Source organism: Nocardia sp. NPDC005978, assembly GCF_040614455.1.
GTDB lineage: Bacteria > Actinomycetota > Actinomycetes > Mycobacteriales > Mycobacteriaceae > Nocardia.
This window is the reverse complement of sequence record NZ_JBEXUS010000052.1, coordinates 1-54,394: the sequence shown is the minus strand read 5'-3', so window position 1 is coordinate 54,394 and position 54,394 is coordinate 1. Positions and strand designations below refer to the sequence as shown.

Sequence of the window (54,394 nt, the reverse complement as noted above, 5' to 3'; positions counted from 1 at the left end):
TAGATGGTGCTCGCCGCCTGCGGAGTCTCATGATTCCCCCAACCGCTGGCCCCCCTCGCGGTAGCTCTGCCACCTACTTGGCCCCACGACCAAATGGTCGTGCGCCGAAGTCGTTCGGGGGCATGCCGACAGGGTCACCGTGGTCACGGGCTCAACGCCACCCCCGCTGGTTGTGCCACCTGCGGTGCCTGCGCCACCTCGTGCGCTGCCCGTGCTGCCCGCGTCGGGCAAGGCGGTGCGACGGGCGTGGATTGTTGTCCCTGTTCGTGTCCCTGTCTGCGGCGGTCGTCGCGGGCGTGGCTCGGTTCTGTACAGGGTTCCGAACAGCGGTAGTGCTGAATGGCGGTGGCGCTGAACGACAGTGGCGCACAGCGATTGCTGTGCGCCACTGGTCCTCGAGCCGGTGCGGGTTAGTCCGGTCCGCTCCCGCTGCCCGAGGAGGGCGGTGGAATCCGTACGACGCGATCGTCGTACTGGTTCGGCTGCCCGTCGGTCTTGTTCACGGTCGAGACCCAGATCGTCCCGTCGCCGCCCATGGCCGCGCCGTCCAGGCGGCCGTACTTGTCCTGCGCGTACAGCGACGGGGCCGCGGTCACCGCGTGGGTCGTCTTGTCGGCCTGCGCGATCGCCAGCGCCTTCTGGTTGGTGAACGAGATCGCCACCCCGTCCGAGGCCGCCGCGCAGCCGGCCACGCCCGGACGGTCCGGCCAGCTCCACGCCACGGACGCGGCGCCGTCACCGGCCACGCGCTGCAGGCGATCCTCGGTGGCGGTGCGATCGGTGACCCAGATCGAGTCGGCGTGATCGGAGCACACCCCGCCCGCGGTGCCGATGCCGGCGAGCATCACCTGCGCGCTCGCGCCCGGTGCGGGACCGGTCACGCTCAACAGCTTTCCGGCCAGCGAGCCGTTGTCCGCCGCCGCGCCCGGGTTGCCGGTGTCGCCGGTCAGCACCAGCATCTTGTCGCCGGAGTGGAAGTCGATCGCGCCGCGATTGCCGGTGGCGCCCTTGGGGATTCCGGTCAGAATCGGCTTGGCCTCGCCGCCCTCGAGCGACACGCGCACCACGCGGTTGTCGCCGCCGGTGGTGGTGTAGGCGTAGATGAGCCCGTCCTCGCCGAAGCTGGGGGACAGGGTCAGCGAGGTCAGCCCGCCGTCGCCGGTGGGATCCACCGGCACCTTGGCCACCTCGATCGGCGCGGGCGGCTCGCCCTCCTCGGTGGCCACCACCTTGAGAATGCGGCCGGTGAGCCGCTCGCCCACCAGGGCGCTGACCCCGTCCGGCAGCGAGACCAGCCCGCCGGTGGTGTCCAGGCACGAAACCACCACGGCCGGATCGGGATCCACGCACGGCAGATCGGGGCGCTTGGGTGCGGAGGAGGGCGCCTTGGGATCCTTGGTGCCCAGATCGGCGTCCTGCCAGGCGGGCTCGGTGGTGAACGGGCTCGAGGCGCGATCGTCGAATCGCGCGCAGCCCGACAGCAGTACGGCACCGAGGGTCACGACGAGCGCGACTTTCCGCGCGCCCACCCCGACACGGCCGCCAGCAACCAAACTCATGCTCCAGACGTTACGGAAAACCCGGCGCGGATGCGCGGACGGGGGTGGGCCATTCTTCGCAGGCCCGGCGAACTGGACGGTGGACACGCCCGCGACTGCCGTGTGTCGAGCGCCTCGGACGCATACGCTGACCCGCGTGACAGAGAAGCCTAACGAGCCGTCCACCGGTGCGCCGGGCGGCGAAACGCCCGCGACCGCACCTCGGCCGGTAGGTGAACCGGTCCGCTCACCGTACGATTCGGCGCCGACCGAGCAGTTCACCACCTCCGGCTCACTCCCCGCGTTCAGCAAGGATCAGCCCGCCAAGGATCTCCCGCGCACCGACGAGGATCTGGGTTTGGATCCGGAGGTGCCGGTCTACTCCGCGGTCCGGGAGGAGATCACCGCGAGCTCGGGCGCGTCGCCCGCGAACGCCGCGGCGGCGAGCGAGCCCGCGGCGGTCGACGCCGCGGCCCCGACCTACGCCTTCGCCAGCATTCCGCCCGCCCCACCCGGACCGGGCGAGTCGAACGGCAGGCTGCGCCGGCGCGGCGACGATCGGCGCGGCACCCTCGACCTCGGACTCCTGCTGCTGCGCTTGATGATCGGCGGCACCTTCATCTACCACGGCCTGCAGAAGCTGACCGGCTGGTTCAACGGCCCCGGCCTCGAAGGCACCCGCGACATGATGGAGAGCGGCGGCTGGAAGCACGCCGACATCGCCGCCAGCCTGCTCATGGTCGGCGAACTCGGCGGCGGCATCCTGATCGTGCTGGGCCTGGCCACCCCGCTGGCCGCCGGCGCGGTGCTCGCGGTGATCCTGGACGCCTGGATGTGGAAACAAGGCATGATCCCCGGCGTCCAGTACAACGCGGGCACCAAGTCCGGCGTGGAGATCGACTCGATCCTGGCCGGTGCGGCCGCCGCCCTGATCCTGACCGGCCCCGGCCGCCTCTCCCTCGACCGCAACCGCGGCTGGGCCACCCGCCCCTTCCTCGGCTCCCTCGCGGCCCTGGTCGCCGCGATCGCCGCCGCGATCGCGACCTACATCTACCTCCACGGCGGCAACCCCCTGACCGGCATCGGCCCCTTCGCCTGACCCGAACCGCGAACGGCCGGGCGATCCACTGGATCGCCCGGCCGTTTCACATCCCACGGGGCTCGCGGGTGCAGCCCCGCGAGGGTTCCACGTCCGCTTCGGTCGGCGGGCAGGGCTCAGAGGGAGAGCCTCGGCGACCTACTCCCGCTTCGCGCCGTTGGGCTGGGCACGAGGGGTTTCGCGGGGGAAGCCCCCGCGAATCTTTCTTCATCCCACGGGGGCAGCGGGGGCTCGCCCCCGCAAACCCCCGTCACCACTGGGTGGCGTTGAACCGCTCCCATTCCTGGAACGTCTCCTGGTGCAACCGCAGCACCTCGCCCGACTTCGCGTCGATCTGCTCGGTCAGCATCGCGCGATGCTGACCGATCCGCGCCGCGTCGGCGGGGGCCGCGAACAGCTCGGCGTTGTCGAGCTCGCGCGCCTCGGCGGCGAGTTCCTCCGCCTCGGCGAGCAATTCGCGCGCCCGGGAATTGCGCAGGTCCGAGCGCTCCAACATGGCCGAGTACTCGGCCAGCATCGTGTCGGCCTTGCCGACGTATTCGATTGTCATCTCAGCTCATTCCTACGGCACGTGCCGCACGGCGCCCTTGTCGGCGGAGGTGGCCAGCGCGGCGTAGGCGCGCAGGGCGGTGGTCACCGGGCGTTCCCGGTTCACCGGCTGCCACGGACGTTCGGAGGCTTCCATCTTCGCGCGGCGCTCGGCCAGCACGGCGTCGTCGACCAGCAGTTCCAGTGCGCGGGTGTGCACGTCGATCCGGATGCGGTCGCCGTTCTCGATCAGGCCGATCGCGCCGCCGCCCGCCGCCTCGGGCGACATGTGCCCGATCGACAGACCGGAGGTGCCGCCGGAGAACCGGCCGTCGGTGATGAGCGCGCAGACCTTGCCCAGGCCCATGCCCTTGAGGAACGAGGTCGGGTGCAGCATCTCCTGCATGCCCGGCCCGCCCTTGGGACCCTCGTAGCGGACGACGACGACATCGCCGGGCTGAATCTTCTTGCCCAGGATCAGCGAGACGGCCTCCTCCTGGGATTCGACCACCACGGCCGGGCCCTCGAAGGTGAACAGCTCCTCGTCGATGCCCGCGGTCTTGAGGATCGCGCCGTCGAGCGCGATGTTGCCGCGCAGCACGCAGAGCCCGCCCTCGACCGTGTAGGCGTTGGCGATGTCGCGGATGCAGCCGCCGGCCGCGTCGGTGTCCAGCGAGGACCAGCGGTTGTCGGTGGAGAACGGCTCGGTGGTGCGCACACCGCCGGGCGCGGCGTGGAAGAGCTCGACGGCCTCGTCGGAAGCCTTGCCGGAGCGGATATCCCACTCGTCCAGCCACTCGTCGAACGATGCGGTGTGCACGGTGCTGACATCGGTCTCGAGCAGGCCGCCGCGGCGCAATTCGCCGAGCAGGGCCGGGATTCCGCCGGCGCGGTGCACATCCTCCATGTGGTAATCGGAGTTGGGCGAGACCTTGGACAGGCACGGCACGCGGCGCGAGATCGCGTCGATGTCGGACAGATCGAAGTCGATCTCGCCCTCCTGCGCCGCGGCCAGGGTGTGCAGCACGGTGTTGGTCGATCCGCCCATGGCCACGTCCAGGGCCATGGCGTTGCGGAAAGCCTTGACGTTGGCGATGTTTCGCGGCAGCACCGAGGCGTCGTCGTCGCGGTACCAGCGGTTGGCCGCGTCCACGATGACCCGACCGGCCCGCTGGAACAGCGCCCGCCGCGCGGAATGCGTTGCGAGGGTGGAGCCGTTGCCGGGCAGCGCCAGACCCAGGGCCTCGGTGAGGCAGTTCATGGAGTTGGCGGTGAACATGCCCGAGCACGAGCCACAGGTCGGGCACGCGCTGCGCTCGACCTCGCTCAGGCCCTCCTCGGTGACGACCTGCGAGGCGCTGGCGGAGATGGCGGTGATGAGGTCGGTCGGCGCGTGCGCCACACCGTCCACCACGACGGCCTTGCCGGCCTCCATCGGCCCGCCCGAGACGAACACGGCCGGGATGTTCAGCCGCATCGCGGCGTTCAGCATGCCGGGAGTGATCTTGTCGCAGTTGGAGATGCAGACCAGGGCGTCGGCGGTGTGCGCGTTGGCCATGTATTCGACCGAGTCGGCGATGATCTCGCGCGAGGGCAGCGAGTAGAGCATGCCGCCGTGACCCATGGCGATACCGTCGTCGACCGCGATGGTGTGGAACTCGCGCGGTACGCCGCCCGCCGCCCGGACCGCCTCGGCCACGATCTCGCCGACGTCCTTCAGATGCACGTGGCCCGGGACGAACTGGGTGTACGAGTTCGCGATGGCGACGATCGGCTTACCGAAGTCGGAGTCGGTCAGGCCCGTCGCGCGCCATAGCGAGCGAGCGCCCGCGGCATTGCGTCCGACGGTGGTGGTTCGTGAGCGAAGCGGTGGCATGAGTTTCGGGTCCTCGGATTTCTCGTCGCAGGGGGCTGTTCGGCGACTGCGCCGCATAGGTCGGCGGAGTGCACAACGTTACTCCCGCGCCCGGTAATCCCCGTCAGCGGCCGAAACCTCGCACCCCGACACGCGGCGTGTGCGGATGTCTAGGAGTGCTTGTCGCCCTCGGTGCCGTTGTCGCCCTCGGCCTTCGGCGTCTGCTCGCCGGGTGCGGCGTCCTCGTCCGCCACCGCTTCGATGTCTTCGGCATCCTCCGCCGCGTCCGCGTCCAGCGGTTCCACGAACGGATCCGGGATGCGCCCGTTGGACGCCTCGACCAGTGCCGAGAGCCGGTCGTAGCTCACGCCGGGCAGGCTCGCGTCCGAGTCGTCGGCCAGATGCAGTTGCAGCCAGCCGCGTTTGGGGATGCGCAGCCCGCGCACGTCCGCCCAGTCGATGTGCCGGCTGGAGAACATGCTGCGGGTGTCGATGCCGGATTCGGAGACCCGGGTCCGGGAGCGCTCGATCCACACCGCCAGCGCGAGCGGTATGGCGAACAACACCCACAGCACCTTCGGGGCCCCGAAGAACGGGAAAGCCACGGAGAACAGCAGGAGGAAGACCCCGAGATGCGCGAGTCGCGGGAGGCGGATCACGCGACCCGTGTCCGATCCTGCGTCGGGCGTATGGGACGATCGAGCCGGTGGCACGGACTGATGCGGTGATGACACACCCCCATCCTCGCATTGTGTTGAACGAACCCGAACAACCGCTCTGTCTCACATAATGAGACACACATGGTCAGATGTTTGACTCAGCGGCTCATGCACACATACCGTCGTGCGCGTGAATCGATTCGAGTTGCTCGTAATCGGCCGGCGCGTCCAGCGCTGAGCCGACGACTATAGGTCTATTACGTCAGCTCGCAGCTGCGACGCGCCACCCTCGAACAGCCATGGCTGTCGAGGGCTTTTTTGTGTTCAGGCAAGTCCATGAACTCCGAACGACAGAGCAGTAAGGAACAGACGGTGAGCGCACCTACCGCCCGACCCGGGCCCTCGGCCCGGCGGCCCGCGCCCGCGGCCCCCGCGGCCCCGGCTCCGGCCACCCCGAATCGTCGCCAGGTCCCGCCCGAGCGGGTCACCGGCGCGCAGTCTGTTGTCCGCTCCCTCGAGGAGCTCGGCGTCGACACGGTATTCGGTATTCCGGGCGGTGCGATTCTTCCGGTCTACGATCCGCTGTTCGACTCGGTGAAGGTCCGCCACGTGCTGGTGCGCCATGAGCAGGGCGGCGGCCACGCGGCCACCGGCTACGCCCAGGCCACCGGCAAGGTCGGTGTGTGCATGGCCACGTCCGGTCCGGGCGCGACCAACCTGGTGACCCCGATCGCCGACGCGCAGATGGACTCGGTCCCGCTGGTGGCGATCACCGGTCAGGTCGGCCGCAGCCTCATCGGCACCGACGCGTTCCAGGAAGCCGACATCTCCGGCATCACCATGGCGTGTACCAAGCACAACTTCCTGGTGACCGACCCGATCGACATCCCGCGCATGCTCGCCGAGGCGTTCTACCTCGCCGCGTCGGGCCGCCCGGGCGCGGTCCTGGTCGACATCCCCAAGGACGTGCTGCAGGCCCAGACCACCTTCAGCTGGCCGCCGGAGATGCGCCTGCCCGGCTACCGTCCGGTCACCAAGCCGCACGGCAAGCAGGTGCGCGAGGCCGCCCGCATGATCATGGAAGCCAAGGCGCCCGTGCTCTACGTCGGCGGCGGCGTCATCAAGGCCGACGCGCACGCCGAGCTGCTCGAGCTGGCGGAACTGACCGGCATCCCGGTCGTGACGACCCTCATGGCCCGCGGCTCGTTCCCCGACACGCACACCCTGAACATGGGCATGCCCGGCATGCACGGCACCGTCGGCGCGGTCGCGGCCCTGCAGAAGTCGGACCTGCTGATCACCCTCGGCGCGCGTTTCGACGACCGCGTCACCGGTCAGCTGGACTCCTTCGCGCCCGGCGCCAAGGTCATCCACGCCGACATCGACCCGGCCGAGATCGGCAAGAACCGGCACGCGGACGTCCCGATCGTGGGCGACTGCCGCGAGGTCATCGCCGAGCTGATCGAGACCCTCAAGTCCGATCCGGCCGCCGGCGACGCCCCGCTGCTGAACCTCACCGAATGGTGGACCTACCTGTCCGGCGTGCGCGATCAGTACCCGCTGGGCTGGAAGACCCCGTCCGACGGTTCGCTCTCGCCCGAGTTCGTCATCGAGAAGCTGGGCCAGCTCGCCGGTCCCGACGCGATCTACTGCGCGGGCGTCGGCCAGCACCAGATGTGGGCCGCGCAGTTCATCAAGTACGAGAAGCCGCGCACCTGGCTGAACTCCGGTGGCCTGGGCACCATGGGCTACTCGGTGCCCGCCGCGATGGGCGCCAAGATGGGCATGCCGGACCGCGAGGTCTGGGCCATCGACGGCGACGGCTGCTTCCAGATGACCAATCAGGAACTGGCGACCTGTGCCGTCGAGGGCGTGCCGATCAAGGTCGCGCTCATCAACAACGGCAACCTGGGCATGGTCCGCCAGTGGCAGACCCTGTTCTACGACAAGCGCTACTCCAACACCGATCTGGGCACGCATACCCTGCGCATCCCGGACTTCGTGAAGCTCGCGGAAGCCCTGGGCTGCCACGGCATTCGCGTGGAGAAGGAAGAGGACGTCGAGGCCGCGATCCGCGAGGCGCAGTCGATCAACGACCGGCCCGTGGTGATCGACTTCATCGTCGGCAAGGACGCGCAGGTGTGGCCGATGGTCGCCGCCGGCACCTCCAACGACGAGATCATGGCCGCGCGCGGCATCCGCCCGCTGTTCGACGACGACGAGGCCGTCGACGAGCCCGCGGTGATCCACGAGGCCATGTCGCACGAGAAGGCCACGCTCACCGCCCACGAGAAGGCCGCCCAGAAGGGGACCGAGGAATGAGCACGACCCACACCCTGTCCGTGCTCGTCGAGGACAAGCCGGGCGTGCTCGCGCGCGTCGCGTCGCTGTTCTCCCGCCGCGGGTTCAATATCGAGTCGCTGGCGGTGGGCGGTACCGAGATTCCCGAGATCTCGCGTATGACCATCGTCGTCACGGTCGAGGATCTGCCGCTCGAGCAGGTGACCAAGCAGCTGAACAAGCTGGTCAACGTCATCAAGATCGTCGAGCAGGACGACGACAGCTCGGTTGCCCGCGAACTGATCCTGGTGAAGGTGCGCGCGGACGCCAGTGTGCGCACCCAGGTCATCGAGGCCGTGAACCTGTTCCGCGCCAAGGTGATCGACGTTTCGCCCGACGCGCTCACGATCGAGGCGACCGGTACCCGTTCCAAGCTCGACGCCCTGCTGCGCATGATGGAGCCGTACGGCATCCGTGAGATCGTGCAGTCCGGAGTCGTCGCGGTGGGCCGCGGGCCCAAGTCCATCACCGCAACTCGCTAGTAACCGGCCGCCCCGGCGGCCAATCGATCGTCATCCCGGCAAGCTGTGCCGGGATCACACATAGCTCAGACACAGAATCAGAAGGAGATACCCAAAGTGGCAGTCGAGATGTTCTACGACGACGACGCCGACCTGTCGATCATCCAGGGCCGCAAGGTCGCCGTGATCGGCTACGGCAGCCAGGGCCACGCGCACTCGCTGAGCCTGCGCGATTCCGGCGTCGAGGTCCGCGTCGGCCTGACCGAGGGCTCCAAGTCCCGCCCGAAGGCCGAAGAGGCAGGTCTGACCGTCGGCACCCCCGCCGAGGTCTCCGCCTGGGCCGACGTGATCATGGTCCTCGCGCCCGACACCGCGCAGGCCTCGATCTTCACCAACGACATCGAGCCCAACCTGAAGGACGGCGACGCGCTGTTCTTCGGCCACGGCCTGAACATCCACTTCGGTCTGATCAAGGCTCCGGCCAACGTCACCGTCGCGATGGTCGCCCCGAAGGGCCCCGGCCACCTGGTGCGTCGTCAGTACGTCGACGGCAAGGGCGTTCCGGCCCTGATCGCCGTGGACCAGGACCCGAAGGGCGAGGGCCAGGCCCTGGCGCTGTCCTACGCGAAGGCCATCGGTGGCGCGCGCGCCGGCGTCATCAAGACCACCTTCAAGGAAGAGACCGAGACCGACCTGTTCGGTGAGCAGGCCGTGCTCTGCGGTGGCACCGAGGAGCTCGTCAAGACCGGCTTCGAGGTCATGGTCGAGGCCGGCTACGCGCCCGAGATGGCGTACTTCGAGGTCCTGCACGAGCTGAAGCTGATCGTCGACCTCATGTACGAGGGCGGCATCGCCCGCATGAACTACTCGGTGTCCGACACCGCGGAGTTCGGTGGCTACCTGTCGGGCCCGCGCGTCATCGACGCCGGCACCAAGGAGCGCATGAAGGCGATCCTGTCCGACATCCAGGACGGCACCTTCGTCAAGCGCCTCGTGGCCAACGTCGAGAACGGCAACACCGAGCTCGAGGGCCTGCGCAAGGCCAACGCCGAGCACCCGATCGAGGTCACCGGCGCGAAGCTGCGCGGCCTGATGAGCTGGGTCGACCGCCCGATCACCGAAACCGCGTAAGGTTTTCTGATCGCTGAAAGGCCCGGCACTCCTGGTGAGTGCCGGGCCTTTCGCGTGTCCGGGGCGGGGAGTGCGTTGCCGCGCGGCTCATCTCAGTGCGCGACCGCGCGCTCCGGAGTGCCCGGTTCGACCCCGGACCGTCCGCGGACCAGCGCGACGCCCGCGGCGACGAGCCAGGTCATGGTCAGCGCGCCCATCGTGGCGGTGGTGCCCCAGCCGTTGGCGGCGTAGAAGTTCGCCGGGGTGTTCCCGAAGAACAGCGATGGCGTGAAGGCGAGGTTGAGGGCCGCGAGGAGGTACGCGGTGCGGGCGGCCCAGCGGGGGAGCAGGGCGGTGCGGTGGACGGCGTACGCGGTGGCGGCGAACATCAGCGCTTCCAGGAAGCGGGAGATCGTGCCGTAGAGGATGTAGGTGCCGCTGACGGTGATGGTCGGGTCGATGGGGTCGGGGGACTGGATCGTCGCGCCGACCTCGAGGCCGGTGGCCACGAGAACCATGGCGAGCCACAGTAATCCGGCGTTGGTGATCAGCGCCCCGAGCCAATCCAGTTCGGGCAGTGCGCGCTTGACGAGTTGGCCCAGGCCGGTGAAGAACACGAGCAGCGCCATCATGCCCGCGAGGCCGAACAGGGCGCGGGTCAGGATGTTCCAGTCCGGCGGGGGACCGGCGTAGACGAAGTAGAGCGGGAGCTGGACGAAGGTGAGTCCGGCGCCGAGCAGGGCGGCGGCTCCGGTGAGGCGGCGGAGGTCGATGGCCATGCCCGCAATAGTATAAGACTTATACTATAAGGTCTATGCTAAAGTTTCCGGTCGCAAACCCTGTGATCGGAGGCGTTGGTGTCGGACCGCGAAGTACCCGGTGACCTGGCGCGCCTGTGGCGATTGCCCACCGGCTCGCGCCTGGGCCGGCGCGCGGAACTGGATGTGGATCGCGTCGTCGCGACGGCCGTGGAACTGGCCGATCGCGAGGGCGCCGCGGGCGCGACGCTGCCCAAAATCGCGGCCGCGCTGAGCGTTACGCCGATGTCGCTGTACCGGCACGTCGGATCCAAGGACGAACTCGTGGCCCTGATGGGCGACGCCGCCTTCGGCCCGGTGCCGGAATCGCTCGCGGCGCGGGGGGAGTGGCGCGCGGATCTGCGCGAGTGGGCGCTGGCGCAATGCGCGGTGTTCCAAGCGCATCCGTGGCTGGCGCAGTGGCCGATCACCGGCCCGCCGCGCGGGCCGCACGCCATCGCCTGGATGGACGCCGGCCTGCGCGCGCTGCGCCCGACCGGCCTGGACTGGGGTGCGAAGATCGGCGTGATCACCGTGCTCGGCGGTTACGTCCGGCAGGGTTTCGACCTGGAGCGGCAGTTGCGCGACAGCAGGACCGCGGCCGCGCTCGACGAATCGCAGGCGCTGGCGAACTACGGCCGCGATCTGACGGGACTGCTCGACGCCGGCCGGTTACCCGATATCGCGGCGCTTTTCGATTCCGGGATCTTCGAATCGATTCCGCCGGAGCCGGACTCCGCCGCCGCGTCGATGAGCGAGGATTTCCACTTCGGCCTGGAATTGATTCTCGACGGGGTGGCGGCCGCGGTGAAATGACACCGCGCACGAAAAGGCCCGGCGCCCCCAACAGGCGCCGGGCCTTTCATTCTCGGGTCAGCTGCTGCCGAACATGCCGCGCGGCACGACCTGCTGCCACCCGTGGTTATCGCGCCAGCCGGGCTTGGGATTGTCGTTGTGCCACCGGCCGTGGTGATGGTTGTCGTTGTTGGCCCACGGGTTGTCGGCATTCCAGCCGGGCCAGGGGTTGCGATCATTGCGGTCCGGTCCGTGCGGCCGGGACACCTCGGTGACCTGGGTATCGAGCGGAACATCCGCCAGGGCCGGTGCGGCCGCTGCGGCAAGGGGTACCGCAGCGATCGCGCCAACGATGGCTATCCGAGCAATAATCTTTTGTGCGGAAACAAATTTCGTAGTGCTCATGGACACACACTGTGCCTCATGTGGCTACCGGAAAAACACAGTCCGCAGCAGATTCACAGATAGTTCAGGGCGGGCGTACACCTTCGGGATGACTCTTCTCAGGGGGTTTCCCCGAGTTTCACCGTGCGCCAACCCCACTGGACATTTCGGGCATACCGCCGACTGATCAGTAGTGCGTGCCGCCGTCGATGCGGATCTCGGTGCCGGTGATGAAGGCGCCGTCGTCCGAGGCGAGCATGGCGACCACCCCGGCCACGGTGTCGGGCGAGGCGAAACCCTGTCCGATGCCGGGCGCGAGCTTCATGAACAGGCTCAGGTCGGCGTCCTCGGGCAGGCCCGGCCCGCGGCCGTCGGTCATGTCGCTGGAGATCGAACCCGGCGCGACGGCGACTACGCGCAGTCCCTGCTTGCTGTATTCCGCGGCGAGCGCGTGCGTCATGGACATGATGCCGCCCTTGGACGCGGCGTACGCGCTCATGTACGGGTGCGCGAAGAACGCGGAGGTGGAGGTGAAGTTGACGATCACGCCCTTGTCCGAGGCCAGCAGCGCGGGCAGCGCCTCGCGAATCATGAGGAAGGTGCCGGTGAGGTTCACGGTGATGATCTTGTTGAAGTCGTCGAGGGACATCTCATGGGTGTGTGCCGAGCGCAGGATGCCCGCGGCGTTGATCAGCGCGTCGATGCCGCCGAGCGTCTCGACAGCGGTGGCCACGCCCGCTCGCACCGACTCCTCGTTGCCGATGTCGATCGCGACGGTCCGCAGTCGATCGGCGTGCCCCTGGTCGGCGGCCTGCTTCGCGGTCTCGGCGAGCCCGGCCTCGTTGATGTCGGCCGCTACGACCTGCCCACTCTCGGACAGGACCCGGTGCACGGTGGCCCGGCCGATGCCCGAACCCGCGCCGGTGATCAGTACTCGGCGATCGGTGAAACGCTCCATTGCGAACTTCTCCTCTGTCTGTCTCGCCCCGCCCCACTAATTGACACGTTACGCCTGAGTGGCACGTCGTGCCATACTGGCATCCGAAGACTAGGATGAGCTCGACCACTCACCGAGCAAAGGACCCCGCATGCCCACCTCGGAGCCCGGCCGTCCCTCGCTGGCCGAACGCCGCCGCGCCGAGACGCGCCTGGACATCGCGCGCACCGCCGCGCGCCTGTTCGCCGACCACGGGACCGCCGAGGTCACCGCCGAACAGATCGCCGCGGCCTCGGGGGTGGGCCTGCGCACCTTCTACCGCTACGCGCGCACCAAACAGGACGCGGTCGAGCCGATGCTCACCACCGGCGCCCAACGCTGGTTCGAGACGATCGCGGCGGGTCCGCGCCGGCTGCCGACCCTCGGCGAACTCGAGGCCGCCGCGGTGCGGGCGCTGAGCATCGCCGACGGCGAGGACTTCGAGCTCACCCGGGGACTGCTGCGCGCCATGGAGAACGACCCGGCGCTGCGGGACGTGTGGCATCGCATCAATCTCGACGGCGAACGTGAATTGCGCACGGTCCTGGCCGAATTGGCCGGTCCGGACGCGGATCCGGTCCGCCTGCGCCTGCTCGCCGCCGCGGCCGCGGGTGCGATCCGCATCGCGCTCGAGGAATGGGCGGTCGCCTCCCCGCCCGATCCGGTCGACCCCGCCGCGCTCGTCGTGCGCTGCATGCGGGCGCTCGGCGCCGGTATCTGATCGGCGTTTCGTCCCCATTCCGCTGGTTTTCGACCGATAAGGTACGCCGAGCGATCTTCTGGCTACCCACTGTCCGTGTCGACCAGCGGAGGCATCGAGTTGCATCGAATCTGTAGTCGCATAACCCTTTCCCTGGCCGCGGTGACGGGGCTTTTCCTGGCCACCGGCACCGCCGCCGCCGAGCCCGAGCAACTCCCGGTCAATTACTCCGTCGCGCAATGGTTCATCGACGCGAACACCGCGAAGCCCCCGTTCAACCCGCCGGGCGCGAACGACTGGCCCTGCGTCCCGACCGCCGCGCACCCCGAACCGGTGGTCCTGGTGCACGGCGTGCTCGGCAACGGCGGCGGCTGGCCCGCCATGGCGCCGCTGCTGCACAACAACGGCTACTGCGTCTACTCGGTCACCTACGGCATCTACCCGAGTCAGTCCGGCCCGATCGCGGGCATGGGCGGTATGGAGCCGATCCCGCAGTCCAGCAACGAGTTGCGGGACTTCGTCAACCGCGTCCTGGACTCGACCGGGGCCTCGAAGGTCAACCTGCTGACCTGGTCCGAGGGCACCCTGGTCGGCGCGCACTACCTGCTGTTCAACGGCGGCGACCAGGTGGTGTCCAAGACCTTCAACCTCGTTCCGATCTGGGCGGGCACCCACGTCGCCGACCCGGTGGTGAACGCGGCCGCGGGTCTGGGCGTGGACCAGGCGGTCTTCGACGCCCTGCGCCCGATCTGCCAGGGCTGCGTGGACATGCTCCCGGTCTCGGGCTTCATCAAGAATCTGCAGGCCGCAGGGGTTTACGCACCGGGCGTGCAGTACACCAATCTGGTGACCCGCGCCGACACCGAGGTCGTGCCGTACACCAGCGGTGTGCGCGAGGCCCCGAACGCGACGAACATCGTGTTGCAGGACGTCTGCCCGGTGAACTTCGCGGGGCACAACAGCGTGTCGGTGGATCCGACGGTGGCGGCGCTGATGCTGAATACGTTCAGCCCGGGGTCGGTGGCCGAAATCCCGTGCGCGCCAAGCCCGAGTCCGTACATCTGATCGAATCGGTGTATCCCGAATCCGGGTAGATCGGTCAATTGATCGGTTACCCACGCGTATTCGGTAACGCCGGCACTCGAGTCGCGAATCATTGGCTAGAGTGCTCGTTCGGGTGTTATCTGTTCTCTGGGGTGGTCATGGCGCAGGCGTGGAAGTTCGATGTCCCGACAATCGGGAGTAAACGACTTCCACCCGATGCGCGCTATATGGAAGCGCTGACCAGTCAGGGCTACGGCTTCGACGCCGCCATCGCCGATCTGGTCGACAATTCCATCGACGCCGGCGCGCGGGACGTGGTCATCCACTTCCTGCGCGACGGCGATCGGCTGGTGAGCCTGCTGATCATCGACGACGGCCGCGGCATGACCGAGGACGAGCTCGACATCGCCATGACGGTCGGCGGCCGCCGGGATTACAGCGCGGGTTCGCTCGGGATGTTCGGCACGGGCCTCAAGTCCGCGTCGCTGAGCCACGCCGCCGCGGTGACGGTGGTCAGCCGCACCCGCACCAGCCGCCCCGCCGGCCGTCAATGGGTGATGGAACACGCGAAGTCCGGGTTCCAGTGCGACATAGTCGAACCCGGCTACGCCCAGCAGCTGATCGACCGCTACAACGGCAACCCGATCACGTGGCAGGGCACGGTGGTGCGCTGGGACGGGGTGAAGGACTTCCCCCGCAACGGCGGCCTGGAGCAGACCGAGCGCTACTTGTCCCGGACGATCAATTCGCTGAGCATGCACCTCGGGCTGCAGCTGCACCGCTATCTCGCGCGCGAGAACTTCAACATCACGATCGCCGTGGAGGACATCACGTCCGGGACGGTGGTGATGGATTTCGGGGTGCTCCCGGTGGATCCGTTCGGCTACCCGGTGACGGGCAACCAAGACTTTCCCCGCACGTTCACGGTGGATCTCCCCGCGGCGGGACCGACGCAACTCTCCGCCCACATCTGGCCCCCGAAATCCTCCCTGCCGCAGTTCCGCGCGATCGGCTCGCTGCAGAGCACGCAGGGGTTCTACCTGTATCGGAACGATCGTCTGGTGCAGGCCGGCGGCTGGAACAACTATCGGCAGCCCGAGCAGCATCTGGTTCTGGCGCGGGTGGCGGTGGAACTGCCCGACAATGCCGGTGACACGTTCCGCCTGACGGTGAAGAAGGACGGCGTGGAGGTGTCGCCGGAGTTCATCGCGGCCCTCGACACGGCGGTGGACGACACCGGCACGAAGTTCGCCGAGTACCTCACCGCCGCCGACCACACCTACCGCGAGGCCCGCAAACGCGCGGGGGTGGAACGCAAACCGGTGATCCCTCCGGGCAAGGGCCTGGATTCCTCGGTGCGGGAAGCGATCTCCGAAGAGCTCCCGTACCTGATCGGCGAGGAGCCGATAGCCCTGCGCTGGGAGCCGTTCGAGACAGACGCCTTCTTCGACCTGGACCGTGAGGGGCGGGCGATCCTGCTGAACCAGCGGTACCGGGCTGCGATCCTGGGCGGGCGGCGCGGAGGGTTGAACGATGCGCCGGTGATCAAGTCATTGCTGTATCTGATGCTGCACGAGGTGTTTCAGCGTGAGCGGGCGGGGAGCCGGGAGAAGGACACGCTGGCGCTGTGGCAGTCGGTGCTGACTGCGGCGGCGCGGGCCGAGCAGAGTCGACTGGAAGCGTAGGGCGGGGAATCATGAGCAACGACCTTCGAATCGCGCTGCATACCGCGGTTTTGGCCGATATGGCGGGGAGCCGGCCGAAGCGGCTGGAGCGGGCGATGCGGTATCAGGCGGAGGATTGGCGGGGGCGGAGGTGTTCGCGCGGGAAGAGGACTTCCGTCAGGAAATCCTGCCCGCGAGCGGGCAACTCGTCGACATGTGGCGTAAGCAGCTGCGCACCTGGGACTTCGCGAACTCGGTGGTGTGGTCCGAGGCGTCCGCGGCAACGGATGAGCGGCGTGCCGACATCTATCGTCAGCTCGAGCTGGACCCGGCGACGGCGAAGCTCCTCGACGCCGCTGCTCCGGTGATCACCGCGCCCAAGCCTGTTGTCATCAGCAGCGAGTTCGTGCCCTGGTACTCGACGCATCAGAGTCGCCCGTTCTACTGGCCTATGTACGCCGAGCTCTTGAGCCGAAAGGGCTGGCCCGACCACGCGATCACGGCGTTGGACATGGCGACCGAGAGTGTGGTGGAACGGCTCTCGGATCCGACTCGGCCCGAGGCATACCAATCCAAGGGGCTCGTCGTCGGCTATGTCCAGTCCGGCAAGACCGCCAACTTCACCGGCGTGATCGCCCGTGCGATGGACGCCGGCTACCGGCTCGTCATCGTCCTGGGCGGCACCCTGAATCTGCTCCGTGACCAGACCCAGCGTCGCCTCGACATGGAGCTGGTCGGCCGCGAGAACGTTCTGTGCGGCGCGAGCGAGTTCGAGTCCGACTACGCGGACGATCCGGAGTGGATCCAACGGAACTTCATCGAGTTCGGTGCATCGCCTTCGGTCCTCGGAGGCTTCGACATCCACCGCCTCACCACCCGCTACGACGACTACAAGAGCCTGCTGCAGGGCATCGTCGCCCTGGAATTCGAGAAGCAGGAGCCCGCCCTGCCGCTCTACGACCCGGTTAACCTGCACCGTGCCTCGGCCCGACTCATGGTGGTGAAGAAGAACAAGTCGGTGCTGGCCAAACTGGTCAAGGACCTCAACAAGATTCGGACTCCGCTGGATCAGATCCCCGTTCTGATCATCGATGACGAGTCCGACGAGGCGTCGGTCAACACCTCCAAGCCTAAGCCCGACGGCGATCGAACCGCAATCAACGAGAAGATCTCCCAGTTGCTCAGCCTGCTGCCGCGGGCGCAGTACGTGGGCTACACGGCCACCCCGTACGCGAATGTCTTCGTCGACCCGAGCGATAGCGCGGATATCTTCCCCAAGGACTTCATCATCTCCTTGGAACGACCGAACGGGTACATGGGCGCGGCCGACTTCCACGACCTGGATTCGGCTGACTCCGAGGAGATTCGCACCGTCGCAGACTCGAACGAACTGGCTCACGTTCGCGACGTCGTGGTCACCGACGATGACGACACCGGACCGCTGCGCCGCGCCATGGACATGTTCGTCCTGACCGCGGCCATGAAGCTCTATCGCGTCGAGGTCGAGGGTGTCGGCCTGGACCGCTACCGCCACCACACCATGCTGATTCACGAGTCCAATTGGGTGGAGTCGCACCGCGAACTGCTCGGCCGGGTCACCCAACTGTGGTGGAAGGCAGGCTATTCCAGCGCCGCGGGCTTCGAACGACTGCGTGAGCTCTTCGACACCGACCTGGCCCCCGTCTCCGCGGTTCGCGCGGCAGGCCATGCCGTCCCCGAGAGTTTCGACGACCTCCAACGCTTCATCGGCCCGGCGGTCATGAACATCGGCGGTGATCAGCAGCCGATCATCGTGGTCAACGGCGACAAGGACATCGAGACCGGCACGGCTGATTTCGACCGCCGCTCCATCTGGAAGATCCTGATCGGCGGCCAGAAGCTCTCCCGAGGCTTCACCGTGGAAGGCCTGACCGTCACCTACTTCCGCCGCCGCGCCTCGAACGCCTCCGCCCTGATGCAGATGGGCCGCTGGTTCGGCTTCCGCAAGGGCTACCGAGATCTGGTGCGGCTGTACATCGGTCGCGAGGAGGAGCACGGGAAACAGGGGATCGACCTCTACAAGGCCTTCGAGGCGGTGTGCCTGGACGAGGAGTCCTTCCGCAACGAGCTGCGGCAGTACGCGGAGGCTGTGGACGGTGTGCCACAGGTGACCCCGGCGCAGGTGCCGCCGCTGGTGTCCCAACATCATCCGTTGTTGAAGCCGACGACGGCCAACAAGATGTTCAACGCCAAGCTGGTCGAGATTCAAAGCGCCGGTCGCTGGGAGGAGCCGACGGCCTACCCCGACAAGGTCGCGGATCTGCGCCACAACTCCAAGCTCTGGCTCCCGGTCGTGGAGTCCCTGTCCGTCGAAACCCGCCCTCTCGCCTACCACTTCGGCGTCGATCTCGGCACCCACGCGTTCACCGCCCGGGTCGGCGCACTCTCCGCCGCGGCGGCCCTGGCACTCTTCGAGTCTCTCCGCTGGTGTGCGCCCAGCCAGTTCGAGCCCCACCTGGCCTACCTTCGCGAGATCACGAACCGCGGCATGGTCGACGACTGGGCGGTACTGGCACCCCAGCACAACCGACCGGGCAGACGAATCAGCTTCGGCTCCAACGCATCCGACGTCTCCTGGTTCGAGCGCGACAGGCGTCGCGCTCCGCTGTTCGGCGCCATCAGCGATCCCAAACATCGCGGGGTGTCGCTGCGCATCGCCGGTGCGCTGGGCGACTCGGGCGATGTCGGCACGGAACGCCTCGTGGCCGACCGCCGAGGCGCGATCACGCTGTATCCCATGATCGAGCCCGACGCCCGCGCCGACGCGAACCGGGCAGGCACGATCGACCTGGGGCGGGTCGTGATGGGCTTCGGTTTCGTGGCCCCGGCCACGGCTCGGACGTTGGGTGATCGGACCGTTCGATTCACGACTCATGATTCGTCGAAAGACGCGGCGATCATCGACGCGTGAGTACGCGTCAGGCGGAAATACTCCGACCGCGTTCTCTATCGGCTGCGAGTACGTCGATGATCGATCGACCGACCGCCTTCGCGACCGGAGGCGGAAATGCATTGCCCACCTGTCGGTACTGCGCCGTCTTCCCGCCCGAAAAGCTCCACTCGGGAGGGAAGCCCTGGATGATCGATGCCTGCGCCACGGTCAGCATGGGACCGTCCGGGCGCAGGAGATCACGCTCCTGAGTTTTGTTCGCGACGGATGTCGCAATGTCGTTCGCGATACCCATCGGATCGATGCCCAGCTTCCGCCAGGCGGCCTTGGCTCGGCTGGGGCCGAGGTCTCCGCCGCCGTGCTTTTTCGAGCCGCCGACCAGTGTTGGTGCCACCCCACCGATCGCTGCTCGGGCCAACCAGCGATCGAAAGCCGGCCGGCGAACGGATGCGGGAACCGAGGACTCGAAGCGCTCCCGCATCGAGGGCTCCAAGGCGCGTGCGACAGTGCACCGCTCTTCTGTCGTCGCGGTAGGCCATTCGTACTTCGAATCGGCGAGGACGTCATTCCGAAGAGCGACGAGTATCGCTCGCGGTCGGAGCTGCGGGACGCCGAAGTCACTCGCCTCCAGAACATCCCACCGGCAGACGGTGTACCCGAGCCCGTCGTCTTCGGCGAACTGACCCTCGGTGTCATCGAAATACACACCGCCTTCCAGTCTCGCGATGATCCAGTCGCGGTACTTCTTGAATTTCGGGTCCATGACCCCGCGGACGTTCTCGATCAGTACAGCGCGCGGGAGGAGAGTCTCGACGAGTTCGATCATTCGGGGGAAGAGATCGCGGTCGTCATGCCTGCCCAGCTGTTTCCCCGCGTGTGAGAACGGTGGACACGGCACTCCCCCTGCGAGGAGGTCCAGCTCACCTCGACGCAGTGCTTCTGATGTTCGCGCCATGTCCCGGAACGGGTCGAACTCCTTGACATCCATCTCGAAGACCTCACAGTGCTCGCCCTCCCACTGCCAGGTATGAATGTTGTGCTCCAGCGTCTGCACTGCGTGCTGGTCGAGCTCGACCAGAGCGAGATGCCCGAATCCAGCCTGACGCAGGCCGATGGCCTGTCCGCCGGCCCCGGCGCAGATCTCGATCGAGGTGAACTCGGGCTGTGCTGTCCGGTCCTGCGGGTTCTGCTGTGACCGGTGCGTCGGTCGGACTGCGCCGTGACTGTCGATAAGGCTTAGTTGGCTCACGAGATCGCCCTTCGTGCGGCCGCTCGATTGTGTGCGAGCTGTTCTTCGGGACCATAGCTAGAGGTACCGACAAATCGGATGAAACCTTCGGTGGCGCAGGGCAATGCGCGCAGGTGGGTGGCCTCGAGGGATGGTGTGAAGGCTGGCAATCAGCTCACGATGACAGGCCTCGATGAGTGGGATCACTCAGTAGGTGCGCGAAGTTGGAGCATCGAGAGAGTTGACAATCAACGTGTACGACCGCACGTCTAGGATCTGGTCACATGCCCTCTGAACCGACGGATGACGCCTTGTTCCATGACGCCGACCGTCCTTCATGCGTCAAGATGATCGACCTGTTCGCCGGACCGGGTGGATTGGACGTTGCCGCTCGGTGGCTGGGCCTTGCTTCTGTCGGCATCGAGCTGGACGAGGACGCCTGCAAGACTCGCATCGCCGCAGGACTCGGTACGCGGCAGGCCAATGCGTGCAAGGTCGAGCTGCTCGACGAGTTCCCGAACGCCACGATCCTCACGGGCGGACCGCCGTGCCAGACCTACTCGGTGGCTGGGTCCGGCGCGGGCCGCAAGGCCCTTGATCAGATCTATGACCTGATCAAGCGCATGGTGAACGATGAGAATATCGATGACGAACTGCACTCGCTCGAACGAACCGGCCTAGTGCTGCAGCCGTTGCGGTGGGCTCTCGCGGCGATAGCGAAGAAACGCCCATTTGAGACGATCGTGCTGGAACAGGTGCCGACCGTAAAGCCGGTGTGGGAAGCGATTGCCAAGGAGCTGCGCAAGCACGGCTATGAGGTGCGAGTCGAAATCGTGCACACCGAGGATTTCGGGGTGCCGCAAACCCGACGTCGTGCGATCTTGATTGCCTGCCTTCGGAGGGCCGCACATGCCCCCGAGGAAACGCATCGAAGGTACAACAAGCGTGTCTCCCGTAGTGAAGGTAGGTCGGACCTGCTGCCGTGGACAACGATGGGCGAGGCGCTTCCCGCCCGGGAGTACAGCTTCGACGTGGTATCGAACTACGGAACGGGCGGCAATCCGAAACTGCGCGGGAAACGTCGATCCGATGAGCCGTCGGCGACCGTGACCGGCAAGGTTCGTCGAAACCGAATCTATTCGAGCGGTGAGGAAGTCGATCGATTCGATCCGGCGGAAGCCGGTCGGCTACAAACCTTCCCGATCGACTATCCCTGGTCGGGCCAAGACCCATACCAGCAGATAGGGAACGCGATCCCGCCACGCGTCGGGGCGCATATCCTGGCCGCGGCCATCCATGGAAAACGCCCCAGCGAGGAGTCGCTGGATGCTGCTGTCCGCGGAACTTGGAGTGCGGTGCGCGTTGGCGAGCATCGGCTGGAACTTGAATCATTCATCCGTCCCGGCGAGGTAGCGGGTTTCCTCGATGGTGAAGGTCGGCCACTCGTCGTCGACTTGGGTGCGATGTCGGCCGTCGGCAATTGCTGATCGATTCCTGTAGCATAAGCGCCTCGTAGTGAGATCGCTTGGCTGAGAACGGATCCCGACCATCGGATCGGTCAGCCGGTGCGGATGGGGAGAGCGGCTTTGGGAATCGGATCGGCGTCCAAGGATGTGCTTGCGACGCAGCACGACAAGCTGAGTGGGATGTGGGCGTCGGGCCAGTTCGAGCCTGCGGTGCGATACATCAGATTTCCGCACTTCCGCAATCTCGAACCAGGTTTGAGGATTGATTTTTCGCATCCTATCACCGCGCTCGTCGGTCCGAATGGCACGAACAAGTCGTCTATCCTGAGGGCGTTGCAGGGCTGTCCCGAGGGGCAGAATATCGGACGGTTCTGGTTCGGAACACCCCTAGACGCGATCCCATCCGATGAACGCCACCGCTTCATCTACGGACGTTGGTCCGCGTCGGTGAAGGACATTGTCGAGGTTGTTCAGATTCGTCGCGCACGACGTGATTCCGAGTCGGGCGATGCAAGCCCTGACTACTTCGAATCCAATGCTCCGTTGATATCTGACGGAATGGCCAAGATGCCAGTCTGGAATCCGCTTCATGCGGGCGACAGAAACAGAACCAGGTGGAAGGCAATCGAAAAGGAAGTCGTGTACTTCGACTTCAGGGCTGAAATCTCTGCCTTCGATAAATTCTTCTACCACAACGACTCGAATATTCAGGGTCGCTCACTGATCAGATACGACGAGCAGCTGAAGCAACGAAAAGAGATTCTCGCGGAGAGGTCTCGGCATGTGAAGTCGATTCTTGACCGTCGGCACTCATCGTTTCGGCCGGGTGGAAAGGAACTGGTGGTCGAGCCACCGCGGTCCTTGTCCCAACCAGAACTCGAAACCGTCAGTCATATTCTGGGACGCAACTATACCAACATCGACATCGTTAATCACCGCGCGTTCCGCGCTACGGGAGTCACGGCGCGGATGTCGACCGAGCATTTCGGATACACCGAGGCATGGGCAGGCAGCGGTGAGTTTGCGGTGATCAGGCTCGTCGCATTGATCAGCACTTGCCCGGAGCGGGCGTTGGTCTTGCTTGATGAGCCGGAGGTTTCTCTGCATCCGGGTGCCCAAGCCCGATTGATGGATTTCCTGGTCGACAGCACGAAAACACGACGCCTGCAGGTAGTTATCGCTACGCATTCGCCGACGATCGTCAATACGCTCCCTCCCGGTGCGATCAAGGTGCTGGAACGCGGTCCTTCTCGTGGCCGAGTGGCGGTTCGTTCTCAGGCGTCTCTCCCCGTGGAGGCGTTCGTGGCCCTGGAGCACAACATCGAGAAAAAGACCATCTTCGTGGAAGATCGTCTGGCGCGAGCCATCGTTATGCATGTGCTTCGGCTAGACGGCGAACTACGTCTGCAGTCCGTCGATGTGAAGGTGCAACCAGGTGGCGCCTCGACCCTTCGAGCGAAATCATTGCCCATTTGGGCGATCGAGGGACGCAAGGACGTTCTCATACTGCTCGACGGTGACCAAAGGCCCACCGAGGACGTGCCACTACCGGAAAATGTGTCAGAGTCCGATATGCCGAAAGTTGCCAGCCGAATCACAGGGTCGGCGAAACCTGAGATTCCCGCGAATACTGGTGGACCGACGGTCGACGCCTGGAAAGCTGTAATCGACTTCGGCGGACAGCGGGTGCGATATTTGCCCGGGCGGGAACCAGATGCGTGGCTCGCTGAGATCGTCGATCCATCTGCAGAGGGCATCGGCGATGGAAAGCGCTGGTGGAATGAGCGCGCGAAGTTTCAGCTCGGCCGACTTTCGTCGGAATCATCGACATCCGACGAGCAGTTCGTCTGCCAGGCGCAGGAGATCTCCAAGATTCCGAAGGATCATCCCGACTTGATTGAGATCCGGGCAATAGTTGAAGAGTTCTTGAACTCGTAGAACCCGTTCGAGCGCCTGCGGGCGGCCATGGTGTCAGGGTGCTTGTCCGCACCCTGACACCGGTTGATCAGGAGATCGTTCCTGTGCGCACCTCCGGTAGGACGGCCTCGAGTAAACCTGGTACCTGACCGCCGCCCAACACCAGCTGTCGATCCAGCAAGCGATTTCCCGACTCGCAGGATGTCTCGCTGATCAGCGTGCAGCCGTGGCAGGCCGAGAGATTCAATGACGACGAGCCCTGGCTGTCGCTCTCGATACAGACCGGGTCATTCGAGCAGACGTCGGCATCATCGAGGGACGCGATGAGCAGGGGGATCAGTCGGGCGGGCTCTCCGAGTCGCACGAGACCGCCGAGCGTGCCCTGTGCGTCGCCGGCCGCAGTGTAGATGAGGATCCCGGCGGTGCGATCGACTCTGTCGCTGTTCGCGTAGATACGCTCTTGAAGTGCCGCGGAAGCATAGCCGCTCGCGAAGGCGAGGCGGCGGATGAGCAGGTGCGCGATCGTATGTAGAGCGACATAGCGGGGTTCCGGTACATCGAGGCGATGTGCCCACGGCGAATCGATCCTCCGTCTGCCGAGGATTTCGGCCCGTGCTCGGACGGCGGGGTCTTCCTCCCACGCGGATATCGCGTTTTCGTCGAATCGTATGAAGATCCCCTCCCCGAACATCTCCACGGCAGGGTAGATGGGATAGTGGCCGCGACCGGAAGTCAGATCTGCCTTGACGAAGTCGGCCTCGGGATTGTGCCGTCGGAATCCTTTGAGCGCCTTCACCTCACGGACTCGTCGAACTTGGCCCACGCCGGAGAGCGACTTGATCAGCTCCCCGGGAGCTTTGATCTTCTCCGACACCTTCCAGCCGTCGACAACGAAGTCCTCGCCGCTGCGGTCGCGGCCGTTCTCGAGCTTCTTGAGGAATGCGGCCCATTCCCCATCTTTGAGATCGAGCAGTATCTCGCTTCGTGGGCTAGGTGCGCTGTCGCCCGACGACGCCACCGAGAGAACCGTCTCGCGCGATACGCCGAGCTCCTCCGCGATCCAGCCGGCAACCATCTCGGCCTGCGGCCCGGCATTGTCGGCGACGACCTTGTCGAAGTTGAAATGGTTGCGTATGCGCTCCGCCTGCTCCTCGGATTGCGGTATCTCTTCTGGAATATCCAGTGCGGAGATATGTTCGGCGATGTAGTTGCTGGTCGCGCCGCGTTGTACGGGAATCAGCTGATGCTCACATGGCTCATTCACTGCGGCCAGTTCTTGCCAAGGCTGCCTGCCCTCGCACCGGATTCCATCTCGTTGCAGTGAGTTCTTGCCGACCAGTTCGGATAGGGACCGAGAGCGTTTGCACTTGTTGCAGCTGACCCGCAATGAGGCCAGACCTTCGCCATGTTTTGTCAGCCGCTCGAACTTGAGCTCACCGTATGCCCGACACACTCGAACTTCTTGATTCACACCGCTGTCCGAGCCGCGATGAGCCCACTTGAACCAATGAATATCCTGGATATGGCTACCCTTCTGGCAGATCGCGACGTATCGCATGGGTACCAGCAGGCCACCGCAGTTGCAGGTGTTGACCCATTGCCCTTTGCTTTTTCCTGTCAGCATCGACAACTGTGAGCATCGCTCGCAGAACCGCCAGGTCGGGAAGCGCCAGTAGAGCAGACTCGCGGTCTCTTTGGCGATTCGGCCGGCATGTGTGGGGGGCTGTCGCAGCTCTCCGCGCCCGAGGCGAGCCAGCAGCCGGTCGCAGCTGATCCGGGGTGCGCGCTTCTTATCCCACCACGATGTATCCGGCGCGATGAGCGATTGGCCGCGCACGTCGACGATGGCTCCGACACCGTAGGGCGAGATCGTCTCGGAGAGACGAAGGTCATGCTTGATCTTTTCCACGTTCCACCTCCTGCAACGGCTCCTGCACTGCGACAGCGACGCTCGACTCCACGGACCGCATCGAGTCGCCGACGAGCCAGCCTTCGCCGGTTTGTCCGAAGCGCTTCAGCAGTGCCTCGTCGCTGACGACTCGTCGGCTGTAGCGCAGAGGGGTGCTCTCCTCGCGCGCGCGTCGTGCGCGCCGATCCCACTCACGAAGAAGACGCCAGATCTCTTCGTCGGTCTCCTCCGCTTCGACTGTGTCAGAACGACTCACGATGGCCTGGAATCCGGTGACGGCGCCCTCGATGGCGCGACGCACGCGGTCGTTGTCCAGATCGAGTCTGTCGGCCGCGGTCTCCAGGGCGAGGGTCGGGAACGAATGGCGGATCAGTGCCACGAGCGCTCCAGCCAGAGAGCGATCACGCGATGCCATGGACCAAGGGGTGACGCTGGTGGGCTCCACGCTTCGGTAGAGGGCCTCGTGATACCCGCGGAAAGTCTCGAAGTGTGAGCGATCGCGCGCCCTGTTGGATCGAAACAGGGTGACGACGATGCCGTTGTTCTCTCCTCGTCCGACCCGGCTTGTCGCCTGGATGTATTCGGCTGTCGTTTTGGGTTGGCCCACCATGAGCATCAGCGCGAGCCGTGGAATATCGATGCCGACGGACAGCATGTTCGACGACAGCACCACGTCTATCGCTTCATCGGACGGACTCTGGGCCGCCTTACGCAGCTCGCGAAGGTCGTTCGGCAGTTCCTCGGGTCCGCGCCTGCTGGTGAGTTCCAGGACCCGACCGGCTCGGACCTTCCGGCGATCCTGTTGGAGGCGTTCAGCTCGAGTTTCCAGGCGGCCGTTCACATCGTCTACCACCAGCGTGCCGGTTCGGCCCAGCTCACGAAGACTGTTGTGGTACATGACCAGAGTCCAGAAGGCGTCGAGAGTAGCTGACGGATCGGGCTCACGGGTCAGTATGGTGGGCAGCTCGATGAGCGGCGCTGCGGTGGAAACCAAGGCGGACGCCTGGGATACCGACTGCGGCATCAGACCCACGTACATTCGGCCTGATCCGTCCGCGACCGGGCGTGAGAAGAAGGTCTTGTCGTCGTCGAGCCCTGCGGGCGGATAGAGGGCGACACGTCGTCCGTAGAGTCCCTGGACCTGTTCGTCGGAAGCGCGGATCGTCGCGGTCGACGCGACGATCTTCGGACTGGAACCGTCTTTGGTCAAAAGCAGCTGAATCACCGCGTCGAACACCGCGACGGTGGTGCCCAACGGTCCCGACAGCAGATGGAGCTCGTCTTGAATGATCAGCGAAGGCTGGCGGAAGATCGTCTTCAAGCCGAGTAGGCTTCCGGCCTCGGGCTTGAACTGAAGTCGTGCGAACTTGTCCACCGTCGCCAACAAGATGGTCGGGGGTTCGTCGTACATCACGTCGTCGACCACTTCCAGTGGCAGACGGTCCGTGAACTCGCAACTCGCGGAGGTGCAGTGGATCACTACATCGTGTCCGACGAGCCGCATCCCGTACCTGCTGCGGTCTTGGGTCCGCTTCTTCGGAACGAGCTCACTCAGGCACCAGGGGCAGCCCTCGACCTGGAATTGATTCGCCTGGTCGGGCCGTGCCGCCTTGTGTAACCGCTCGAGCGCGCTCTGCGCGTCTTTCCGCGTCGCGGGGGTCACCTCGTTGCCGACCCACAGGCCAATCGTGAAAGGCGGCATGCCCTTCACCCGGGCGTCCGACTTTCGGAGCAGCTCCATCGCACAGATCAGTGCCGCGGCGCGTTGGAATTGTTGGGCGGTGAGCAGGCGCAGCGTGTAGCGCGTGATCACGGCTGTCCCGCCGCCTTTCACACCGTGCACCAGCCGTCGTCTGAAGATCTCGATCGCCGCGAGTCCGAGATAGGCCTCGGTCTTGCCACCACCGGTGGGGAACCAGATCAGGTCGACCAGCTCTCGGTCCGCATGGGTCTCATCGATGGTGGAAGCCAGTGACACCAGGAGGAAGCCGAGTTGGAAAGGGCGCCAAGCTGGTTCGTTCGGGTCTTCACCCCGATTGATGGGTGCCTGCCGCATCTGCAGCCGCATCGCGGCCATCCCGAGTGCGAATGCCTTGCGGAGATCGTGCTGATCGGGGTCTCGCAGTAGCGCGACACCCGCTTCCATCCGGTGTACAGCGCGCCGCGACCGCTCGGTGATTGCGGCAGCAACCGAGGATTGCGGCCCGAAGCCTTCGACCTGGTCTTCTTGACTCGAAACCCATTGGGAGAACGCCCGAATGAACGCGTCCAGTGCCGTCAGCACCTGTTCGGGGGTTGTATCGATGCGCGCGAGTTCGTCGAGGCGTAGGGCTCGAGCCTCCTCGGTGCCGGCCTCGAAGCCGGTGGTCTCCACGTTCGGAACAACAAAGGCGGGAAGCGGAGTCAGGAAAATCCTGGTGCACCGCCCGGAGGAGAAATCCCAATCGGCCGCCATGCCGTGGCCGACCGCGTAGACCTTCCGCTGCCGGAATCGGAGACGAAGTTCCGAAGATTCCGCGTCGATGTCGTACGCACGTGAAGTGTCGTATTCTAGGATCTCGGCCCCTTCGGTGGGCCGCACCGCGAGTTCGACCTGGAACAGCATGCGCTCGATATCGAGCTTGTCGTCCCCTGTCGAGACCTCGGCCACGCGAACATGAACGGTGACCAGAAACGCGGTCCCCATCGGTCGCCAGCGTGATCCGATCTCCAGGGGGACCGTGCCGACGCTGATGCTCTTGAACGGGCGGTCCTTCGCCAGCTCCAGCACGCCGGGATCAACGGGGCTGCGCTTCCAGCGCGGCGGCCCCTCCTCGACGACCGGCGCGTAGGTCCCCGCACGCAGGTCGCACATCACCGAATCCGAGTTCGTCACGAACGAGATGGCGACCGAGGACGGCCGCCATGCCTCGGCCAACGGCACCGCCGCTCCGCCTTCCTCGACGTCGCCTTCCTCGACGGCGATAAGGCGTGCGGACTCTTCCGGGGGAGTGGCGGACTCGGTCACCTGGGACTCGGATGGAAAGAGCATCCCGATCGAGTACTGCAGGTGCGGTCGGTTCCAAACGACCTCCTCCGCCCCCGCTTCGGGACCGACGTACGCGGCGCGTAGATGCTCCAACGCTTCGACTTGCGCTGCCGTGAAAGTCATTTGAGCGCCCCCCGCTGCCGGACGAGCCCCTGCAACCGTCGCTTGTCCTCGCTGGAGGCGACGATGGTGAGCGAGACGCGTGCTCGTGTGACGGCTACATAGAAGGTCGCGACGCCGCTCGAGTCGAACTCTTCGGGCAGATCACACACGATCACATGCTCCGCTTCCAGTCCTTTCGCGTATCGGGGACAGGTGACGAGAATTCCATCGACGGTGGTCGGCACGGAATCGGCTGTGACACTGATGATCCAGATAGCGGATCGGAGGGCGCCGGCGGCGATCAGCGCGCGTGCGACAAGCAGCGCCTCGTCAACATCGGCCTTTCCCTTCGACCACTTCCACTGGATCTTCTCGCCATGGACGATGCCCGGATCCCCGATATCCGCCCCGAGGTACTCCTGAACCACATGCACGATGGCCTTCGTATTCCGGATGTTGATGTCCAGATCGCATGAAAAGGCCTCGGCGGCGACAAGTTCGAAGACATCAGCATCGAACTGTCCGTCAACGTGTGCCTGGTTGTTCGGATCGAGGAACATGCGCCAGCGTCCACCTGCCCGCCCACCGTGTATCACGGTGTCAAGCCGATCCATCGCCTCCGCGGTCATCAAGTCCTGTGCTTCATCGATGAGTACGGCGTCGTACTCCTTGTCGGAGCTCAGTTCATCGAACGGGATCACGTCGATCTGTCGCCCTGCGACAAGAGGTTCGAAGAAGCTCATCAGGGCGGGGGAATGGAAGGTGATCAGGACGGAGCGTTCCGCCGTGGCTTCCTGCTTCGCGGCCTCCGCGAGGACCAGGGACTTCCCGGTCCCCGCGCCACCGAGCACCATCATCCGCTGGTTTCGGGCCAGCGAAGCGAGCACCCGAGCCTGTGCTTCCGTAGCCCGGTTCTGCTCCTCGAGAACGGCGCCGCGCTGAGCGTCGATTACCGGCATACGGGAGAATTCGCCGAACAGCTTCGTCCGAAGGTCCTGACTGCGTGCGACTTTCGTGCCGTGCGGGGCGCCCTTGCTGCCGGCCGCGATCGTCGAGAGCGCTGCGGTGAGAGCCGCGACGCTCATCTCATCCTTCGCGAGCCAGTGGGTGGCTTCCCAACCGATAGCCGGCGGTGGGGCATCGATATCCGGCGTGATGACCACGGCTTCGTGGGCGAACCAGCCGACTCCTTGGGACTGGAGGATGTCGCGGAGGGCGTACATCGCCGAGCCGGCCTGCTCCATCGGAGAGGTCGGCAGCTTCTTCCAATCTCCGTGGCGGTTGATCGAGTACCAGACTCCTTCGAATTTCTTGACCCCGCCGCCCTTCACCTCGATCAGGAGAAGCACTCCATCCCACAGGATCACGAAGTCGGCCTCGGCATGCTGCTTGTACCGATGGGATCGCAGTTTGACCGAATGGAATGCCACGGCGTCGGCCGGTCCGTCGACGGCCCCGAGAATCTCTGCGACCCTGCGTTCGGCGGGGCTCTCGGCATTCTCGAGAATATGGGGAAGATCGGGAACGAGGATCATGCGCGCTGCTCCTGCCACAGGTCTTCGTACGCGCGAAAACCGAGAAGTGAGTTGATGTCTCCGAAGTTGTCGGCCATGTCGACGATGAGGCATTCCTCCTTGCCGCCGTTGGCCTTTCCGCGCAGTCCACGACCTGCCATCTGTATGTAGGCATTGGGACTGAACGTGGGTCGAGCGATGTACAGGGCTCGTACGCCCGGTGCGTCGAAGCCTTGAATGAGCAGATCGCAGTTGGTCAGGATACGAATCTCGTTCCGTTTGAACCGCTCGATCTGATCGCGGCGTTCTTGACGTCCGGTCAGGCCGCTGACCGCTGCCGCTTCGACGCCGCGGTAGCGCAGCGTCGCCGCCAGGATCTGCGCGGAGAGCACACTCGGCGTGAACACGAGGATCTGCCAGTCGGATGGGCGGCTCATGATGTCGGACACCAGAATCGACATTCGAGCTTGGCTCTGGCCTATCCGGTCGAGGACAGCCGCGTTGATGCGGCGTGTACTGGTCGCCTCTTCCCGTTCCTTGTGGCTGAGCTTGACCTCGACGCCGTCCAGAATCTCGTGCCGAACATGTGCCAGAATCCCCTGCTCGGCCAGGAGCTTGTACGGATTCGAATCGAACGCTTTCAGTTTCTGGTTGCCGAATCGGGCGGCGAGTTGTCGTGTCGACTCTTCGGAAGTGCCCTTGAACGGTGTGGCGGACAGGCCGACCAACGGCCTGGCCCATCCCCGCCCAGCGATGCCGAGCCAACTCAGCAGACGCGTGTACCGCTCGGAGCCGCCGGCTCGATGGCCCTCGTCGATGATGACCGCTGCCGGATCGCTGAGCCACGCGTACTCGGGGCTTTCCCGGATCTTGTCCAGCTTCGCGTCGGTCGCGACGATGACGCTGAATTCCGTGTCGGGCTCGGAGACTTCATTGCGGTCCCACAACCTGCCGATCGTCAGCGGCCGCTCGTCCCCGAGACCACGCCAGACCAGGCTCCACGTCTGTACGGCCTGCTCACACAGCTCCTGGGACTGGGCGATCCAGAGCACCACGCCCCGCAACCTGTCCTGGGTGAACAGACGCAGCACGGTCTCGCTGGCGACCCGGGTCTTGCCGGCGCCGGTGGGAAGTTCGACCATCGCCTTCTGCGGGCGGCCACTCTCGTCCGACGTCGTGAGGACATCCTGCAGTTTCCTACTGATGTCCTGCTGGAACAGATGCAAGGGGTTCAGTTTGACAGCGCCCGGCACAACGAATTCCGAGTCCTCGTGCTGAGTCCGGCGACCGGCGTAAGCGCTGCCGAATCCCATCTGCCGGAGCCACGAGATCGTCGCGGCGCCACCCGCCCACGTCGTCGGAACATCGTTGAACTCGAGCCGTCGGAACAGATCTGCCAGCTGCTTGATCGAATCCGAGCCGTAGACCGTCAGGTATAGGTCGCCGATCGATGTCGAATCATGCACCAGCCCTTGTGCTTCGAGTGCCTCCCACAAGCCCTTGGGAAGCTCGTCGCGCAAATCGTCCTCGCCGAAATAGATCTCGAGGCGCTCGGCGTCGGTTGCAGCCGCGACAGCTTGTTGCCTGAGCTCGACCAGGTAGTCGTCCACCCCTGCCTGTCGAACAGTGGCGAGATCGGCGTTGTTCAAGCGAAGCTGGAAGGCCTCGTTCACGATCGGCAACAGCTTCTGGTCATCGACGTCGTTCTGGACGATGAGTTCGAGTCCGTTGAGATGCCAATCCATGGCTTGGTCTTCGACGCCACCTTCGGTCGTCACCCGCTTGGTCACCCGGGCGGCGCGCGTCAACGTGGTGTTGGTGAGCTCATCGGCGACCATCTGGTATCGCAGGCCGGTGAAGACGTCCAGAACGCGTTCGCCGGGCTGTTCGCCCTCGATCACCATCGAGAACGAGAAGGTGTCCTCGAAGCGCTTGCAGCCGACGATCGTTACCAACTGCTCCGCGCGTTCTTCCGTGGTCTGCAGGTACGGGCGCTGCCGTGTTCGCAGAAACTCGCGCTGCTCATCGTTCACCGCGACGAATACCGAGCTCGGGACACGTGATTCGACCGCACGGCCGACGCGCGCGGGAATCTTCGGCGGTTGTGAGCCGTGATAGGCCCGACTGCTGGCGATCAGGAGGAATTCGGTCAGAATGTCGTCGTCGATCTTCGGCGGCAGAAGCTCTGCCGCAAGCGCTTCCTTGAGAGTGGCGATCGATACCGTCTCGAGCTGATCCGGCAGGTTCAGCGCGTTGGCGACGGTGCTCGGACCGGTGAAGAGCGGCAACAGGTCACGGTATCGCGCTAGCGTCGGTGCGACGACGGCGTCAGGGCTGCGCACGCCACGCGTCGATTCCACGAGTCCCGCGAGCTCGACGGCCCAACGAACCGGGGAGTCGACCGTGTAGTTGGTACCCGACCCGACGTCCTCGCAATCCCAACGCGAGTCGCCGAACGCGAGGAGAGCGTTCGTCCACCTGACTCGAATTGCGTTGGAAGCACCCGCTTCAGCGAGGATCGGCAGGACCGAGAACGGTCCAGGCGACCGCCCGTCCTTCGGGTAGAAAGTCACATCCTCAATTGGGCGTTCGCCCGGTCCAAGTCGTGAGTTGAGATCGTGAAGGACCCACGCGGTGTATTCCGAACGCAGTGCCTCATCTTCGAACTCATACTTCGCCACGGCACCCTGAATGACACCGAGTGCGTGTGCCACCTTGAGACTGCACTTGTGGCGGTCGAGCGTCAGAGAGGCATAGCCCGCCAACGGTTCTCCGATATCGAGGACCTGCTGTGGCCAGGCCCAGTCGCCCGCATGAGTCGGAACTCGAACCAGACGGTGAGGGTGGTTCTGGATCACCTTCACAGCCTCGCTCCAAGCCACGCCGTCCACGGCATCCCATAGCCTGGTGAGTTCCTCGTCGGTGGCGTCGGTAGAAAGACTCGTCAACCGCGCGTTGAGAATCGCGATCGGATCCAGGTTGCGGAAGCCGACGCTCTGCAAGAGCTTCTTGATCCCTGGCTGGGCGAGGAAACGGTGGTCGACGAATTCCGCGCCATCGATATGGATGTCCTCTTCCTGCTCGAGGAAGACCATATTTCGGTCTTTCAGAGCACGCAGGCCAGCAGTTGTCGGAATGACTTTGGCCTGGGCGATCTCGGGCATACGTGGATTGTCGTGAACGAACCGGAAAGCATTTGCCGTCGACTCGAAATCGTCGCCATCCGCCCACTCCCTGAGCCAGGTGAGCAATCCCCTTTTCGGCAGGACCGATAGTGCACGCTTCATATCGCGGCCTCCGCCTTCGAAGGCGAGCCGGCTGTCATGGCTGCCGTAGATGCACAGCTCACGGAGGCGTGAGGATCGCTGTGCAGACGAGTAACAGCGCCAGTGCGGAACATCTGGTTTCGTGTGCGAAGAGCTGATCCACGCTTGATGAAGTGACTGGTCCACAACTTTCACATCGATGGTGAGATCGAGGGGAAGAAGCTCGCTCGCTGCTCTGAGCGCACCCGTGGCGTCAGGCACTAGGCTGCGGCTGGCAGCATACGCTGGAACAAATGAGTTCAGAGCCGTGTCGCCGAACGATCGCTCCTCACGGCCGCGGGCCGGTAGATAGTCCAGATGTCCGGCAGGGTCGGTTGTCGTGCTGAATCGAGGGAGCGCATCCACGAACATTTCGGCCATCGTTCGAAGTATTTCGCGGTTGTAGTCGTTCCGCAGGAGAGTTGTGCGGTCGTCGTTCACGCTCCAAGGAGCATTGAAAAGCGCTGAAGCGGTCGTGTCGTCTTGAAGGGGGAAGTAGGACCAGAACTGGCCTACCCGTTGCTGACTCTGGCGCAGCGGTACAGCGACGGTAACTTTGACCTTCTCGCGTGAGACCGCCTCGCCGACCTCATGGCGCGCCTTGGCCGACGGCGCATGCATGCGCTCTACCACGACCCATTCGTCTCCGCTGCCGTCCGGCCGTTCGATCTTCAGCACGCCGTTGCCGAGGTCGCGAGAGGTATGGCTTGTCTTGAATCCATCATCGCCGAGGACTCGCAGTTTGATTTCGCGAACAGATCCGACGAACAACAAGAACTCTGATTTGAATGATTCGATCTCATCGCGAAGGCGCATGATATTCGTAGCATCGGGCAACTTGACTATAGTCACCGCCCATTTTGCGAGATCAGATAAAACAGGATCTGTGGAAAAGTGTTCCTCAGGCTCGACCAGTACAGCTGTGCGTAGGATTGGGACACGCCTAACATTGGGGATGACACCCCTGATTGCCTGCTGAGCGATCGGTGAATTGAACTCGAATGAAACGGACCGACTGAATACCTGAGGTGATTGAGAAACGGAAAGCACCGACTTGAATCCAAGTCCGAAGCGTCCGATCTCATCGCCTCGCTTACCGCTTAGATGCGCATGGGTGATCGACGTGATACCCGTCTTCGAAAACGGCCGCCCCGCGTTGGCGCAGTAAAGTGTCCGGTTGGGAATATCGAGCACAATCTCAACTCGCCCCGCGTGTGCTCCGGATTCGCTGGAACTTGCGCCTGACATCGCATCCGCTGCATTTTGCACAAGTTCGAGGAGAGCGCGGTTTGCGTATCCTCCGACGCGAATAGACTCTTCGTGGTTGGCGTGCTCCGAGATGAGGTTTGGGTTCGCTTCGTATGACGCGATTGCTCGCCCGAACTGGTGGTCAATCTCAGCAGCTAAACCGCCATCGCTGGCCCATGATGCCGTCCAGCCCTGTGCTTCTACGTCGGTCAATTCCATCCTTCAAGATCAGTTCGAGTGATCATTGACCCCCCGCGAGCCGATTATCGTTTGGTTGCGCGTTAAGACAGTTCGGTACCGCGAGTTGCCGAAACTCTGTAGGCGACTAGTCATTTCCGGTCGAGTATCGGCCACTGGCGGGCCCCGTGATGGTTCGACCGATGGTCGCAGCTGTGGGGAGCGCGTTACCTGACTGGCTCGCACTCTGATACAAGCCCGTCGGATGGGTGTACGCAATAGCTGGAGCGTTCCTTGCGAGCGAGTGGCATGCGATGTCGCCAGGTTGGCATGCAATGACAGTCCACTTGGTGTCGGATTGGATCGGTCTAGACTCTTGCTAGGGGTATGGACTCCAGATCTTAATGGCTACTTATGAGCCCAACCTCAGGTCTGTCCGTTATGTTCATGGCGGTTTGCTGGGAAGGTAAACCCAAATGGCTATCTCGGTGAAATGCATAGCTGCACCCGAACGACCGGAATAATCTACCTTTCTCAAATATTGATAATTCTGATTTTTCCGTGCATTCTATTTGGAATGCCACTCCACCGCGTCCGAGAGATTCGCGCGGGTTGTGCGGAACTTGTTCGCAGGTTGGTCCGGATCGCTGTAACCGAACGAAATCCCAGCGACTACCTGGCGGTCTGCAGGAATTGTGAAGTACTCGTGAAGGAAGGGGGAGTAGGTCGCCAAGGCTGCTTGGGGAGCCGTTGCCACGCCCAGGCTTTGGGCTGTCAGGAGGAAGGACGTCAGGTAGAGGCCGCAGTCCAGGACGCCGTAGGAGCCTTGGGCCGTGTCGGTTGTGATCAGGGCCAGGTGGGGGGCATCGAAGAACTCGAAATTGCGGACCAATTGGCGCATCGTGCCTGCGTGGTCGCCGCGGGGGACGTCCACCGCCGCGTAGAGGGCCGCGGCGCATTCTCGGCGGCGGTCGCGGTAGACGCCGTGGTACTTGGGGAAGGGGATGTCGGTGGCCGGGGCCGCGCCGTCGATGTGGGCGAGCAGGGACTTGCGGAGGCGGGACGTCGCGGGCGGCTCGGTCACGATCACCTGCCAGGGTTGGGCGTTGCAGCCGGAGGGTGTGCGCTGGGCGGTGGTCAGGATCTGGGTGATCGTCTCGCGGGGTACCGGGTCGGGGCGGAAGGCGCGGCACGTGTGGCGATTGTCCAGCAGGGACCGGAGGACCTGGTAGGGAGCTGGGCCGGTCGTATCGTGAGGCGGCTCGGTGGAGGCCACGGCCGGGGCTTGCTCAGCGGCGAGAGGGCTGCCGGCGGCAGAGTCGCTACCGGGGGCGGCGCGCTCATTCTCGGCGGTGACCTGGTGGCTGTCGATCGGGCTCGCCAACGGCGGTGATGCTGCTGTAGTGCGCGGAAAGGGCGCTGGATCCGCCGCGACATGGTCGTCGGCGGGCGCGTTGCTGGTCAGGCCAGTACCCGAAGCTTCGGCGAGCAGGTCGGTTTCAACGGTGGCTCGGTGGTTGGGCATCGCATCCCCTTCGGGTGTGGTCTCATTTCGAGACCGGTGAGATTTGGTCTCATATTAAGACCACTCGGCTAGCATTGGGAAGATGCGGTACGAGGAGCTGGCCGAGGAGCCGTGTTCGATCACCCGGGCACTGGTGGTGTTCGGGGACCGGTGGACACTGCTCATACTCAAGGCCGCGTTCGCGGGGGTGCGGCGGTTCAACGGGTTTCAGGGGTACCTGGGGATATCCAAGGGGAGGCTGCTCGACCGGCTGGATCGGCTGGTCGAGCACGGGATCCTGAGCAAGGGGCCGGCCGAGGTCGGTGCGCACGAGGAATATCGGCTCACGCCCAAGGGGTTCGACGTCTATCCGATTCTGCTGGCGTTCAAGGACTGGGGGGATGCGCACGTCGCGCCGGACGGGCCGCCGATGCTGTACGGGCATCGCGACTGCGAGGGGCAGGCGCATGTGCGGCTCGAATGCGACCACTGTGGGGACGAACTCACCGCGCGCGACGTCGTCCCGACTCCGGGGCCGGGCCTGCTGGGCTGAGGTCCGGGCGGGTTACAGGCTGCCTGCCCGAGGCTGAGCCGGCGGACCGGTGAGGGGCGATCCGCGATCGACTGCATCCCCCGGAAATGCCCGCGCGCGCCGACCTCCACGAACCGTATAGTCCCAGCCGTGTCCAGCGTGATCGTTCGTCCCGCCCTGCCCACAGACGAGAAACACCTGTGGGCCATGCTCTTCGAAGCCTCGTACTCGGCGGATCAGGGGCGAACGTCGCCGGACGAGTTGCGCGCCATACCGGCGCTCGCGCACTACGTCGAGAACTGGGGTGTGCCGGGGGATCTCGGTGTCATCGCCGAGCTGAACGGGGAACTGCGGGGGGCCGCGTGGCTGCGACTGTTCACCGGTGACAACGCCGCCTACGGGTACATCGACGACGACACCCCGGAACTGGCCATCGGAGTCGTGCCCGGGGCGCGCGGCACGGGGGTCGGCACCCTGCTCATGGAACGGCTGCTGGTGGACGCGCGAGCTGCCTTCAAGCAGGTGAGTCTCAGTGTGCGGGAAGAGAACCCGGCGCGCCGGCTCTACGAACGGCTCGGCTTCGTCGAGATATCGGACTCCGCACACCCGAGTCCCACCGGGAGTACCAGTCGCACCATGCTGCTCCGCTTCTGATCGGCTTCGGCGGACGGACGGCCCGGCTGCATGGCGCGCGAGCACAGCCGCGCGGCCTGCCATGGGCGCGCATCGCGCACCATCGAGGGGGCGCGCTCACCCCAGCGGGAACTCCAGCACCCCCGGCGCCAGATAGTCGTCCCGATCGACCAGCATCCGCACCCGCGGCCGCGCCTGTTCCGGAATCCGTGCCAGCTCCGCTTCCACGGGGCTCTGGAACGCCTCCCCGCGCGCGGTGAACACCGGCAGCCAGTTGTCATGATGGTTGGGCACGAACACCTTCGGGCGCAGCGCCTCGATGTAGCTCCGCGGGTCCCGCAGCCCGTTGGTGAACTGGTTGAACCCCTGCACCGCGCCGACGTGCACGTCCGAGGCGGGTAGCGAGCGCAGCACGTCCAGCACCTCGGGAGCCTTGTCCAGCAGCGGCCCCGAGGAATCGTGCCAGGTCAGGGTGAAGCGGTCGGTCCGGAACTGGTAGAGCAGCACCCCGCCCTCGGGCGCGGCGATATTGCGCGCCAGATGGGCGGCATCGGCCAGGGACGGCGGGAACTCCCGGATATCGCACGGACACGGCTTGGGGCGCAACGGATCCGAGCCCGCGGGACTCTCGTCGCGGGCGGTGCGGGCGGAGTGCACGTGCCGGACCGCGGTCACCGCGATGCCCGGCGCGAGCTCGAAGTCGTAGCGATCGCCGTACGAGGAATCGGCGGAACCCAGTTCCACACAGTCGAATCGGGGATCGGCGACCTGCCCGCGCACGGTCGCGCAGTGTTCCGCGGTCCCGTGCACCACGGCCCCGCTCGCCTGCGCGATGGGCCCGGCGTCGGCGGCGTGGTCGAAATGCCCGTGGCCGATGAAGATCGCGGCCGGGCGCAGGGCCGCCACCTCGGCGACGGTCGTCGGCACGTAGCCCGAGGTCGCGCCCCGCGGCACCCACGCGTCGAGCAGGAAGACCGTGCCGCCCAGCGAGATGGCGAAACTCGCGCAGCCGAACCAGGACACCAGAACCCGATCCGGGCTCACCGCACCGGTTTCCGGGTCAACCGCCGCGTTTCCGAAGAACCGCCGCCGGGCCGCGATGGTCTCGGCCAGGGTCGGCGCGGCCGGTTCCGGGGTGGTCAGACGTTCGGACAATGCCGCCAGACCTCGCGAAAGATTCACCCGTGCACCTCTCACCTCAACCGCCCGCCGGCACCGTGCCGCGCCCCACGCATTCTTCCCGTCTCGGACAGTCCTGTCACCGGATCTCCCGAGGTGACGGACCGATGGACCCGCACCGCGTAAAGAGCAACCGTGTGAAGGCCGGGCCGGGAAGCGTGCCCTCGTCCTGGTCGATCAGCAGGTGAACGGATGCCTTGCCCGTGCGGAGTCCCCGGTCCAATTGCGGGATCGCCGCGGTGACAGGCTGCGGGTCCGGTCGCCCCGGCGCGCACCCCACCGCGCGAAAGCGCAACGGCGCGAAGGCCGCACCTGGAACCGCGTCCGCAACCCGGCCCATTGCCGGGTGTTTCGCGCCTTTCGGACCGAATGATGCCCGCCTGCCTACACCCCGATCGCGACCGTACGGACGCCCACCCTCCGCCCGAACGCGATAGCCGAGACCTAGCCGTTGCATCCGGCTACCCCGTGGTGAATCCGGAACCCGACCGTGACGAACCGGTACGCAACCGTTCAGCCTTTCGTTAATCACGAAGCGTTGCATCGATACCAGGGGTAGCTGAACGAAGGCTGCCGTGAGGGCAATTGGGGGCCCACCATGTACAACGAGGTGCATGCGGCCGCGCTGGATCGCGACGACCACCGGTACACCATGCGGATCAGCCGGCTGGCGATCGACAAACTCGGCATCCGGCTCTACGACCGGGTGTCGGCCGTGCTGGCCGAACTCATCGCCAATTCCTATGACGCCGACGCCACCGAGGTGGATGTCGCGCTGCCGTGGGGCGTCACGCTGGCGGGGACCATCCGCGCCGCGGACGAACCCGCGTACCGGATCGTGGTGTCGGACAACGGACACGGCATGACGGCGTCGGAGATCAATGCCCACTACCTGATGGTGGGCTCGGACCGGCGCAAGCGCACCGGCTCCGACCTCTCGCGCGAGCAGCAGCGACCGGTGATGGGGCGCAAGGGAATCGGGAAGCTCGCCGCCTTCGGCATCTGCCGCACCATCGAGGTCATCAGCGCGGGGTCGACCCCGACCGACCGTACGCCGCAGGGCTGGCCGGTCGCGCACCTGATCCTGGACCTGGACGACATGCTGTCGGACACCGAGCGCGACTACTACCCGAAGCCGGGCCCGCTGGACGGCACCTTCACCGGCACCCGCGGCACCACCGTCATTCTGCGAAACTTCTTCCGCAAGCGGGTGAACAGCGGCACCGAGCTGAGCAGGCAGCTCGCTTCGCGCTTCGGCATCGAACGCTCGGACTGGCGCGTGCAGGTGCGCAACAGCGCCGGCACGGAGTCCTTCACGCTCAGTGATCTGCCCATCGACGTCATGGAGGACACCCGGGTCGACGTGAGCCGGGTGCCGGTGCGTTTCGGGCACAAGTTCCTGCCGGTCTCGGGCTGGATCGCGTACTCCAAACAGCCCTACCGCGACGAGGCGATGGCGGGTGTCCGGATCTACGCGCGCGGCAAGATCGTCGCGCAGACCCGCGATTTCGGCATACCCGCCGGATTCACCGGCGAGTTCAAGCTGCGCTCCTACCTGGTCGGGGCCGTGCACGTGGACTGGCTCGACGACGAGGAGGATCTGGTCCGCTCCGACCGCCAGGACATCATGTGGAACTCCCCGCGCGGGGAGGCGCTGGCGCAGTGGGGGCAGGCGCTCATCAAGGAAATCGGCAGGCTCGGTGAGAAGTCCATCCGCCGCCGGGTCTGGGAGGAGTTCGTCGAGCGCTCCCGGATTCGCGAGATGCTGGAGGGAATCGCGCCGGGGGACCGCGTGTTCCGGGACTCGGTGCTGGAAGCGGCGCGAATCCTGGTGGCGCACAAGGACCGGGCCTCGCTGGACGACCCCGCGCACATCGAGAACATGGTGCGGCTGGCACTGTCGCTGGGCCCGCAGCGCAGCCTGCTCGAGACGCTCAAGGAGATCGCCGAGGACGCCGAACCCGAACTCGACGTGGTGGTGGCGCTTTTCGAGCGCGCCCGGGTCGCCGAGATCTACTCCCTGGGCCAGATCGCCAGCGAGCGGGTCGCGGTGGTGGATCGGCTGCGCGCGCTCATCGACGATCGCCGTTCGCTCGAGCGCCCGTTCCAGGAGCTCATCGAAACCGCGCCCTGGCTGCTGGCACCGGAATGGACGCCGCTGGGCATGAACGAATCGCTGCAGCGGGTGCGGGCCAGCTTCGAGCGCTGGTACGCACAGAAATTCGGATCCATGTTGCAGACCAGCGCCGTCGGCAGCCCCAAGCGCGAACCCGACTTCGTGCTGCTGCACGACTCCGGTGAGCTCTGGATCGTGGAGATCAAGCGGATGGACTACCACCTCACCGATACCGAGTACAACCGTGCGGTCAACTACCTCTACGAACTCGACCGTTTCCTGGAGGAGAATCCGCGCATCGGGGCCCAATTCCCGCGCCGGCGACTGACATTCATCGTCGATCACATCGACCGGCTCGGCCCGGCGTCGCTGTCCTCGCTGTTCAGCGACAGCCGGGTGGACCGCCGCACCTGGCGCGAGCTGCTGGATTCCACGCTGCGCGCGCACCGGGACTTCCTGGACCGGGTGTACGCCATGCGCGGATCGGACGACGAGCCGGGTGCGGCCCGGGCGGGATGAGGCGGGTTCCGGGACGACCGCGCCCCGTGACACCATGGGGGCGAGGCGCGCGTGGGGACGTGGCCGATTCCACGGTTTTTCCAGGGCATTCGACGAGGTATGGGGTAATGGTGCACGGCACTGTGAAGTGGTTCGACAGTGAGAAGGGCTTCGGCTTCCTCACCTCCGACGACGGCGGACCCGACGTGTTCGTCGAGTACACCGCCGTCGAGGGGCAGGGCTTCCGGTCGCTGGCCGAGGGCCAGCGGGTGGAGTTCGAGGTGCGCAGCACCAAGCCCGGGCCCGAAGCCGTGGTCGTGCGGGTCATCGGCCGAGCTGGCGCCTGAAGAACTCGTTCGACAGCGCCCGCGCCTGCTCCCGGTGTGCGGGTTCGTTGCCGGTGAATTCCGCCTCCGCACGGTCGAATTCGCGGGTGATGAAATCCGCGATGGGCGCGGGCACCTCGCCGGCGCCCATCTCGCGGGTGCGGGCCTTCAACTCGGTGAGCGTCCGGATCGATTCGACCAGATCGGCGGGTAGGTCGCACTGCGCGAGCAGCGTCGGCAAATGCATCGGCGCGGCGGTCTTATCCGGATGTTCGCGCAGCCAGCGCAATGCCATGGCCGGGCGCAGCGAATAGAACACCTTCTTCAGCGACCGGTTGGTGTCGAACAGCCGCCATTGCCGGGCGCCCAGGTGCAGGTAGTGCCGGGCGACCTGATCGCGGTCGGCGACGGTGTCGGCCAGCTCCCGCAATTCGTCACGGAACGCCGAGTCCGCGGAATACACGATGGGCGACATGAGCCATTCGATCAGGACCGCGTTGCCGCGCACCAGCAGTTGCAGCGCCTTGACCAGATCCCAGCCGTTCACATCCAGCAGGCCGATCAGCGGAGTCTCGATGACATCGCGCCCGGGCCACGGCGTGAGGTAGTCCTCGAGCGGGCGGAGGTAGACGAAGCGGCAGTCGTAATCGGAGTCCGGGGACGGAAAGCCCCAGGCCCGGCTGCCGCTCTCGATGGCGAGGCGCACGTCGGCCCGGTGCTCGCGCTCGATCCGGCCGAGTTCGGCGTCGATCGTCGCGACCACCGCCGGGTCCATGGCGTCGGGGATGTTGCGCAGGATCATGGTCGCCGAGGCTAGCGGGCGCGGCCCGCGCCGGTCCATTTATTTCCCGGCCTGAGCAGGGGTTATCTGCGCGAGATATGCGTGTTGTCGGCTTTGCTGGGATCGAGTACATGAAGCCCCGCGCGATATCGAATAACTGGGATGCATGTCACAGTGCGTTAATGATCCGTAACGGGTGCGCAGAACGCCTCGATATGCCGTGCGTCGGAAGTTCGATTGGTTTTTTATCGAGAGGCTTTACTAAATGATCCCCGTTATCATCGAGACCGGTTCCGCTGCTCTGAACGGCCTGCTCAGCACCGGCTCGGCCGCGCTGCACGGCATCCTGAGCACCCTGTGGACCGGCTCCTTCGGCGGCTGATCGTCGGCAAAAGCTGAAAAGGCCGACCTCGGGTTTCGCAGCCCTGAGGTCGGCCTTTCGCATTTCCGAAGACAAATAGAAGCCGTCAGACTATTTGCCACAGAACTGTGGCCTCCGTCGCAAATTGATGATTTGCGAATGATTTGCCAGATTTCTCGCTTCGACAGCTCCAAGCCCATGCCTTAGGTTGTTCGTTATTCGGACAGTCGTCCAGGCGAAAGGGAGTGTGTTGCAGAACGAGGATTTGCGCCGCGGATGAATACCGATGCCCTGCAGGCGAGTTGGCGGTACGTCGAACGTGCCGGCGACGAGGCCACCCAGTACTTCTACGCACACCTGTTCCTCGCGCACCCCGAGGTCCGGGACATGTTCCCGACCCGGATGACCGCCCAGCGCGCCAAGTTCTTCGCGGCCCTGGGCCGCATCGTCAGCAACGTCGAAACCCTCGCCGCCGATTCGGAATTCGTCGCCCAGCTGGGGCGCGATCATCGCCGCTTCGGCGCCGTCGCCGCGCACTACCCGGCCGCGGGCGCCTCGCTGCTGGCCACCCTCGCGCATTTCCTGGGTCCGCGCTGGACCGCCGAACTCGCGCAGACCTGGACAGACGCCTATCAGGCCGTCGCGGGCATCATGGTCGAGGCCGCCGATCGGGCCGCGAACACGCCCGCGTGGTGGGACGCGGAGATCGTGTCCACCGAACGCCGCAGCATCGACGTCACCGTCATCACGGTGCGCCCGCTGCACGAGTATCCGTACGAAGCGGGTCAGTCACTGGCGGTGGAGATTCCGCAGCGGCCGCGGCTGTGGCGCTACTTCACCCCGGCCAACGCTCAGCGCGCGGACGGTACCTTCGATCTGCACGTGCAGGTCGTGGACGGCGGCGAGGTCAGCGCGACCTTCGCTCGCACGATCCGCCCGGGCGATCAGGTGCGACTCGGCGCACCCGTGGGCACCGCCTTCGTCTTCCCGCCGCAGGCGGTGGACAACCTGCTGCTCATCGCCGGGGGCTCCGGGCTCGCGCCCATGCGCGCGATCATCGAGCGCATCGAGCAGGAATCGCGGCACACCGGATACACCCCGCGGGTGCAGCTGTTCCACGGCGTGCGCACCACCTGGGATCTCTACGACCACGAGGCCCTGACGGCGCTCACCGAGAATCCCTGGTTCACCTACACCCCGGTGGTGTCGGAGGATCCCGGCTTCCACGGCGTGCAGGGCATGGTCGGCGCGGTGGCCGCGCGCGGTCGCGACCTGACCGGGTGCACCGCGCTGGTCTGCGGTTCCCCGGCCATGGTCGCCGCCACCGTCGCGGCGCTGTCCGCCGCCGGGATGCCCAGGCACGCCATCAGATACGAGACATTCGGCCAGGCGCCGGCGGCAGGCTCCGCCGCCCCGGCCGCCGACCGCGGCTTCGACAAGGTTGACCAATGGATGTGACACCCGACGAGATCCGATCCGCCACGTTCAAGGGCGCGCGACTGGGGCGGCGTGGCTACGACGCCGAGGAGGTCGACCGCTTCCTCGAGCGGGTGCACATCGCGGTGGCGCGGGTGGCGCGGGAGAACCGCCAGCTCACCCTCACCAGTAACTCGCCGGAACTGGCTCGGCTGCAACGGGAGAATATGCAGCTGGCCGGCAAGAGCGAAGCGATGCAGATGCAGATGCAGACCATGGCCTCCGCCGGTGAGGTGGCCGAGCTGCAGCGTCAGCTGGCCAACGCGAACTGGGAGATCGCTCGGTTGCAGGAGGAGACGGCCAAGGATGCCCTCGGCATCAGCAATCAGGCCGTCGAAACCCTCAAGCGCGCACAGGCTTCCGCCGACTCGATCGTGGAACAGGCCGAGGAGCACGCGCGGGAGCTGATGCGGGTCACCCGCGCGCAGCAGCGCGAGATGCTGCAGCAGGTGCACGCGGCCGGGCCGCAGCGCGGCGCCTACGCCGATCCCGAACTCGAGGACCAGCGCCTGGCCCAGCTGCAGTCCTACTCCGGACTGCTGCGAAACCAGTTGCAGGCCATGATCATGACGTTGTCGGTGGAAGTCGACAAGCTGGCCCTGCTGCCGCTGCCGGGCACCGCCGAGTCGCTGCCGGACATCGTGCCGGCCTCCGGGTATCAGCGCGACCTGCCGATCGGCGGGAAGGGTCATACCCCGCAGGACTGATCGGGCACATCCCGATCCCACATCGTCCACGGACACAGAGGTCCCGAATTCGGTAGCAGCCCTGCCGATTTCGTGGCGTGTAAGGAATCAGGCACGCAGACAAGGGAAGTGGGGAACCCACATGAATATCGAAGCATTGCAGTCGAGTTGGCAGCAGGTCGGCGCGGTCGGACCCGAGGCCGTGGAGTACTTCTACGATCATCTGTTCGCGGCGCACCCGGAGGTGCGGGACATGTTCGCCGAGGACATGACCGTGCAGCGTGAGCGCTTCCTGTCCGGCCTCGGCCGGATCGTCACCAATGTCCAAACCCTCGCGAACGACCCGTCTTTCGTGCAACAGCTGGGCCGTCACCATGCCCAGCTCGGGGTGGTGGCCGCGCACTACCCGGTGGCCGGGGCATCACTGCTGGCCACCCTCGAACACTTCCTCGGTGCGCAATGGACCGAGGAACTCGCCGGGACCTGGGCCGCGGCCTACGGCGCGGTGGTGGAAATCATGCTCTCCGCCGACGAGGTCAAGGTCTGACCGTTCCCGCGAGGAACGGCGAACCGGTCCCGGATGTCCCGGGACCGGTTCGGCTCGCATCCGGCGCGGATGCCGAATTCGACAGTGCGGCTGTCTATTTGTGGCCGCTGCCGGACGAACCCCCGGCCGAGCCGCTGCCCAGGATGCAGAGCGGGTTGTTCACCATGGCCGCCTGGGCCGAACCGGAGGACGAGCCCGTGACGCCGGAATCGACCGGCGGGGTGTTCGGCACCGGCGCGCCGGGGTCGCCGGAACCGCCGGCGAGCATCGAGACGCCGTCCAGGTTCGCGGGGGCCGCCACCCCGAGCAGGTCCAGGACGGTGGGGGTGATGTCGGCGAGGGTGTAGCCGTTGTTCTGCGCGCCCGCGGCGAAGCCCGGACCGCGGGCGATCACGAAACTCGCTGTCTCATAGGCGCTCTGGCCACCGTGCCCGCCTTCGGGCTTGTGGCCGTGATCGGTGGTGACCAGGATGGTCCAGCGCTCGTTCGAATGCGCGGCCATGCGGGCGTCCACCGCCTGGGTGATCTTGCCGACCAGGCCGTCCGCGCGCGCGATGGCATCGCGGTAGGACTGCGGCCAGATGCCGCGCAGGGTGTGCCCGACGATATCGATCTGGTCCAGGTGGGTGAAGGTCAGATCCGGGCCGTCCGCGCTGATGGCCGCGGCCACCTGGGTCGCGGCGTTGGAATCGGCGATGGTCTCGCAGATGCCCGCACCGGTCGGGTCGATTTGCGTCACTGTGACTTTGTCGGCCTTGGGGTTACCGGTGCGCGCGATCATGCCGATCTTGTCCCAGGTGCCCAGCGAGACCGTCGACAGGCTCGGCTGCGCGGCCTCGAGCTGCGTGAACACCGTCGGATATGGCGCGAAAGCCCCCGCGTTGCAGGATGCGTCGTTGTCCACGATGCCGTGCTTGGTGTCCCACACCCCGGTCAGCGCGGTCGCCCACGAGACGCAGGACATGGTCGTATGCCCGGCGATGGAGGTGCGCGCCAGGGTGCCCTCGGCGACCAGGCGGTCCAGGTTCGGGGCATTGGCGGCGGCGATCTCGCTGTACAGCGTGCCGTCCAGGCCGATCACCACGACCTTGTTCACCACGGGCGCGGCGTGGGCGGGGGCCGCGGCGGTGAGGGGGACGGCGCACAGCGCGGCGGCCGCGAGAATCCGATGAGTCCGAGACATGCCGGGCAACCTAGCCGGGTGGCGGCGAGTTCGCAGCGTATTTGGACAATTGACCACAATAGTTTCGGTGAGCGGGAAAACCGGCATGTCACCGGTCTGACGGCACCCGCCTACCGGGCGGTAAGGCAAGCCAAATCTTCGCCCATTAAGATTGCGCCCGTAAATCCCGGACCCCTTTCCCGCAGGAGTACCCCACAGTGAGCCAAGCAGGCCGCCCCGTAGTTCTGATCGCCGACAAGCTCGCCCAGTCGACCGTCGACGCGCTCGGTGACGGTGTCGAGGTTCGCTGGGTCGACGGCCCGAACCGCCCCGCACTACTCGAGGCCGTCGTGGACGCCGACGCGCTGCTCGTGCGCTCGGCCACCACGGTGGACGCCGAGGTCCTCGACGCCGGTAAGAACCTGAAGATCGTCGCCCGCGCGGGCGTCGGCCTCGACAACGTCGACGTGCCGGCCGCGACCGAGCGTGGCGTCATGGTCGTCAACGCGCCGACCTCCAACATCCACACCGCCGCCGAGCACGCGGTCACGCTGCTGCTCTCGGCCGCGCGCCAGATCCCGGCCGCCGACGCCACCCTGCGCGAGCACACCTGGCAGCGCAGCAAGTTCAACGGTGTCGAGATCCTCGGCAAGACCGTCGGCGTCATCGGCCTGGGCCGCATCGGCCAGCTGTTCGCGCAGCGCCTCGCCGCCTTCGAGACCAAGATCGTCGCGTACGACCCCTACACCTCCCCGGCTCGCGCCGCCCAGCTCGGCATCGAACTGCTGACCCTGGACGAGGTGCTCGAGCGCGCCGACTTCATCTCGGTGCACCTGCCCAAGACCCCCGAGACCAAGGGCATTCTCAACGCCGCCTCGATCGCCAAGACCAAGCCGGGCGTCATCATCGTCAACGCCGCGCGCGGTGGCCTGATCGACGAGCAGGCCCTGGCCGACGCCATCAAGTCCGGCCACGTGCGCGCCGCCGGCCTCGACGTGTTCGAGACCGAACCCTGCACCGACAGCCCGCTTTTCGAGCTGCCGCAGGTCGTGGTCACCCCGCACCTGGGCGCCTCCACCTCCGAGGCCCAGGACCGCGCCGGCACCGACGTCGCCAAGTCGGTCAAGCTCGCCCTCGCCGGTGAGTTCGTCCCGGGTGCGGTCAACGTCACCGGCGGCGCCGTCTCCGAGGACGTCGCCCCGTGGCTGGATATCGTCCGCAAGCAGGGCGCGCTGCTCGGCGCCCTCGCCTCCGAGCTGCCGGTCAGCCTCGAGGTGCAGGTCCGCGGCGAGCTCGCCGCCAGTGACGTTGCGGTGCTGGAGCTTTCGGCTCTGCGCGGCGTCTTCTCCGCCCTGATCGAGGATTCGGTCACCTTCGTCAACGCCCCGTCGCTGGCCAAGGATCGCGGCATCGAGGCCACGGTCACCACCGTGACCGAGAGCCCCTCGCACCGCAGCCTGGTCGACCTGCGCGCCGTGTTCGGCGACGGCCGCACCCTGAACGTGGCCGGCACCCTGACCGAGCCCTCGCAGGTGCAGAAGATCGTCAACATCAACGGCCGCAACTACGACATGCGCGCCGAGGGTCTGAACCTGGCCGTCATCGCGTACGAGGACAAGCCGGGTCAGCTCGGCCGCCTGGCCACCAAGCTCGGCGACGCGGGCATCGACATCCTCGCCGCCCAGCTGACCCAGGATCTGGACCAGGACGGCGCGACCGTCGTGTTGCGCGTCAACGCCGATGTCCCGACCGAGGTGCAGTCCGCCATCGCCGAGGCCGTCGGCGCGGTGAAGGTCGCCCAGGTCAACCTGGACTAGTAGGTACCGGGCCGAGCCCGGAAACGATTGCCGCCGCGCCCCCGCCGTGAATCACGGCGGGGGCGCGGTCGTATCAATAGGCTCCGGAACGGTGGAAGTCGATGCCCAGCGCCCGCAGCAGCAAGCCGATGATGTGCAGGTTGCTGTCGCCGCTGCCCGTCAAGTTCTCCAGTGATCCCATATGTGCCCGCCTTCCCTCGAGCGGACGGTACCGCGCGCCGAGGAGATTGGCCGCACGCTGAATTCCGGGTCTTGCACAGCCGCCGTCCCAGTGGTTGGGAGGGGTTCGCCCTGGTGAAAGGGGTGCTCGGGGCACCCGCTATCGTGGCGGGCGGACTCTTCGCCCGCGTCGGAACACGGGCGCCGAGAGTGTTCAGGGTCGCTAATCCGAACGGAGCATTGTTCATGAAACTCGCTGTCATCCCGGGCGACGGAATCGGTCCCGAGGTCATCGCCGAGGCCCTCAAGGTCCTCGACGTCGTGGTCCCCGGTGTGGAGAAGACCGAATACGACCTGGGGGCCAAGCGGTTCCATGCCACCGGTGAGATCCTGCCGGACAACGTCATTCCCGAGCTCAAGCAGCACGACGCCATCCTGCTCGGCGCCATCGGCGACCCGTCCGTGCAGAGCGGCGTGCTCGAGCGCGGGCTGCTGCTGCGCACCCGCTTCGAGCTCGACCACCATGTGAACCTGCGCCCGTCGCGGCTGTACTCCGGTGTCACCAGCCCGCTGGCGGGCAACCCGGACATCGACTTCGTGGTCGTGCGCGAGGGCACCGAGGGTCCGTACACCGGCACCGGTGGCGCGATCCGGGTGAACACCCCGCACGAGGTCGCCACCGAGGTCTCCACCAACACCCGCTTCGGCGTCGAGCGCGTGGTGCGCTACGCCTTCGAGAAGGCCCGTGCGCGCCGCAAGCACCTGACCCTGGTGCACAAGAACAACGTGCTCGCCTTCGCCGGCTCGCTGTGGACCCGCACCGTGGCCGAGGTCGCCACCGAGTACCCGGACATCGAAACCGCCTACCAGCACATCGATGCCGCCACCATCCACATGGTCACCGACCCGGGCCGCTTCGACGTGATCGTCACCGACAACCTGTTCGGCGACATCATCACCGACCTGGCGGCCGCGGTCTCCGGCGGCATCGGCCTGGCCGCCTCGGGCAACATCGATGCCTCGGGCGCCAACCCGTCCATGTTCGAGCCCGTGCACGGCAGCGCCCCGGATATCGCGGGTCAGTCCAAGGCCGACCCGACCGCCGCCATCCTGTCGGTGTCGCTGCTGCTGAACCACCTCGGCAACGCCGAGGCCGCCGCGCGCATCGAGACCGCCGTCGCCAAGGATCTGGCCTCGCGCACCGCGCCGGCCTCGACCGTCGCGGTCGGCGATCGCATCGCCGCCGCTCTCTGACACCGGCTTTCGCCGTTTTGGCCCCGCTCCCGAGTCCCGGGGGGCGGGGCCGAACTCTGCGCCGGGCGCGTTCGGGGCGCATGATGGGGGAGTACGGGCGCGCAGGGGCGTCTCGAACGCTCGGACCGTGCTCAATCCGGCTGCCGCACAGGGCGACAAAGGCGGCAAAAGGCTCAGAATTTCCAAACCTACTGTGCCAGTGAGCTATATCGCATTCATGCATTCGGATGCGAAAACGTAACGGGCGCAGACATTCCTGATTTGCGGGAAATCCGCGAAAGGGACGCGACGGCTCCGGGTAGCCCCGAAGATAACGGCGCCGAGCCGCCCGCCGGGGTGCGGCGGGCGGCCCGGAATCGGGTGTTCCAGTGCCTCGGAACCGCCGGTTCGGTGCTTCGGAACCGGCGGTTCAGTGCTATGGAACCGGCGGTTCAGTGCGCCGTGCGCGGCACCAATGGGACTGCGGCCACGGCGATCACGGCCGTCAGCGCGTAGGTGACGGGGAACCCGGCGACGGTGATCAGCGCGCCGAAGGTGGGCGCCAGCGCCGCCATGACCAGGTTCTGCCCGGTGTTCTGGATGCCCAGCCCGCGCCCGGACCAGTACGGTCCCGCGATCTCGGCCACCGCCGTGAAGGCCAGGCCGTTGTCGGTCACGGTGATGACCGAGGCCACGATCAGAATCGGAATCGCCAGCCACCACCACTGCACCCAGGCCGCGAAGGCCAAGGCGGCCATGGAGATTGCGGCCGCGACGGCGATCGTGCGCAGCGGTCCCAGCCTGCTCGCGACCCGGTCGGACCAGATGCCCGCGCCGATACGCCCACCCGCACCCAGGATCTGGGTGACCGTGACCAGCACGCCCGCCGCCGCCAGCGACCAGCCGACATCGGTGTGCAGCCACAGCAGGGCGAAGGTCCACAGCGTGCCCTGCGGAATGGCCAGCAGGATCGAGACCAGATGGATGCGCCACAGGGTGGAATCGCCCCGGTACGGATTGGCGGGACGACCTGTCTCGCTGGTGGATTCGGGGCGCGGCGGGTCGATGATCCCGAACAGGCAGGCCACCGCCGCCAGACCGGCCATGACGGCGGGCACCAGGATCGCGGTCGAGAACCCGTGCGCCGCAGCGACGGCGGGAATGCTCAGGGCGCCGATGCCCACGCCCAGCGGCTGCGCGGTCTGGCGAATCCCCATGGCCAGCCCGCGTTTATCGGGCGGGAACCAGCCGACGATGACCCGCCCGCTCGCGCCGTTGGTGCTGGCCGCGCCCATTCCGCCCAGAAACAGCAGAATGCCCAGTGCCACATAGTTGGTCACGGTGGCCGCGGCCACGCCCGCGATCAGCATCAGCGCCGGACCGGCGACCAGCACCTTGTGCTCCCCGATGCGATCCACCACGTAGCCCCAGGCGATCAGCGTGCAGACCAGCCCGACCGTCGGCATGGAGACCAGCAGGCCGGCGGTCGCCAGTGACATCCCGCGCCCGGTCAGCGCGGGCAGCAGGAAGGGCGTGCCGTGTACGAAGACCGCGCTCGAGCTCTGCGCGAAGACGCCGAGGGCCAGCATGCTCCACCGTTTGGCCGAACTCAGCTGTGTCACGGTGGCCATGACCCTCACCTCACGTCTCACTATGTGGAACTGATATCTTATTCCTTGAACATCGGGTCTCACGGTACACCTGATGCAGCTGAGTATTTCCGGGGCACGCTGTCTGTTTGCTCACACCTCCGGGAGGTCCGTCGCGGGCCCGTCCTCGGGGGCGAGTTGTCTTGCGTGCAAGCTCTTTACACATTCCGGGCAGCCCGGATCTCAGGTGGATGCCGCGCGCGTCCCCGGCCGGTCCCGCCCGCCCGCGCCGCGGCCGTCCCGGGTCCGTCCGTGCCCCGTGGTCGGGCGCGTTCGGGCAGGTGGCGACCGGTCGATAGGATGCGGTTCATGCGCCTAGGTCGAGTTGCCAGCCCAGATGGTGTCGCTTTCGTCAGCGTGGAAGGAGACGGCGGTGACGCCGTCGTCCGTGAGATCGCCGAACACCCGTTCGGCACGCCGACGTTCACCGGCCGCAGCTGGCCGCTGGCGGACGTGCGGCTCCTCGCTCCGATCCTCGCCAGCAAAGTGATCTGCATCGGTAAGAATTACGCCGCTCACGCCGCGGAAATGGGTGGGCCCGCGCCCGCCGAACCGGTCATCTTCATGAAGCCCAATACCGCCATCATCGGCCCCAACGTGCCGATTGTGTTGCCGCCCAGTTCCTCTCAGGTGGACTACGAGGGCGAGCTGGCCATCGTCATCGGCCGCCCCTGCAAGGACGTGCCCGCCGCCCGGGCGCACGAGGTCATCCTGGGCTACACCGTCGCCAACGACGTCACCGCCCGCGACCAGCAGAAGATCGACGGCCAGTGGACCCGCGCCAAGGGGTACGACACGTTCTGCCCGCTCGGGCCGTGGATCGAGACCGCCCTGGACCCATCGGATCTGGAGATCAGCACCGAGCTCGACGGCGAGGTCAAGCAGCGCAGTCGCACTTCACTTCTGCTGCACGATATTCCGAAGCTGATCGAATGGGTCACCACCGTGATGACGCTGCTGCCCGGCGACGTCATCCTGACCGGCACCCCCGAGGGCGTCGGGCCGGTGCAGGCCGGTCAGAACGTGTCGGTGACCGTCCAGGGCATCGGCACCCTCACCAATCCCGTTGCCGCCAAGCGCTGATCGAGAGAGAGACATGACAGACGTCCGGGTCCGATTCTGCCCCTCACCCACCGGCACACCGCATGTCGGGCTGGTGCGGACCGCCCTGTTCAACTGGGCCTACGCGCGCCACCACGGCGGGAAATTCGTCTTCCGCATCGAAGACACCGACGCCGCACGCGATTCCGAGGAGTCGTATCAGGCGATTCTGGACGCGCTGCACTGGCTCGGGCTGACCTGGGACGAGGGCCCGGAGGTCGGCGGCCCCTACGGCCCCTACCGGCAGTCCCAGCGCCGTGAGCTTCATCTCGATGTCGTGCGCAAGCTATTGGCAGCGGGGGAGGCCTACGAATCCTTCTCCACCCCTGAAGAAGTCGAAGCCCGGCACAAGGCCGCCGGCCGCGATCCGAAATTGGGGTACGACAACTTCGATCGGGACCTGACGCCCGAGCAGATCGCCGCCTACAGGGCCGAGGGGCGCCCGGCGGTCATCCGCCTCCGGATGCCCGACGAGGATCTGTCCTGGGTCGATCTGGTGCGCGGGGAGACCACCTTCCGCGCGGGCGTCGTGCCGGACTTCGCGCTCACCCGCGGTAATGGCGATCCGCTCTATACCCTGGTCAATCCCGTCGACGACGCGTTGATGAAGATCACCCACGTATTGCGCGGTGAGGATCTGCTGTCCTCCACGCCGCGCCAGCTCGCGCTTTATGCGGCGATGCGCCGAATCGGCGTCGCCGAGCACACCCCGGAGTTCGGGCATCTGCCGTTCGTCATGGGCCAGGGCAACAAGAAGTTGTCCAAGCGGGATCCGGAGTCCAATCTCTTCCTGCATCGGGACCGAGGCTTCATTCCCGAGGGTTTGCTGAATTATCTGGCGCTCCTCGGCTGGAGCATCGCCGATGATCGTGACCTGTTCTCCATGGCCGAGATGGTCGCGGCGTTCGATATTTCGTCCGTTAATTCGAATCCGGCGCGTTTCGACCAGAAGAAGGCCGACGCCCTGAACGGCGAACATATTCGGCGGCTGGAGTCCGGTGATTTCGCTCACCGGTTGCGGGAGTATCTCACCCTGCACGGGCATATCGGCGCCGAGATCGACGAGAAGCTGTTCGCCACGGCCGCAGATTTGGTGCAGACCCGCATCGTCGTTCTGGGTGATGCATGGGATCTATTGAAGTTCCTGTTCGTGCCCGCCGCGGAGTTCACCGTGGACGAGGCGGCGGCGCAAAAGAATCTGGGTGCGGACGCGGCGCCGGTATTGGAAGCGTCCATTACCGCGCTCGAGGGTGTTTCGGCCTGGACCGCGCCCGCGATCGAGGAGGCGCTCAAAACCGCGCTCATCGATGAACTGGGTCTGAAGCCGCGCAAGGCGTTCGGCCCGGTGCGCGTGGCCGTCACCGGTTCGCACATCAGCCCGCCGCTGTACGAGTCCCTCGAGCTGCTGGACCGCGATACCGCCATGGATCGCCTGCGGGCGGCCCTGACGGCGGCCTCCGCGCGCTGACCGGCATCGGAAAAGGGTACAAAACCGGCCTCTGACCAGCCGATTTGTATAACCCCGGCATCGGCCTGCTAATCTCTTCTCGGCTCGGAAAGCGGCTGGGAAGTCCCCACAAGGGACAGGCCGAATGCCCAGGTCAATGGGGTATGGTGTAATTGGCAACACAGCTGATTCTGGTTCAGCCATTCTAGGTTCGAGTCCTGGTACCCCAGCTGAGAGAGCCCTCGGGCTCTCGAAACAGTTGGAGATTCGGTGGTCCGGCCACCAAGGTAATCACCAACAATCCTGGTCCCGTCGTCTAGCGGCCTAGGACGCCGCCCTCTCAAGGCGGTAGCGCGGGTTCAAATCCCGTCGGGACTACAAAGCGAAGGCCCCCAGCCCAACGGCTGGGGGCCT

Annotated in this window: 39 protein-coding genes and 2 tRNA genes; 24 read left to right on the top strand and 17 right to left on the bottom strand. The window is 65.9% G+C overall.

The window, feature by feature from the left end; translation table 11 throughout:
- Positions 1–410: 410 nt before the first annotated feature.
- Positions 411–1,559, bottom strand: coding sequence for a PQQ-dependent sugar dehydrogenase (locus ABZ319_RS23150; protein WP_354988542.1), 1,149 nt, complete (start codon positions 1,557–1,559; stop codon positions 411–413).
- 136 nt (positions 1,560–1,695) lie between these two features.
- Between ABZ319_RS23150 and ABZ319_RS23145 the strand changes: the two genes are divergently transcribed.
- Positions 1,696–2,637 carry a DoxX family protein gene (locus ABZ319_RS23145; RefSeq protein ID WP_354988541.1) on the top strand — a complete coding sequence of 314 codons (942 nt, stop codon included), beginning with the start codon at positions 1,696–1,698 and terminating at the stop codon, positions 2,635–2,637.
- A gap of 250 nt (positions 2,638–2,887) precedes the next feature.
- Here the strand turns inward: ABZ319_RS23145 and ABZ319_RS23140 are convergent, their stop codons facing one another.
- The 3 genes from ABZ319_RS23140 to ABZ319_RS23130 form a co-directional block, all read right to left on the bottom strand.
- A complete protein-coding gene (locus tag ABZ319_RS23140) occupies positions 2,888–3,187 on the bottom strand; it encodes a hypothetical protein (protein WP_354988540.1) in 300 nt (99 codons plus the stop codon).
- Positions 3,188–3,199: 12 nt separating this feature from the next.
- Complete coding sequence (ilvD, locus tag ABZ319_RS23135) at positions 3,200–5,041, bottom strand: dihydroxy-acid dehydratase (RefSeq protein ID WP_354988539.1); 1,842 nt, start codon at positions 5,039–5,041, stop codon at positions 3,200–3,202.
- Between the two features lie 149 nt (positions 5,042–5,190).
- The gene (locus ABZ319_RS23130; RefSeq protein ID WP_354988538.1) at positions 5,191–5,679 is read right to left on the bottom strand and encodes a PH domain-containing protein; all 489 of its coding nucleotides are present in this window, start codon (positions 5,677–5,679) and stop codon (positions 5,191–5,193) included.
- 372 nt (positions 5,680–6,051) lie between these two features.
- Between ABZ319_RS23130 and ABZ319_RS23125 the strand changes: the two genes are divergently transcribed.
- The 3 genes from ABZ319_RS23125 (at position 6,052) to ilvC (ending at position 9,611) form a co-directional block, all read left to right on the top strand.
- Positions 6,052–8,001, top strand: a complete 1,950-nt coding sequence (locus ABZ319_RS23125) for an acetolactate synthase large subunit (RefSeq protein WP_354988537.1) — start codon at positions 6,052–6,054, stop codon at positions 7,999–8,001.
- Positions 7,998–8,501, top strand: coding sequence for an acetolactate synthase small subunit (gene ilvN, locus ABZ319_RS23120; RefSeq protein WP_153810031.1), 504 nt, complete (start codon positions 7,998–8,000; stop codon positions 8,499–8,501). Before ABZ319_RS23125 ends, ilvN begins: the two co-directional genes overlap by 4 nt.
- A gap of 108 nt (positions 8,502–8,609) precedes the next feature.
- Positions 8,610–9,611, top strand: a complete 1,002-nt coding sequence (gene ilvC, locus ABZ319_RS23115; protein WP_354988543.1) for a ketol-acid reductoisomerase — start codon at positions 8,610–8,612, stop codon at positions 9,609–9,611.
- A gap of 92 nt (positions 9,612–9,703) precedes the next feature.
- On the opposite strand, the gene ABZ319_RS23110 is transcribed toward ilvC, so the two are convergent.
- Entirely contained in the window at positions 9,704–10,369 is a 666-nt protein-coding gene (locus tag ABZ319_RS23110; protein WP_354988536.1) for a hypothetical protein, read from the bottom strand.
- 78 nt (positions 10,370–10,447) lie between these two features.
- Between ABZ319_RS23110 and ABZ319_RS23105 the strand changes: the two genes are divergently transcribed.
- A complete protein-coding gene (locus ABZ319_RS23105) occupies positions 10,448–11,203 on the top strand; it encodes a TetR/AcrR family transcriptional regulator (protein WP_354988535.1) in 756 nt (251 codons plus the stop codon).
- A gap of 57 nt (positions 11,204–11,260) precedes the next feature.
- On the opposite strand, the gene ABZ319_RS23100 is transcribed toward ABZ319_RS23105, so the two are convergent.
- Both ABZ319_RS23100 and ABZ319_RS23095 read right to left on the bottom strand, forming a co-directional pair.
- Positions 11,261–11,593 (bottom strand): hypothetical protein, encoded by a 333-nt coding sequence (locus ABZ319_RS23100; protein ID WP_354988534.1) that lies wholly within the window; start codon positions 11,591–11,593, stop codon positions 11,261–11,263.
- A gap of 160 nt (positions 11,594–11,753) precedes the next feature.
- Positions 11,754–12,524: an SDR family oxidoreductase gene (locus tag ABZ319_RS23095; protein WP_354988533.1), complete on the bottom strand. Its 771-nt coding sequence runs from the start codon at positions 12,522–12,524 to the stop codon at positions 11,754–11,756.
- A gap of 130 nt (positions 12,525–12,654) precedes the next feature.
- On the opposite strand from ABZ319_RS23095, the gene ABZ319_RS23090 reads away from it, so the two are divergent.
- The 4 genes from ABZ319_RS23090 (at position 12,655) to ABZ319_RS23075 (ending at position 18,900) form a co-directional block, all read left to right on the top strand.
- A complete protein-coding gene (locus tag ABZ319_RS23090) occupies positions 12,655–13,263 on the top strand; it encodes a helix-turn-helix domain-containing protein (RefSeq protein WP_354988532.1) in 609 nt (202 codons plus the stop codon).
- 75 nt (positions 13,264–13,338) lie between these two features.
- Positions 13,339–14,307, top strand: coding sequence for an alpha/beta fold hydrolase (locus tag ABZ319_RS23085; RefSeq protein WP_354988531.1), 969 nt, complete (start codon positions 13,339–13,341; stop codon positions 14,305–14,307).
- A gap of 206 nt (positions 14,308–14,513) precedes the next feature.
- Positions 14,514–15,971: an ATP-binding protein gene (locus tag ABZ319_RS23080; RefSeq protein WP_354988530.1), complete on the top strand. Its 1,458-nt coding sequence runs from the start codon at positions 14,514–14,516 to the stop codon at positions 15,969–15,971.
- Positions 15,972–16,101: 130 nt separating this feature from the next.
- On the top strand, positions 16,102–18,900 hold the full coding sequence (locus ABZ319_RS23075) for a Z1 domain-containing protein (RefSeq protein ID WP_354988529.1): 2,799 nt from the start codon (positions 16,102–16,104) through the stop codon (positions 18,898–18,900).
- Between the two features lie 7 nt (positions 18,901–18,907).
- Here the strand turns inward: ABZ319_RS23075 and ABZ319_RS23070 are convergent, their stop codons facing one another.
- Positions 18,908–20,128: a DNA cytosine methyltransferase gene (locus ABZ319_RS23070; RefSeq protein ID WP_354988528.1), complete on the bottom strand. Its 1,221-nt coding sequence runs from the start codon at positions 20,126–20,128 to the stop codon at positions 18,908–18,910.
- Between the two features lie 263 nt (positions 20,129–20,391).
- On the opposite strand from ABZ319_RS23070, the gene ABZ319_RS23065 reads away from it, so the two are divergent.
- Positions 20,392–21,594, top strand: a complete 1,203-nt coding sequence (locus tag ABZ319_RS23065) for a DNA cytosine methyltransferase (protein WP_354988527.1) — start codon at positions 20,392–20,394, stop codon at positions 21,592–21,594.
- A gap of 99 nt (positions 21,595–21,693) precedes the next feature.
- Positions 21,694–23,511: an ATP-binding protein gene (locus ABZ319_RS23060; protein ID WP_354988526.1), complete on the top strand. Its 1,818-nt coding sequence runs from the start codon at positions 21,694–21,696 to the stop codon at positions 23,509–23,511.
- A gap of 67 nt (positions 23,512–23,578) precedes the next feature.
- Here ABZ319_RS23060 and ABZ319_RS23055 read toward each other — a convergent pair whose 3' ends face one another.
- The 5 genes from ABZ319_RS23055 to ABZ319_RS23035 all read right to left on the bottom strand — a co-directional run bounded on the left by ABZ319_RS23055 (position 23,579) and on the right by ABZ319_RS23035 (position 36,298).
- Entirely contained in the window at positions 23,579–25,399 is a 1,821-nt protein-coding gene (locus tag ABZ319_RS23055) for a DUF1998 domain-containing protein (protein WP_354988525.1), read from the bottom strand.
- The gene (locus ABZ319_RS23050; protein WP_354988524.1) at positions 25,380–28,550 is read right to left on the bottom strand and encodes a helicase-related protein; all 3,171 of its coding nucleotides are present in this window, start codon (positions 28,548–28,550) and stop codon (positions 25,380–25,382) included. The genes ABZ319_RS23055 and ABZ319_RS23050 overlap by 20 nt, the downstream gene beginning before the upstream one ends.
- Positions 28,547–30,064, bottom strand: a complete 1,518-nt coding sequence (locus tag ABZ319_RS23045) for an NERD domain-containing protein (protein WP_354988523.1) — start codon at positions 30,062–30,064, stop codon at positions 28,547–28,549. Before ABZ319_RS23045 ends, ABZ319_RS23050 begins: the two co-directional genes overlap by 4 nt.
- Positions 30,061–34,815, bottom strand: coding sequence for a DEAD/DEAH box helicase family protein (locus tag ABZ319_RS23040; RefSeq protein ID WP_354988522.1), 4,755 nt, complete (start codon positions 34,813–34,815; stop codon positions 30,061–30,063). Before ABZ319_RS23040 ends, ABZ319_RS23045 begins: the two co-directional genes overlap by 4 nt.
- Positions 34,816–35,341: 526 nt before the next feature.
- Positions 35,342–36,298, bottom strand: coding sequence for a nitroreductase family protein (locus ABZ319_RS23035; protein ID WP_354988521.1), 957 nt, complete (start codon positions 36,296–36,298; stop codon positions 35,342–35,344).
- A gap of 82 nt (positions 36,299–36,380) precedes the next feature.
- Between ABZ319_RS23035 and ABZ319_RS23030 the strand changes: the two genes are divergently transcribed.
- Together ABZ319_RS23030 and ABZ319_RS23025 are read left to right on the top strand one after the other, a co-directional pair.
- Positions 36,381–36,830, top strand: coding sequence for a helix-turn-helix domain-containing protein (locus ABZ319_RS23030; RefSeq protein ID WP_354988520.1), 450 nt, complete (start codon positions 36,381–36,383; stop codon positions 36,828–36,830).
- A gap of 129 nt (positions 36,831–36,959) precedes the next feature.
- Positions 36,960–37,463 carry a GNAT family N-acetyltransferase gene (locus tag ABZ319_RS23025; RefSeq protein WP_354988519.1) on the top strand — a complete coding sequence of 168 codons (504 nt, stop codon included), beginning with the start codon at positions 36,960–36,962 and terminating at the stop codon, positions 37,461–37,463.
- Between the two features lie 96 nt (positions 37,464–37,559).
- On the opposite strand, the gene ABZ319_RS23020 is transcribed toward ABZ319_RS23025, so the two are convergent.
- Positions 37,560–38,624 (bottom strand): MBL fold metallo-hydrolase, encoded by a 1,065-nt coding sequence (locus tag ABZ319_RS23020; protein ID WP_354988518.1) that lies wholly within the window; start codon positions 38,622–38,624, stop codon positions 37,560–37,562.
- 595 nt (positions 38,625–39,219) lie between these two features.
- On the opposite strand from ABZ319_RS23020, the gene ABZ319_RS23015 reads away from it, so the two are divergent.
- Both ABZ319_RS23015 and ABZ319_RS23010 read left to right on the top strand, forming a co-directional pair.
- Positions 39,220–41,256: an ATP-binding protein gene (locus ABZ319_RS23015; protein WP_354988517.1), complete on the top strand. Its 2,037-nt coding sequence runs from the start codon at positions 39,220–39,222 to the stop codon at positions 41,254–41,256.
- 107 nt (positions 41,257–41,363) lie between these two features.
- Positions 41,364–41,582: a cold-shock protein gene (locus tag ABZ319_RS23010; protein ID WP_354988516.1), complete on the top strand. Its 219-nt coding sequence runs from the start codon at positions 41,364–41,366 to the stop codon at positions 41,580–41,582.
- Here ABZ319_RS23010 and ABZ319_RS23005 read toward each other — a convergent pair.
- The gene (locus ABZ319_RS23005) at positions 41,560–42,363 is read right to left on the bottom strand and encodes a nucleotidyltransferase domain-containing protein (protein ID WP_354988515.1); all 804 of its coding nucleotides are present in this window, start codon (positions 42,361–42,363) and stop codon (positions 41,560–41,562) included. The genes ABZ319_RS23010 and ABZ319_RS23005 overlap by 23 nt on opposite strands.
- A gap of 616 nt (positions 42,364–42,979) precedes the next feature.
- On the opposite strand from ABZ319_RS23005, the gene ABZ319_RS23000 reads away from it, so the two are divergent.
- The 3 genes from ABZ319_RS23000 to ABZ319_RS22990 all read left to right on the top strand — a co-directional run bounded on the left by ABZ319_RS23000 (position 42,980) and on the right by ABZ319_RS22990 (position 45,412).
- Positions 42,980–44,161 (top strand): globin domain-containing protein, encoded by a 1,182-nt coding sequence (locus ABZ319_RS23000; protein WP_354988514.1) that lies wholly within the window; start codon positions 42,980–42,982, stop codon positions 44,159–44,161.
- The gene (locus ABZ319_RS22995; RefSeq protein WP_354988513.1) at positions 44,152–44,886 is read left to right on the top strand and encodes a DivIVA domain-containing protein; all 735 of its coding nucleotides are present in this window, start codon (positions 44,152–44,154) and stop codon (positions 44,884–44,886) included. The genes ABZ319_RS23000 and ABZ319_RS22995 overlap by 10 nt, the downstream gene beginning before the upstream one ends.
- A 121-nt stretch (positions 44,887–45,007) precedes the next feature.
- Positions 45,008–45,412, top strand: a complete 405-nt coding sequence (locus tag ABZ319_RS22990; RefSeq protein WP_354988512.1) for a globin domain-containing protein — start codon at positions 45,008–45,010, stop codon at positions 45,410–45,412.
- Positions 45,413–45,506: 94 nt separating this feature from the next.
- Here the strand turns inward: ABZ319_RS22990 and ABZ319_RS22985 are convergent, their stop codons facing one another.
- Positions 45,507–46,595, bottom strand: a complete 1,089-nt coding sequence (locus ABZ319_RS22985; RefSeq protein ID WP_354988511.1) for an alkaline phosphatase — start codon at positions 46,593–46,595, stop codon at positions 45,507–45,509.
- A 197-nt stretch (positions 46,596–46,792) separates the two neighbouring features.
- Here ABZ319_RS22985 and serA point away from each other — a divergent pair, with 197 nt between their 5' ends.
- Both serA and ABZ319_RS22975 read left to right on the top strand, forming a co-directional pair.
- On the top strand, positions 46,793–48,391 hold the full coding sequence (gene serA, locus ABZ319_RS22980; RefSeq protein ID WP_354988510.1) for a phosphoglycerate dehydrogenase: 1,599 nt from the start codon (positions 46,793–46,795) through the stop codon (positions 48,389–48,391).
- Positions 48,392–48,796: 405 nt separating this feature from the next.
- The gene (locus ABZ319_RS22975) at positions 48,797–49,804 is read left to right on the top strand and encodes a 3-isopropylmalate dehydrogenase (RefSeq protein WP_354988509.1); all 1,008 of its coding nucleotides are present in this window, start codon (positions 48,797–48,799) and stop codon (positions 49,802–49,804) included.
- Between the two features lie 431 nt (positions 49,805–50,235).
- Here ABZ319_RS22975 and ABZ319_RS22970 read toward each other — a convergent pair whose 3' ends face one another.
- The gene (locus ABZ319_RS22970) at positions 50,236–51,414 is read right to left on the bottom strand and encodes an MFS transporter (protein WP_354988508.1); all 1,179 of its coding nucleotides are present in this window, start codon (positions 51,412–51,414) and stop codon (positions 50,236–50,238) included.
- A gap of 327 nt (positions 51,415–51,741) precedes the next feature.
- On the opposite strand from ABZ319_RS22970, the gene ABZ319_RS22965 reads away from it, so the two are divergent.
- From ABZ319_RS22965 to ABZ319_RS22950, 4 genes are all read left to right on the top strand, one after another.
- Positions 51,742–52,515 (top strand): fumarylacetoacetate hydrolase family protein, encoded by a 774-nt coding sequence (locus ABZ319_RS22965; RefSeq protein WP_354988507.1) that lies wholly within the window; start codon positions 51,742–51,744, stop codon positions 52,513–52,515.
- A gap of 13 nt (positions 52,516–52,528) precedes the next feature.
- Complete coding sequence (gene gltX, locus ABZ319_RS22960) at positions 52,529–54,001, top strand: glutamate--tRNA ligase (protein WP_354988506.1); 1,473 nt, start codon at positions 52,529–52,531, stop codon at positions 53,999–54,001.
- Between the two features lie 137 nt (positions 54,002–54,138).
- A tRNA-Gln gene (locus ABZ319_RS22955) sits at positions 54,139–54,210 on the top strand.
- 75 nt (positions 54,211–54,285) lie between these two features.
- Positions 54,286–54,358: transfer RNA gene (locus tag ABZ319_RS22950), tRNA-Glu, on the top strand.
- Positions 54,359–54,394 lie beyond the last annotated feature (36 nt).

Coding starts and splice junctions, on each gene's coding strand:
- ABZ319_RS22965 (WP_354988507.1), top strand. CDS start 51,742: ATGCGCCTAGGTCGAGTTGCCAGCCCAGATGGTGTCGCTTTCGTCAGC.
- ilvD (WP_354988539.1), bottom strand. CDS start 5,041: ATGCCACCGCTTCGCTCACGAACCACCACCGTCGGACGCAATGCCGCG.
- ABZ319_RS23065 (WP_354988527.1), top strand. CDS start 20,392: ATGCCCTCTGAACCGACGGATGACGCCTTGTTCCATGACGCCGACCGT.
- ABZ319_RS23090 (WP_354988532.1), top strand. CDS start 12,655: ATGCCCACCTCGGAGCCCGGCCGTCCCTCGCTGGCCGAACGCCGCCGC.
- ABZ319_RS23000 (WP_354988514.1), top strand. CDS start 42,980: ATGAATACCGATGCCCTGCAGGCGAGTTGGCGGTACGTCGAACGTGCC.
- ABZ319_RS22985 (WP_354988511.1), bottom strand. CDS start 46,595: ATGTCTCGGACTCATCGGATTCTCGCGGCCGCCGCGCTGTGCGCCGTC.
- ABZ319_RS23040 (WP_354988522.1), bottom strand. CDS start 34,815: ATGGAATTGACCGACGTAGAAGCACAGGGCTGGACGGCATCATGGGCC.
- ABZ319_RS23010 (WP_354988516.1), top strand. CDS start 41,364: ATGGTGCACGGCACTGTGAAGTGGTTCGACAGTGAGAAGGGCTTCGGC.
- ABZ319_RS23080 (WP_354988530.1), top strand. CDS start 14,514: ATGGAAGCGCTGACCAGTCAGGGCTACGGCTTCGACGCCGCCATCGCC.
- ABZ319_RS23110 (WP_354988536.1), bottom strand. CDS start 10,369: ATGGCCATCGACCTCCGCCGCCTCACCGGAGCCGCCGCCCTGCTCGGC.
- ABZ319_RS23150 (WP_354988542.1), bottom strand. CDS start 1,559: ATGAGTTTGGTTGCTGGCGGCCGTGTCGGGGTGGGCGCGCGGAAAGTC.
- ABZ319_RS23095 (WP_354988533.1), bottom strand. CDS start 12,524: ATGGAGCGTTTCACCGATCGCCGAGTACTGATCACCGGCGCGGGTTCG.
- ABZ319_RS23045 (WP_354988523.1), bottom strand. CDS start 30,064: ATGATCCTCGTTCCCGATCTTCCCCATATTCTCGAGAATGCCGAGAGC.
- ABZ319_RS23140 (WP_354988540.1), bottom strand. CDS start 3,187: ATGACAATCGAATACGTCGGCAAGGCCGACACGATGCTGGCCGAGTAC.
- ABZ319_RS23030 (WP_354988520.1), top strand. CDS start 36,381: ATGCGGTACGAGGAGCTGGCCGAGGAGCCGTGTTCGATCACCCGGGCA.
- ABZ319_RS22990 (WP_354988512.1), top strand. CDS start 45,008: ATGAATATCGAAGCATTGCAGTCGAGTTGGCAGCAGGTCGGCGCGGTC.
- ABZ319_RS22970 (WP_354988508.1), bottom strand. CDS start 51,414: ATGGCCACCGTGACACAGCTGAGTTCGGCCAAACGGTGGAGCATGCTG.
- ABZ319_RS23005 (WP_354988515.1), bottom strand. CDS start 42,363: ATGATCCTGCGCAACATCCCCGACGCCATGGACCCGGCGGTGGTCGCG.
- ABZ319_RS22995 (WP_354988513.1), top strand. CDS start 44,152: ATGGATGTGACACCCGACGAGATCCGATCCGCCACGTTCAAGGGCGCG.
- ABZ319_RS23035 (WP_354988521.1), bottom strand. CDS start 36,298: ATGCCCAACCACCGAGCCACCGTTGAAACCGACCTGCTCGCCGAAGCT.
- gltX (WP_354988506.1), top strand. CDS start 52,529: ATGACAGACGTCCGGGTCCGATTCTGCCCCTCACCCACCGGCACACCG.
- ABZ319_RS23050 (WP_354988524.1), bottom strand. CDS start 28,550: ATGACTTTCACGGCAGCGCAAGTCGAAGCGTTGGAGCATCTACGCGCC.
- ABZ319_RS22975 (WP_354988509.1), top strand. CDS start 48,797: ATGAAACTCGCTGTCATCCCGGGCGACGGAATCGGTCCCGAGGTCATC.
- ilvN (WP_153810031.1), top strand. CDS start 7,998: ATGAGCACGACCCACACCCTGTCCGTGCTCGTCGAGGACAAGCCGGGC.
- ABZ319_RS23015 (WP_354988517.1), top strand. CDS start 39,220: ATGTACAACGAGGTGCATGCGGCCGCGCTGGATCGCGACGACCACCGG.
- ilvC (WP_354988543.1), top strand. CDS start 8,610: ATGTTCTACGACGACGACGCCGACCTGTCGATCATCCAGGGCCGCAAG.